Here is a 57,671-nt window from a genome sequence, read left to right on the forward strand (position 1 = left end):
AGCACGAACTTCTTGTTCACCAGCCGTGAAGTAAGTTGCAAGCCCAAGAAGGCTGTAAGACGCCTTGATCAGCTGATCCAAACCGGACTCCGGAATACCTAGCTCTTCGAGGAACATTTCTTTTTCCTCTCCTTCGAGCTCTGCAATTTCCGATTCAATCTTCGCACAGACAACAATCACCTGCGCACCTTCGTTTGCAGCGAACTCCTGCACTTTTACAAGATTCTGATTGGCAGAAGGATCTGCTACTTCTTCTTCACTCACGTTAGCAGCATACAAGACTGGTTTGCTTGTCAATAGATGCAAGCCTTTCACAATCTTACTTTGCTCCTCAGTAAATTCCAGCGCTCGTGCTGGCTGTTCGTTCTCTAATCCATCCTTAATTTTGGACAGGATCTCTTGTTCTACAACAGCTTCTTTGTCTTTTTGACGTGCAAGTTTTTCCACACGCTGCAGACGTTTGTTGACAGAATCAAGATCCGCAAAGATCAATTCCAAGTTAATCGTCTCGATATCATCGATAGGATCTACTTTACCGGATACATGCGTAATATTTTCATCATCAAAGCAGCGCACTACGTGAACGATTGCATCCACTTGTCTGATGTGTGATAGGAACTGGTTTCCTAGTCCCTCCCCTTTACTTGCACCTTTTACGATACCAGCGATATCGGTGAACTCAAATGCAGTCGGGATAGTTTTTTTCGGTTTGACCAGTTCAGTCAATTTATTTAAACGTGAATCAGGGACTTCTACGATGCCGACATTCGGATCGATCGTACAGAACGGATAGTTTGCAGATTCCGCTCCCGCCTGTGTGATCGCATTGAACAATGTGGATTTACCGACGTTTGGTAATCCGACAATACCTGCTGTTAAAGCCATGTAATCTTCCACTCCTTAAGTGTCCTGGCCGCTTTTACGTACAGCCGGCCAAAATAGATCTGCTTACTGAACACTCCGCCCAAAGGCAGGGAAGATGGGGCAGTACCGGTAACTGACTTACGATATATCATGCCAGCTTGCCCTTACTTTGTCCAAGTAAACATACGTACTTCTAGAGTACACTATTCTCTATAAAACAGCAAAATTATGTGTAGATTTCTGCCATTTGGATACGCATTTCTTTCTATAATTGATTTTTGTATATAAAAAAAGAAGTCCTTCCGATGACAAGATCGGACAGACTTCTATGTTTCACGTGAAACGCGTATTTTAATTTGTCGGTTCTTCTGCATGCTCCAAAACTTTTTTCATTTTTGTCTCGAATTTTTTTCGAGGAATTAGCACGCTATGACCACAGCCTTCACATTTAATCCGGATATCCATTCCCAACCGGATAATCTTCCACCGATTTTCGCCACACGGATGGGCTTTTTTCATTTGTACCACATCATTAAGCTGATAGACTTTGTCACTCACGAGCATTCCCCCTTACTGCACTTTCCTGCATGAGCTCTTCTGCTTCTTGTTTATTATACATGACCAGCCTTGGAGCTGGAATACTGATATTGCGTTCCAATAGTTTTGTTTTAATACGGTTTCTAGCTTCCCTTGCCACACCAAAATGCTGCATTGGCAAAGTTTCAATGATTGCCCGCAAAACGATGTGAGACGTTGACAAGGTCTCCACACCTAATAGCTGCGGGGTTGATTGTATCTCAGGATATTCAGCAGGCATTTCCAGCAGCACCTGCATGATGACCTCTTCTGCTACTTGCAGATTCGCTTCATACGGTACATTGATGTCCAATACTCCCAGACTGTTGTGGACAGAGAAGTTGGTCACTTGTGTAATATTGCCATTTGGTATGATATGCAGTTCGCCTGTCCAGTTACGAATCTTACATGTCCGCAATCCGATCTCCTCTACATCTCCCCGTACTCCAGCCGTTTGAATATTATCTCCTACAGAAAATTGGTTTTCGAAGATAATGAAGAAGCCGCTGATAACATCCTTCACTAAGTTTTGTGCTCCGAAACCTATTGCTAAACCGGCAACTCCGGCACTTGCAATCAATGCGCCAATGTTTAATCCAAGTTGTGATAACACCATCACAACAGCGGTGAAATACACGACATACGTAATTACATTTTGGATTAGTTTTTTCAGCGTATTTTCGCGGCGTTCTGATACGAGAGGAGCTTTTAATTTCGCCTTTTCCCTAAAGGAATTATGAAAAGTCCTCTCCACTATATTATTGGCTACGCGAGCGACAACCATAGATAATATAATGATCATTACAATCTTTAACACTGCTAATCCAATGGTTGTCCAAAGCTCGGCACTCGTCAAATAATCGTAAATACTGGTCCATTGCTCCTCTACATTCATGAAGTACGTATCTCCTCGTCCAGTTGTTTTCTTTATATATTATCAAATTTCTATTTCATTTTGTATCGATTTAGTATTGGGTATATAAGAATGGCGGAGAGGATGTAAAGATTAGCAAAGCCAAAAATCGGGTACATCAAAGCTATCAAGTCTGTAAAACCAAGCTGTGTGAGCGGCAGCATAAGCAAAACCAGCACAGCTGCTTGCAGCCAAAGCGGTCCCTTCCATTTTGTTCGAAATCGTGAAACAATACCCAGTATTCCCGAGACAGCCGAGGTATAGATAGCAAGCCATAACACAATGCTGATGCCAATAAGTACAATAGAGGGATAGTTTTTCAAAATATAGAACAATGGGATATCATAGTGTGGAATTGCATGACTGATATGCATCAAATCATTATTGTATAAGTACGTAAGCGCACCAATGATTAGCCCGCTGCCGATACTCGCAATCCATAACTCCCCCTTCCCTTTCATTTGCTTCCCGATTGCACCAATTACAGCTACAACAGGAAGGATATTCAGCGCTGTGAATGGGAATGCCGCTTGCCAATTTGCCTGTTCACGCCAATCCTGCAGCAGATTGATTTGTTCATGTCTTGTATAGATGATAAGAACAAGAACAAGGCCTCCGACTAGGATAGGAAGGATATAACTATTCATCGAAACGACACCCTCTACATTGGATGTGAAAATAAGGACAATCATTAACGCAATGAAGAGAATGCCCAGCCAATTCGGAATCTGATACATCGTTCCAGTAGCACCGCCAGCAGCAATCATAACAACAGTAACTGTAAAAAGATAGAAAACAATCAACACATCATAAAATGCAGCCAACCTTCTCCCGACAAGCCGCTCCAGTACCGGAAAGTAATGCGCGCTTCTTTCGGTGAAGCTTATATGCAGAATCACATGACTGCATATCGTAAACAGAACGGTGAAAATGATGATAGCCAGTCCACTTTCATAGCCAAAAAATTGCCAGATCTCTCTTCCTGAAGCATATCCAGCTCCTATTAATGTTGCCAATATCAAAAACATCCATTTCAGCCCTGCAGCCCACATCACAGTCCCTCCAATTTCATATGAACACGTATAGAAAAAGTAGAAAAGCTATATACTATTACCAATATGTGTATGGAGGATAAGCTATGAGCCTGAAGAGAATATTTACGAAAAAAAAGGAGTTCCGCTGCGACTATCAAGACCCCCTTCTTATGAGTAAAGCCTATGAAACAATCAGCTCATGGATTCCTGATGATCGGGAGATAGTCGTCCTTTGCATCGGTACAGATCGTTCAACCGGTGATGCACTAGGACCCATTATTGGTTCATTTCTGACGGAAAAACCATTGAACAGACTTCAGGTTTACGGGACTCTGGAATCTCCTGTGCATGCTGTCAATCTGGTTGAACGTCTGCAAATGATAGAGGAAAAACATCCAAATGCTTATATAATTGCAATTGATGCCTGCTTAGGCAGGACCAGTTCCATCGGTTCTATTATCGTTTCTCCTACACCTCTTCGTCCGGGTGCCGCATTAAAGAAAAATCTCCCAGCAGTTGGGGATGCCCAAATAACTGGAATTGTTAACGCCAGCGGTGATATGGAGTATTTTGTGTTACAAAATACTCGTTTGCATCTTGTCATGCAGTTAGCATACAAAATCAGTGCCCTCTTACTTGCTGTCGATCGCAAACAAGTTCCTTTACTGTCACCCGACATAACAGCTGCCGAAAATTGATATGTTTCACGTGAAACAAACAAAAAAAGCCAAGAGAAGCGTAAGCTCCAATTGGCTTTTATCTATTCAATACATTTAAAATTCTTTCCAAATCTTCATCGGAGAAGAACTGAATCTCTATCTTCCCTTTTCGCTTACCACGATGAATTGTTACATCTGTTCCGAATTGATTCCGCAGCTGGGATTCAGTCTGAACAAGAAATATATCCTTTACAGCTTTCTTTTTCTCTGGTTCTGGAAGATTATTGTTCATCTTGATGATGAGCTGCTCTACTTGCCGGACATTCAGCGATTCGTTGCGTATTTTTTCAACTAGCGGCTGCAATCTCTTTTTATCCTTTAACCCCAATAGAGCGCGCCCGTGACCCATTGATAATTCACCATGATTGATTAAGTCACTAATCTCGGGGGGCAGCGTCAATAAACGAACAAGGTTCGCTATATGAGATCGGCTCTTACCTAAGCGTTTAGCTAAAATCTCCTGCGTGATATCCAATTCCTTCATCAAATTGGAATACGCTTGTGCTTCTTCAATCGGCGTGAGATCTTCCCTCTGAAGGTTTTCCAGCAAGGCAAGCTCCATCATCTTCTCATCATCCAATGACTTGATGATGACAGGTACTTTTTTCAAACCGGCTGCTTTTGCTGCGCGGAATCTTCTTTCTCCCGCTACAATTTCATAGCCTTTTATACTCTTACGGACAATGAGTGGCTGCAGGATGCCATATTCCTGAATTGATTGCGACAATTCCTCAATTGCATCTGCAGAAAAGACTTTGCGCGGTTGATATGGATTCGCCCGGCATTCCTTGATTGCAATTTCTTGAATCTGATCTTCTTCTTTCATTTCCAATTCTGGAAAGAAAGCATTAAGACCTTTCCCCAACCCTTTGGCCATGCGCCATCACTTCCTTTGCTAAGTCTAAATAAACTTCTGCACCACGCGACTTCGGATCGTAAATAATGATTGGCTGACCATAACTAGGTGCTTCCCCCAACCGGACATTTCTTGGAATGATCGACTGGTACACTTTATCTTGAAAATATTTCTTTACTTCTTCAATAACTTGAATACCAAGATTCGTACGGGCATCCAGCATTGTCAGCAATACTCCTTCAATCATTAGATGCTTATTCAAATGTTTTTGTACAAGGCGAATCGTATTCAATAGCTGACTTAGCCCTTCTAATGCATAATACTCACATTGAACTGGGATAAGGACAGTATCTGCCGCTGTCAGCGAATTCAAAGTCAACAATCCTAAAGAAGGCGGACAATCGATGATGACATAATCATAATTGTCTTTCACACTATCAATAGCCTTTTTCAGACGGACTTCCCTTGAGATCGTAGGCACTAGCTCGATCTCGGCTCCTGCAAGCTGAATAGTAGCCGGAATGACATCCAAATTATCAACAGCTGTTGATACAAGGACGTTTTCGGCTTCCATATCTTCGACTAGGACGTTATATACACAATTTTCGACATCTGCTTTGTTTACACCAACACCGCTTGTAGCATTTCCTTGCGGATCAATGTCTACTAGCAAAACTTTATTTCCTAAAAAAGCCAGGCAAGCACTCAAATTGACGCTAGAGGTTGTTTTCCCTACTCCGCCCTTTTGATTTGCTATTGCGATTACTTTGCCCATGGTGTCACCTACCTCAAACTCAATACATTTATTCTATCATTTTTTCATAGAAACCGACGGATAAATTCAAGATTTTGAAAAGTTAGCTCCCTTTTCCTATATAAAAACCCATCTTTCAGCAAGATGGGGATATTATTAGAGCTTTATTCAGGATTTTTTCGGGATTTTAATCGTAATTTGATAATAATCGTCCTTATCTTCTTCCTCTGTTTCCAAGTTGATACCGGTATCGGAAACCATGGAAAGTGATTGACGGATTGTATTCATGGCAATGCGCATATCCTTATTGATACCCTTCAGCTTCGGACGCTTCTTTTTCGGCTGGGCATTTAAAATACGAGCAATGCGTGCTTCTGTCTCTTTTACATTCAATTCTTTATCTATAATTTCCTGCAAAATCAACTCTTGTTTTTCTGCATCTTTAAGAGCTATGAGCGCACGAGCATGCCGTTCTGTAATTTTCTTTGCCAATAACGCTTGTTGTACAGATTCTGGAAGCTTTAACAAGCGCATCTTATTAGCAATGGTAGATTGGCTTTTTCCGAGACGCTGCGCCAGTGCTTCCTGAGTCAAAGAATGCAGCTCCAATAAACGCTCATATGCAAGAGCTTCTTCGATAACAGTCAACTCTTCACGCTGCAGGTTTTCTATCAGTGCTACAGAGGCCGTCTCTGTATCCGACATTTCACGGATGATGGCAGGCACTGTTTCCCATTCTAAGGACTGCACTGCACGCCAGCGACGCTCTCCTGCAATCAATTCATAGCTGCCCTCAGAATTTTTCCGTACAACTATTGGCTGGATGATGCCATGTGTGCGGATCGTCTGTGCAAGCTCTTTGATTTTATCCTCTTGGAAAACAGTTCTTGGTTGGTATTGGTTCGGGACAATATCCTGTACCCGAAGGTTTACTACTTCATCCTGATGCGCATCATTTTCCGTTTCTGCTGAATCCGATTTATCACCTAGCCCAAAAATACGGCTGAAAGGGTGTAACATCCTCAGACACCACCTTTTTTTACAATCCTAATCTAGCAAGCAGGTACATAAGGAATAGTAAATGTTTCACGTGAAACATGTATAAAAAGGCGCAGCAGTTCTACAGTAGAAGCTGCTGCGCTTACATAAGCCGAGCCAGTTCCTTATCTACTATTTTATCATAGATTGGTTGAGAATGGTAAGCTTGTATGGTACTTCATTCACTATTTTTCTTTTGTATTAAACGATCGGCTCGCGGTTTGGAACTCCAGCTTTACGAGGGTATTTCTTCGGTGTCTTTCGACGTTTGGCGATGATGGCGATATTCCTTTCTCCACCCTCTTCTGGCAAGTCGAAAGTGAAGCTTTCCACCAATTCACCGCCCAGCAATTGAATTGCTGGTTCTGCCTCCCGAAGTTCCGTTTCCAAATTAGGTCCTTTCATGGCAATAAAATGACCTTTAGTCCGGCAAAGCGGCAGACACAACTCTGACAGTACGGACATCCGAGCTACTGCTCTCGCCGTGACCAAATCATAGGATTCACGGAAGGATTCATTTTTCCCGAAATTCTCTGCTCGGTCATGATAAAAAGCGACATTGGATAAGCCAAGCTTCGTTGCAAGCTCGTTAAGGAAAGTAATTCTCTTCTTCAAGGAGTCAACAATTGTCACTTTCAGCTCTGGAAAAACAATTTTCAGCGGGATAGATGGAAACCCAGCTCCTGCTCCAACATCACAAATACTTTCATCTCCTTTAAAATCAAAGAAGAAAGCAGCAGAAATCGAATCGTAGAAGTGCTTTAAATACACTTCCCCTTTTTCTGTAATTGCTGTTAAGTTCATCTTTTCATTCCACTCCACCAATAGATGGAAATAATCCTCCAGCTGCTTTAGCTGCTTCTCGGATAATGTGATTCCTTGCTCATCCAATTGTTGTAGAAAATCTGCTTGGTTCATCCTGTACCTCTTTTCGACAGATTATTGATTTGCTGCTTTCACGTGTCCACCTTGTTCGATAAATACGAGCAGGATGGAAACATCGGCTGGGTTTACACCGGAAATACGGGATGCCTGGCCAACAGATAGCGGACGGACTTTTTTCAGTTTTTCGCGTGCTTCTGTTGCAAGTCCGCTGACATCATCGTAATTTATTGTATCTGGTATTTTTTTATCTTCCATACGCTTCATCCGTTCCACTTGCTGCATGGATTTCGCGATATAGCCTTCATACTTCGTTTGAATCTCAACTTGCTCTTTTACGTCAGCAGGCAGCTCTTTGTCTGCAGGAACGATTTTCTCCAGCAAGCTGTATTTGATTTCAGGACGCTTCAAAAGATCAGATGCACGCTGTGCTTCTTTCATGACAGATCCGACTTCGTCCATCAGCTCAAGCACATGCGGTTCTGTTTTAATGATGATCCCTGATAAACGATTTCGTTCTTCTTCAATCAGGCGTTTTTTCTCCAGGAAGCGCGCATAGCGTTCTTCGCTGATCATACCGATTTGATGTCCAATTTCAGTCAAACGCATATCTGCATTATCATGACGAAGCAGCAAACGGTATTCTGCACGTGATGTTAGCAGACGGTAAGGTTCATTTGTACCTTTTGTAACCAAGTCATCGATCATAACACCGATGTAAGCTTGGGAACGATCAAGAATCACAGGATCTTTGCCGAGTGCTTTTGCAGCAGCATTGATACCAGCCATGATTCCTTGACCGGATGCTTCTTCATAACCGGATGTTCCATTGATTTGACCCGCTGTGTAAAGACCAGGAATTTTTTTCGTTTCCAAAGTTGGCCATAGCTGTGTCGGAACCATTGCATCATACTCGATTGCATAGCCGGCACGCATGATTTCAGCGTTTTCCAAACCAGGGATCGTTTGAAGCATTTCTTTTTGGACGTATTCCGGCAAGGAAGTAGACAGTCCTTGTACATATACTTCCTCTGTGTTGCGTCCTTCTGGCTCCAAGAAGATCTGGTGGCGCGGTTTATCGTTGAAACGGACAACTTTATCTTCAATAGAAGGACAGTAACGCGGTCCTGTTCCTTTGATCATACCGGAATACATAGCAGATAGACCTAGGTTTTCATTGATGATATTATGTGTGAATTCATTAGTGTACGTCAGCCAGCAAGGGATCTGATCGGTAATGAATTCAGTTGTTTCATAAGAGAACGCAAGCGGTTCTTCGTCTCCTGGCTGAATTTCTGTTTTGGAATAATCGATGGAACGGCTGTTTACACGTGGCGGTGTGCCAGTTTTGAACCGTACCATTTCCAAGCCAAGTTCTTCAAGATGCTCTGACAACGTAACGGATGCACGCTGGTTGTTCGGGCCGCTTTCATAAGAAACATCTCCGATGATGACGCGTCCGCGCATGAATGTTCCAGTCGTGATAACGACTGTCTTTGCGTAATACGCCGCTTTCGTTTCTGTGATGACACCTTTGCAGACACCATCTTCAATGATCAAACGGTCAACCATCGCTTGACGCATCGTCAGGTTTTCTTGGCTTTCCAATGTTTTCTTCATTTCAGTGATATATAGCGGTTTATCCGCTTGAGCTCGCAAAGCACGTACGGCAGGACCTTTTCCTGTGTTGAGCATACGCATTTGAATATACGTTTTATCAATAACTTTACCCATCACGCCGCCAAGTGCATCGATTTCGCGCACTACCACACCTTTTGCAGGTCCGCCGACGGATGGATTACATGGCATGAATCCTGTCATGTCAAGGTTCATGGACAGCATTAGAGTATTAGCACCCATTTTTGCTGCTGCCACACCAGCTTCACAGCCAGCATGTCCTGCACCTATGACGATGACATCATAATGCCCAGCATCGTATGTCATGTTCATTCTCTCCTTTTTTTATTTTCCTAAGCAAAACTGTGAAAACAGTTGGTCGATTAAGCTTTCATGCACGGTATCTCCGATGATTTCACCGAGCAATTCCCATGTTCTTGTCACATCTATTTGGACAATATCCATCGGCATTTGCATTTCGATGCCATTCATCGCTTCCCGAAGTGATGACAATGCCTGCTTCAAAAGCTGGATATGTCTTACATTCGATATATAACTCAAGTCGCCGCCATCGATTTCCCCTGCAAAGAAGGTATCTTTGATAGCAAGCTCCAATTCGTCGATTCCTTTTTCTTCAATCAATGCAGTCGTAATGACCGGACGGTCTCCTGCCAGCTGACGAACTTCTTCCAGATCGATTTGCTGGGAGAGATCCGTTTTGTTGACGATGACAATCACATCTAGACCGGCAACAGCTTCGAATAAGTTACGATCCTCGTCAGACACAGCTTCTCCATAGTTCAGCACAAGCAAAATAAGGTCACTTTGCTTTAGAACCTGACGTGAGCGCTCTACACCGATTCGTTCCACGATATCCTCTGTTTCACGGATTCCTGCTGTATCAACCAGCTTCAATGGAACGCCGCGTACATTGACGTATTCTTCAATGATATCTCGCGTCGTACCGGCGATTTCTGTAACAATGGCTTTATTTTCATGCACTAGTGCATTCATCAAAGAAGATTTTCCAACGTTCGGACGGCCGATAATTGCTGTAGCCAACCCCTCCCGCAGGATTTTTCCTTGCTTCGCCATTTCGAGCAGCTTCTCTATCTCTTCATACACATATTGTGTTTTTTCAATCATCATATTGTGGGACATCTCTTCCACATCATCATACTCGGGATAATCAATGTTCACTTCAACATGCGCTACTGTTTCCAATAATTCCTGGCGCAGCTTCTGGATCAAACGGGATAGTCTGCCCTCCATCTGATTGAGAGCAACGTTCATTGCCCGATCAGTTTTCGCTCGGATCAAATCCATGACAGCTTCTGCTTGAGAAAGGTCGATGCGTCCATTAAGAAAGGCTCTCTTAGTGAACTCCCCTGGCTCTGCCAGACGGGCACCTTCCTGCAATGCTAGTTCCAGGACACGATTCACGGATACTAGACCACCGTGGCAATTTATTTCAACGACATCTTCCCGTGTGAATGTTTTCGGTGCCTTCATAACAGACACCATCACTTCCTCTGCAACCTCGCCGGTTTCCGGGTCGATGAGTTTACCATAATGAATTGTATGACTTGGTACATCAGTCAGTTTTTTTCCATCAAAAAGTTTAGCAGCAATCTCCACTGCTTCAGCACCACTAAGACGAACAATGGCTATCGCTCCTTCTCCAACAGGAGTCGATATCGCAGCTATTGTATCATTCTGCATTTCTTCACCTCTTTCTATCTTTTTTTATCTATTTATCCACAGCATATAGCTATGATTAAGTTTATACTCACTAACTTATAAGAATAGCACAGGTGTCTATCAAAAAGAAAGATATCCACATGAAAATTTAGTGGCAGATGCTAGCTTCGGTTTATCCACATGTGAATAGAGAGCATAAAAAAAGTCTTGGCATCATTGCCAAGACTTTTCCTTAACTGGTTGGATGACGATATACCTGTTCGGTTCCTTACCTTTCGAAACGGTTTCGACACCCTTTTGTTTTTGAGCTGTCGCATGGATGATTTTCCGTTCGCTAGCCGGCATTGGATCAAGAGGAATTGCTTTTTGCAGCGCCAATGCCTTACTGACAGCCTGGACAGCTAGCATTTCAAGCGTTTCCCGTCTTCTTGACCGATATCCTTCCGCATCGACGGTAACGGTAAAATGATATGCTTTTTGCTGATGCAGAAATTGTTCGACAAGCTGTTCCAGCGCATTGAGCGTTTGTCCCCTTTTTCCAATCAACATGCCGAGATTTTCTCCGCTCAGTGTAAACATCACATGCTTTTTCTTCCGGGCCGTGATCTCCACCTCTGTACCTGGGCGCAGATGCTGGATGACACTTTCCAAATATTCTTTTGCTGCTTGTACGTTATCAGTCTTCACGACCACTTTAATTACTGCCGGTTTGGCACCGAACAGATTGAGGAAGCCTTTGCTTCCTTCATCTATTATAGTGACTTCGACTGCTTCCTTAGAAACACGTAACTGCTGTAAAGCTGATTGAATCGCATCATCTACTGTTTTGCCGCGAGCAGTCAGCTGTTTCATTATTTCTTGCTGTCTGCTTGTGCTTTGTTTTTCGACATCATTGGTTTATTGATAAGCAATGTCTGTGCCACCATGAAGATGTTTCCGACTACCCAATACAATGCCAAAGCTGATGGAAGGAATAGCGCAAATACAGTAATCATGACTGGCATGATATAAAGCATCATCGTCATTTGCGGATTAGCTGCCATTGCTGTATTTCCTGCCATCATCAATTTCTGCTGCAGGAATGTTGCAAGACCTGCTACGATTGGCAGAATGAAGTATGGATCCGGGGATCCAAGCTGTACCCAAAGGAAGTTATGTTCCTTGATTGCTTCTGTACGGCTGATTGCTTGATAGAAAGCAAGCAAAATTGGCATCTGTACGATGATCGGCAGACATCCTGCCAAAGGATTTACACCGTGACGCTGGAAGAGCTGCATCGTTTCCTGCTGTAGTTTCTGTTGCGTGTTTGCATCTTTGGAGCTGTATTTCTTCTGAAGTTCCTTTAATTCAGGCTGAACTTCCTGCATTGCCCGAGAGCTCCGCAGCTGCTTGATGTTCAATGGCAGCAATACCAATCGGATGATCACTGTTACGATGATGATCCCAAGACCAAAGTTCTCACCTGTAAGATCTGCGAAATATGCAATCAACCAAGATAGCGGGTAGATGAAATACTGATTCCAGAACCCGGTACTTTCCGAAGTGATTGGATCGGTGTTCGGCGCACAGCCTGCTAGGGCAGCGACGAGCAGCACGAGTGCCAATACTATTAAAACTTTTTTACGCACCATGTTTCCTCCTTAACTTCCTTGCATAAGACTTTCCCTATTGCTTCTCTTTATTGTTTTTTCTGTTTGGCTGTTTCAGCAGATGTGATTTCCATAGCACGTGGATCAAGCTCTTTTTCAAATCCTGGTAAGCCATATCCTTCGCTGGCTGCCTGGCAATGACAATGAAATCATAGCCCGGAGCAACCTGCTCGTCCAGTTCATGAAAGGCTTGTCTCAAGTAGCGCTTAATCTTGTTCCGCATAACAGCGTTTCCAAGTTTCTTGCTGACAGACAGTCCGATACGGAAATGCGCATCCGATGTTTCCTGCTTCTTATAATATAGAACGAGCTGACGGTTCGCAAAGGAGCTTCCCTTTTGGAATACTTCCTGGAATGCCTCATTCTTTTTAATTCGATATTCTTTCTTCATAGAGGGTCCCCTCAAGCATGCCTATTTGCAGAAATAGTCTTTAATTTGAAAGAAGGAGAATAAACGCGGCATTTAAGCTTGTAGTTTATTCTCCTTCTCTACTCATGTAAAAGCACAGCTTTTTGCTGTGTCAGTACACCGTTCAAGTATATAAAGTCAAAAAGACCACTACTTCAAGTGGTCTTATGCAGACAATACTTTTCTTCCTTTACGACGACGACGAGCTAGAACTTTACGTCCGTTTTTTGTGCTCATACGCTCACGGAAGCCGTGTACTTTTTTTCTTTTACGGTTATTAGGTTGAAATGTACGTTTCATATATAAAACACCTCCCTCGAGGATATATAAAAATAATGCGAAAGGTCATAGACAGTCTTGAACATTATACGTAAAGAATGGCAGACATGTCAACCTATCATTTTTTGCGGGATCCTCTCTTTCTTTTATCCACAGCCCATGTTAACCTAGTAACCCTGTGCATAACTTTTTCCACACAAGTTTTCGACAACTTACACACATAACCGCATGCTGTGGATATATTTTGTCTACAATCGCCGGCATTTGTGGATAAGTGTCGATTAAGCATTGCAAGACAAGGATTATTCTGGTATCATATCTGTGTTTTACTGATTGGATAACCACATCACCAAAATTCATTATCCACAGATTGTGGATAAGCTGTGGACATCTATTCACAGGGCTGTAGATGCAGTTATCAACAGCAGCGTGGACAACTGAAGAAGTAGCTTCATTGCCCTTTATTATGCGGATTTTCTATCCACATCCATATATGTATGTGCACGGCCTTTTTGCATGCGTGAACCTTTTTTCGCATGTCTCGAAAAGGCCTTTTAATACCTACCATGTTGCAGTTCTTAATGGAAAGTGACTGCTTCTTTCATTTTTTTTAGAAAGGGGGATGCCTGTTGGAGAATATTCAGGATTTATGGAAAAAGACATTACAAGCAATTGAAAAAAGAATCAGTAAGCCCAGTTTTGATACTTGGCTGAAAAATACACAAGCCTATGCTCTTGAAGAAGATACACTTGTGATTGAAGCCCCCAACGAATTCGCCAGAGATTGGCTGGAAAGCAGCTACTCCTCTTTGATCGGAGATACACTTTATGAAGTGACAGGCAATCGGCTGCAGACGAAATTCATCATTCCGGAATTTCAGCAGGAAGAAGAAGTCATCCGCCAGCCGATGCCCAAAAAAGCTGCTGAAAAGGATACGTTGGCAGAATCACCAAAAAGTATGCTGAATAGCAAGTACACATTTGATACGTTCGTTATCGGCTCTGGGAATCGGTTTGCCCATGCTGCTTCGCTTGCCGTTGCAGAAGCACCAGCAAAAGCTTATAACCCGCTATTCATATATGGTGGTGTTGGGCTCGGTAAGACCCATTTAATGCATGGAATCGGCCATTATGTCTTGGATCATAATCCGAATGCAAAGGTTGTTTACTTATCCTCCGAGAAGTTCACGAATGAATTCATCAATGCCATCAGGGATAATAAGACAGCGGAATTTCGGGCTAAATACCGCAATATCGACGTCCTTCTCATAGATGATATTCAATTCCTGGCTGGAAAAGAACAGACGCAGGAAGAGTTCTTCCATACATTCAATGCGTTACATGAAGAAAATAAACAAATCATCATTTCCAGTGACCGGCCGCCAAAGGAAATTCCAACATTGGAGGACCGGCTCAGGTCCCGCTTTGAATGGGGATTGATCACGGATATCACACCTCCGGATCTGGAGACACGGATTGCCATCCTTCGCAAGAAAGCAAAAGCAGAAGGCTTGGACATCCCGAATGAAGTCATGCTGTACATTGCCAATCAAATAGACACCAATATCCGGGAGCTGGAAGGTGCTCTTATACGTGTTGTTGCTTATTCATCCCTTATCAACTCGGATATTGATGCTTCCTTGGCAGCAGATGCACTGAAAAATATCATTCCCAGCTCTAAGCCGAAGGTCATTACGATCCATGCGATCCAGGAACAAGTCGGCGAGCGCTACAATGTCCGCTTGGAAGAATTCACTGCGAAGAAACGTACGAAGGCCATCGCTTTCCCTCGCCAAATCGCTATGTTCCTATCACGGGAACTGACTGATTTCTCTTTACCGAAAATTGGAGAAGAATTCGGCGGCAGAGACCATACAACCGTTATTCACGCGCATGAGAAAATCTCTAAACTACTAAGTGTAGATCAGGATTTACAGCGCGACATCGATGAAATAAAAGAAAGACTCAAATCTTTCTGACGATTGGACCCTGTTGATAAACGTGCATAAAGCCATTTTTTATTCACATATTATCCACAGGGTATTTTTATTGGTATTACTGGGCTTTTCTATACTTATCCACATAATCACAGGCCCTATTACTACTACTGTATTTTTATAAATAATAATTAATAAGAAGAACCCCCCATAGGAGGAACGCAATTATCATGAAATTTGTCATACAACGTGATCGGCTCTTAGCAAGTATTCAGGATGTTGTGAAAGCAATCTCATCCAGAACAGCAATTCCGATCCTTACCGGGATGAAAATCGAAGCAAAAGAAGATGGAATTACGTTAACAGGAAGTGATTCTGATATTTCCATCGAATCTTTCATTCCAAAAGAAGAAGACGGCATTGTATATGTTGAACAAATTGAACCTGGCAGCATCGTACTGCAAGCAAAATACTTCCCAGAAATCGTTCGAAAAGTACCAATGAATGCTGTTGAAATTGAATCCGACGCACAGTTGAACGTAACGATCCGATCTGGAAGTGCTGAATTTAAATTAAATGGCCAGGACGCAGAGGAATATCCACAGCTGCCAAAACTGCATAGTGAAGATAGCTTTGAACTGCCTGCCGATTTACTGAAAAATGTCATCAAAGAAACTGTATTTGCTGTTTCAACCCAGGAAACTCGACCACTGCTTACTGGTGTGAATGTTCGCGTTCAGGAAGATCAGCTGCATTTTGTTGCGACAGATAGTCACCGTTTGGCATCCCGTCAGATACCTGTTTCAACAAATGAAGCAGCGTTAGGTTTCCAAAATGTTGTCATTCCAGGGAAAAGTTTGACCGAATTGAACAAAATCCTTGATGAGAACCAGGATCCTGTCGAAATTCGGATCACAAATAATCAAATTCTGTTCCGGACGAAACATCTGTATTTCCTATCCCGTCTTTTGGAAGGAAACTATCCAGATACATCCCGTCTCATTCCATCAGAAAGTAAGACAGCATTACTTATCGACACGAAGGAATTGCTCCGCTCCATCGACCGGGCATCCTTACTGGCGAAAGAAAATAGAAATAATGTCGTGAAGCTGGTAACCCAGGCTTCCGGACAGCTTGAAATCAGCAGTAATTCACCGGAAGTTGGGCGTGTCGTAGAGGAAGTGACCGTTCAGGAAATTTCAGGTGAAGAATTGCGGATCAGTTTCAGTGCAAAATATATGATGGATGCATTGAAGGTCATCGAAAGTGAGCAAGTGAAGATCGAATTCACGGGAGCAATGCGCCCATTCCTTATCCGTCCAACTGACGACGAGGACTTGCTGCAGCTGATTACACCAGTCCGTACTTACTGAGTTATTCACATGTGGATAAAGGCACTGCCCTGGCGGCGGTGCTTTTTTTCTGTGCATAACATGACGTCCTGAAGGATTGGGCATAATGAAAATAACTTTCAAAGTTGTGGATACTTTAGTAAAATAATAAGAAGGCAACATAAAGTAAGGAGAGCGGAAATGAACGAAGAAATTCAGATCAATACCGAATATATCCAGCTTGGGAAATTCCTGAAGCTAGTGAATGCTGTCGAAAGCGGCGGAATGGTCAAGCTGTATTTAGCTGATTATCCGGTGCTGGTCAATGGCGAGGAAGAAAACAGACGCGGCAGGAAGCTGTATCCGGAGGATCGTGTAGAGCTGCCGGCGACATCCGAGGTATTCATTGTCAAAAAGGCATAGCAGTCTGCCGGATACAGAAAGGACCTAAGCATGCATATCCAAGAGCTAACGCTTACGCATTATCGGAATTACGATAAGCTGCAGCTTCAATTTGACGATAAGGTGAATGTGATCATCGGCGAGAATGCACAGGGCAAGACGAATCTGATGGAGGCCATCTACGTGCTTGCCTTCTCCAAATCGCATCGAACCCCTAAAGATAAAGAACTTATCCAATGGGAGCAAGATTATGCTAAAATAGAAGGGAACATCCTCAAGCGGAAACAGCGGTTTCCGCTTGAGATCGTCCTATCGTCCAAGGGAAAGAAAGCAAAACTGAATCATCTGGAACAAAAACGCCTAAGTGATTATATCGGGGCGCTCAATGTCGTCATGTTCGCTCCTGAGGATCTGAACTTGGTGAAAGGCAGTCCGCAAATTCGCAGGCGTTTTATTGATATGGAGATCGGGCAGATTCAGCCGGTCTATATCTACCACCTTGGACAATACCAAAAAGTATTGAAGCAGCGGAATCATCTGCTGAAGCTTCTGCAGCGGCGCCAAGCTGACACGACAATGCTTGATGTGCTGACGGAGCAGCTGATCGAGCATGCTGCCATCATATTAGAGAAACGTTTCCTCTTCCTCGGAATGCTCCGAAAATGGGCACAGCCCATCCACCAGAGCATCACAACGAAGCTGGAGACGCTTGATATAGAATATCTTTCCAACTTGCACGTATCAGAAGAATCCGATAAGGAAACGCTGAGAGTAGCATATGAGGAGAAATTCTCTGAATTACGGACACGTGAAGTGGAAAGAGGGACAACTTTAGCAGGCCCCCATCGTGATGACCTGTCTTTTTATGTGAATGGGAAAGATGTACAGGCTTTCGGTTCACAAGGTCAGCAGCGTACGACTGCTCTGTCGCTGAAGCTGGCTGAGATAGAACTGATTTATAACGAAGTCGGAGATTATCCGATTCTTTTGCTGGATGATGTCTTAAGCGAGCTCGATGACAGCAGGCAATCGCATTTGCTAGAAACAATACAGGGGAAAGTCCAAACCTTTGTCTCGACGACGAATGTATCGGGAATCCAGCATGAAACTCTGAAACAGGCAGAACTGTTCACGATAAAATCTGGGAAGCTTGTCAGTGAGTCAGGAGGGTCCTGATGTTTATCTCGATCGGTTGGAATAATGTCGTCAGAGCTGAAGAAGTGGTGGCCATCCTGGAATACAGCCAAGCAGCTAAAACAGTTGATCCCACTTTGGCAGAAAACGATGAAGCGGATCATATATCAGCCAAATCTATCATTGTCACCACTGATCGGATTTATTCCAGTCCATTATCCGTGCAGACATTGAAGAAACGGGCTGATACAACGGTTCCGAGAATGATAGAAGAAGATAACCTTTAAAGAAATGCAGGTGATTTAAATGGCAATGGAAGATAAAATGCCTGAAGAACAGTTGTATGGTGCAGATCAGATACAAGTACTAGAAGGATTGGAAGCAGTCCGCAAACGACCGGGAATGTACATCGGGTCTACGAGTGAACGCGGTCTGCACCATCTTGTATGGGAGATTGTCGATAATAGTATCGATGAGGCGCTTGCTGGCTACTGTGACCATATCCAAGTAATCATCGAAGAAGATAACAGTATCACTGTTGAAGATAATGGCCGAGGAATCCCGGTAGGTACACATGAGAAGACTGGCCGCCCAGCGGTTGAAGTTATCATGACAGTACTTCATGCCGGCGGTAAATTCGGCGGCGGAGGCTATAAGGTATCCGGAGGTCTCCACGGGGTAGGTGCGTCAGTTGTAAATGCTTTGTCCACGCAGCTTGATGTCCAGGTACACCGCGATGGCAAAATCCATGAACAAAGCTTCCAGCGTGGAATTCCGACAGGAGACCTTCAAGTGACTGGTGAATCCGATAGAACTGGTACAATTACACATTTCAAACCAGATCCTGAGATTTTCACAGAAACGACTGAATATAACAAAGAGACATTACTAGTTCGTATCCGGGAGCTTGCGTTCCTGAACAAAGGACTGGCAATCAGCCTGGAAGATAAACGCGAAGAGAATCCAGAGCGCATCACCTTCCATTACGAAGGCGGTATCCGTTCATATGTGGAGCATCTCAATCGTTCCAAGGAAGTACTGCACGAGCCATTCTATGCAGAGAATACAGATTCCGAAATCACTGTAGAGATTGCTTTGCAATACAATGACGGCTACACAAGCAGTATCTACTCATTTGCGAATAATATCCACACGTATGAAGGCGGAACGCATGAAGCTGGTTTCAAATCCGGCCTGACGCGTGTAATTAATGACTATGCTCGCAAAAACAACATGTTCAAAGAGGCAGATCCAAACCTTTCTGGGGATGATGTGCGCGAAGGATTGACTGCAATCATTTCCATCAAGCATCCGGATCCGCAGTTCGAAGGGCAGACGAAAACGAAGCTCGGAAACAGTGAAGCTCGTCAAGTAACGGATGCAGCGTTCACAGAGCTATTTTCCAAGTTCTTATTTGAGAACCCTGATACAGCACGAATTGTTGTTGAAAAAGGTTTGATGGCATCCCGTGCCCGTATTGCAGCCAAGCGTGCTCGCGAACTAACACGCCGTAAGGGTGCACTGGAAGTGAGCAGCTTACCAGGTAAACTTGCTGACTGTTCTTCCAAGGATGCTTCAATCAGTGAATTGTACGTCGTAGAGGGAGACTCTGCCGGCGGTTCTGCAAAACAGGGACGCGACCGACACTTCCAAGCAATCTTGCCTTTGCGTGGTAAGATCATCAACGTTGAAAAAGCGAGATTGGATAAAATTTTGGCCAATAATGAAATCCGTGCCATGATTACAGCGCTTGGTACCGGTATTGGTGAAGACTTTGATATTTCCAAAGCACGCTATCATAAACTGGTCATCATGACTGATGCGGATGTCGATGGTGCCCATATCCGGACACTGCTGTTGACGTTCTTCTATCGTTACATGCGACCATTGATCGAAAATGGCTATGTTTATATCGCACAGCCGCCACTCTATAAAGTACAGCAAGGAAAAGCAGCTTATTACGCTTATAATGATCGGGAACTTGAGCGGGTAATGAGTGAGATTCCGAAAGTACCAAAACCAGGATTACAGCGTTATAAAGGTCTTGGAGAAATGAATGCAGCACAGCTGTGGGAAACGACAATGGATCCGGAAAACCGTACATTGCTTCAAGTCAGCTTGGCTGATGCAATCGATGCGGATCAAATCTTTGACGTCCTGATGGGCGACAAAGTTGAGCCAAGACGGAATTTCATCCAAGATAACGCACAGAATGTACAGAATTTAGATATCTGACCAATAGAGTATTGTTTCCGGCAATTTGACAGGAGGTTTTCGCATGGCGGATGAATTACGTCCAAGTGTGCAAGAAAGAGATATAAGTCAGGAAATGCGTACATCATTTCTTGATTATGCAATGAGCGTTATCGTAGCGCGTGCATTGCCTGATGCAAGAGACGGCTTGAAGCCGGTGCATCGCAGAATCCTTTATGCATTGCATGATCTGGGTATGCATGCTGATAAGGCATATAAGAAATCAGCCCGTATCGTCGGGGAAGTAATCGGTAAATATCATCCGCATGGCGACACAGCTGTATACGAAGCGATGGTCCGGATGGCACAGGATTTCAGCTATCGCTATATGCTTGTAGACGGACATGGAAACTTCGGTTCTGTGGACGGTGACTCTGCAGCGGCAATGCGTTATACAGAAGCACGGATGTCCAAGATATCCATGGAGCTATTGCGTGATATCAACAAGGATACAATCGATTATGGCGATAACTACGACGGCTCTGAGAAACAGCCGCTCGTAATGCCAGCACGATTCCCTAACTTGCTCGTGAATGGAGCTTCTGGTATTGCGGTTGGTATGGCAACAAATATTCCGCCGCATAACCTGAATGAAACAATCAACGCGGTTTTGGCACTCAGTAAAAACCCGGATATCACTATTGAGGAATTGATGGATGATTATATATTCGGTCCGGATTTCCCTACTGCAGCTCAGATTTTGGGCCGCAGCGGTATTCGGAAAGCATATGAAACGGGCCGTGGTTCGATAACAATTCGTGCCAAGACAGAAATTATCGAGCATGATAACGGCAAATCGACCATTCTTGTACATGAATTGCCATATCAGGTGAATAAAGCACGTCTTGTTGAGAAAATAGCTGAACTTGTTCGTGATAAGCGCATTGAAGGAATTACAGACCTTCGGGATGAATCCGACCGAAACGGTATGCGCGTTGTGGTCGAGGTTCGCCGTGATGCGAACCCGAATGTCATTCTGAACAACTTGTACAAGCATACAGCCCTGCAGACATCCTTTGGGATCAATATGCTTGCCCTTGTAGATGACAAACCGCAGATTCTGAACTTGAAGCAGGCTTTGACACATTATCTTGATCACCAGCAAGTTGTCATTCGCCGCAGAACAGAATTCGAATTGCGCAAAGCAGAAGCAAGAGCACATATCCTGGAAGGTTTACGGATTGCCCTGGATAATCTTGATGAGATCATCAGCTTGATCCGTGGATCCCAGACAACAGATATCGCCCGTGATGCATTGATAGAGCGTTTCGAGCTTTCTGACAAGCAAGCACAAGCAATCCTTGATATGCGTCTGCAGCGCCTGACAGGCTTGGAGCGCGACAAGATCGAAGATGAGTACCAGGAGCTGGTTAGCTTAATCGCGGAGCTTAAAGCAATTCTTGCAGATGAAGAGAAGGTGCTTGAGATCATTCGGGAAGAATTGACTGAGATCAAGGAACGTTTCGGTGATGATCGCCGTACAGAAATCGTCATTGGCGGTACTGACTTTATTGAGGATGAAGCACTTATCCCTGTCGAGAACGTCGTTATCACATTGACGCATCAAGGTTACATCAAACGTCTGCCTTCAAACACGTACCGCAGCCAAGGACGCGGCGGCCGTGGAATCCAAGGTATGGGAACGAATGAAGATGATTTCGTTGAACACCTAATTTCCACAAGCACACATGATACGATTCTTTTCTTCACGAACAAAGGAAAAGTATATCGCGCGAAAGGTTATGAAGTGCCGGAATTCAGCCGTACAGCAAAAGGAATTCCGATCATCAATATGCTGGAAATCGAAAAAGGCGAATGGATCAATGCTTTGATTCCAGTCAAAGAGTTCGCTGATGACTGGTATTTGATATTCACAACCAAACAAGGTATCTCCAAACGGACGACTTTATCTCAATTCGCCAATATCCGTAAGGGCGGTCTAATTGCATTGAACTTGCGTGAGGATGATGAATTGATTTCTGTTCGAATGACAGATGGCCATAAACATATCATGATCGCGACGAAGAATGGTTATCTGATCCGATTCCCTGAGGAGCAAATCCGACCAATGGGCCGTACTGCTGCTGGGGTTAAAGGAATAACCTTACGCGGAGAAGATGATTCGGTTGTGTCCATGGATATAATCGATGAAGGTGTCGATATCTTGAATGTTACTGAAAAAGGTTTCGGCAAACGAACACCTGAGTCAGAGTATCGCATCACAAACCGTGGCGGTAAAGGGATCCTTACATCCAAAATCACGGATAAAACGGGACAGATGGTATCAGCTAAGCCGGTTACCGGTGAGGAAGATATCATGATCATTACAGTCTCCGGTGTATTGATTCGGATGCCAGTTTCCAGTATTTCGACTACTGGCCGTAATACACAGGGTGTGATTCTGATTCGCATTCAGGAGAATGAAGCAGTAGCAACTGTTGCTCGGATTGATAAAGAGCAAGAGGAAGAAATAGAAGCAGTTTCAGATGATATGCTGGAGGAACCAGTAGTATCAGAGACTGATGATACAGAAGAAGTATGATATTGAGCATTCCCGCTCCCATAGTGGGAATGCTTTTTTTTACATAACCTTTGGATGAAAGGATGCAGAATATGATCGTCTCAGCCAATCAGCTCGTTTCCGGCTGTATCGTAACAGCCGATGTTTTAGGAAAAAGCGGTATGCCGCTAGTAAAAAGTAAGACAGTCCTGACAGATACAGAAATCTTTTATTTGCAAAAAATGCTCGTAAAAGAAGTAACAGTTGCAGCTCGCTTAGAGGATGGCAGCAGTTTCGTTCCCGAAAAGGAGACTGTAAGCGTTCAGCCAGCCGATATACAAGTGCATTTCCTGGATGCCTATGCAGCCGCAGTTGAAAGCTATCAAAAGCAGTTCAATGCATGGCAGCATGGCTCCGCTGTCGATATAGCTGCACTTCGCAAACACATTCTTCCTGTTTTGGAGAAGGTCAGTGAATGGGAAGGAAATGTGTTCAATCTGCCTGCATACAGAACGCATAGTGATTATTTGCCGGAACACGCGACTGGTACCGCTGCACTTGTGGCTGCTGTTTTACAAAAAGCAGGTTTTCCTGAGGCGGACATCAAGCAAATCGGCTTAGCTGCTTATCTGGCAGATTGCGGTATGGCTAAACTTAAGCAGCCGTATCACATCCAGAAACGACGTTTGCAGGATACTGATTGGGAAGACATCCAAAAGCATCCAACCTTCTCCTATCGGATGGTCGAGCAAGCTTCTCTCCTTTCGTCGAAAGCGAAGCTTGCCATTCTCCAGCATCACGAACGGGCGGATGGAGCTGGTTACCCATTGCGATTACCGAAGGAAAAGATTCATTCCTTTGCAAGTCTCCTTTCCATCTGTGACACATATCATGCTTTGATAACCGAACGTGCTTATCAGGCTGCTGTATCACCGTATAAAGCGCTGGATATTATCCTGGAGGAGCAGTTCAGACGATTTGATCCAGCAATGATCCAGAACTTTACCCAGGCATTTGTCGATGCCCAGCAAAACACGACTGTCAAATTATCATCCGGGGAGTTTGCGGAGGTTGTCTATACCGATCATAACCATCCGACGAGGCCGATGGTACGTGAGCAAGAGACTGGTCAAGTAAAGGCATTGACTGATATGCAGCATATAAGAATCGAACAAATCATCTCATGAAGCACGCTGATCAGCGTGCTTTTTTTATATCCTGAAAATGCTTCAGCATATAGGATCCAATCAATAAAGGGAATTTTTCTGCAGTAATCTCCAGAAACCGGACAATGAGCGGATATTCATTGTGCCGGTTGACATGAAGCAGATCTGTCCACCACTCTGCTTCATAGCGGCAAATCATGCTTAGGTTGTACAGCAGTGCATAATGCGCCATGCACTCATGAAAGTTGCTCCAACAGCTTTGCCGGACAAAGTAGTATTGGCCCTTTACCGGATTTGAATAAAGCGGCCCAGCAGCTTGCCACAGCGAATCAGGCTGCTGCATTGTTAGCTGTTCCTGTCCTGTGATTTTAAAAGAGAAAGATTCCAGGAACTCCAAGAAGCGACGTTTTGTATATTGAAACTCGTCTAATAAGCAATCCGGCAGAATAAGTACATCCTTTTCCAGTCTAGCTTCTGTCAGGTTGCGCTTTCCCTCCTGCAGCGAAAGAAGATCATACAGTTCCGGAACTAATCCGAACATATCCCCCATGGAAACCTTTTTGATGCTATGAAATTCTCTCTTACAAACATGACGTGAAAAATACGGGAATAAGCCGCGCTGCTGCAATAAAACTTCATCTAAGCTGAATTGATAGTCGCGCTTCTTTCGCTTTCTAGACGATAACCCATGGGAAAGATCTGCTGTGGATTCTGGGTAGGCTGGACGCGTCAGCAGCAAACTCGCCTTCATAAAATGGGTCATTCCGTAAAATAATAAGACAGGTTTCATAAGCAGCGGGGCGTTCTTTCCATGGGAATAATAAGATTTACCGTGTTCCAGATAGGCAAGGAAGGCAGAAATGTTCTGATAGCTCCGTGCTTCGGCGTCTGGAATTCCAAGATACTGGTAGCTTTTTTGCAGGAAGGAAAGAGCTGCATCCTCTGCCTCGAGGAAGGAAAGAAAAGTGGATACGTTTTCATCATGCATACAGAATCCTCCAGTGATTTTTACGTGCTCATATAGTTGAAAAACCGCGCATCTTGGCGTATTGTAAGTAACAATAGGTTTTAATAGCAGTATTTTAACCATATATAAACATTTCATGATAAAAGGAGGATGAACATGCGGGAAGATAAGTTTACAAAAGAGGGTTTAACTTTTGATGATGTCTTGCTTGTACCGGCGAAATCAGAGGTTCTGCCACGTGATGTGAAGTTCCAGACAGCATTGACGAAAAATATCACTTTGAACATTCCATTGATCAGTGCAGGAATGGACACAGTAACAGAGGCAAGCATGGCGATTGCAATGGCTAGACAGGGTGGACTTGGTATCATTCACAAAAACATGTCCATTGAAGAGCAAGCAGAGCAGGTGGATCGCGTTAAACGTTCTGAAAGCGGCGTTATCACAGACCCATTCTTCTTATGCCCGGAAAACCAAGTATTCGATGCAGAGCATTTGATGGGTAAATTCCGCATTTCAGGTGTACCTATCGTTAACAACAGAGAAGAGCAGAAACTGATCGGTATACTGACAAATCGCGATCTTCGTTTCGTACAGGATTATTCCATCGCGATCTCCGATGTCATGACAAAAGAAAATTTGGTGACAGCACCTGTTGGAACTACATTGGATGATGCAGAGAAAATCCTTCAGAAGCATAAAATCGAAAAGCTGCCGCTTGTCGATGAAAATGGTGTGCTGAAAGGCTTGATCACGATCAAAGATATCGAGAAAGTGATTGAGTTCCCGAATTCTGCTAAAGATAAACATGGACGTTTGTTAGTAGGAGCTGCTGTTGGGGTTACTGGTGATGCAATGACCCGCATCAGTAAACTGGTGGACGCAGGGGTAGACGTACTTGTTGTTGATACAGCGCATGGTCACTCCAAAGGTGTTTTGGAGCAGGTGAAAGCGATCAAGGACAAGTTCCCTGAAGTAGATTTGATAGCTGGTAACGTTGCGACAGCTGAAGGTACGCGTGCGCTGATTGAAGCTGGTGCTGACGTCGTAAAAGTTGGTATTGGACCAGGCTCCATTTGTACAACACGTGTTGTAGCTGGTGTAGGCGTACCGCAAATCACTGCTGTGTACGATTGTGCAGCGGAAGCTGAAAAGCATGGTGTCGCTATCATTGCTGACGGCGGAATCAAGTATTCCGGTGATATCGCTAAAGCGATCGCAGCAGGCGGACATGCTGTCATGCTCGGCAGTATGTTTGCAGGTACAACAGAAAGCCCTGGTGAGACTGAAATCTTCCAAGGCCGTCAATATAAAGTGTATCGCGGTATGGGTTCTGTCGGTGCAATGAAATCCGGCTCCAAGGACCGTTACTTCCAAGGTGAAACAGAAGAAGCGAAGAAATTGGTACCAGAAGGCATCGAAGGCCGTGTAGCATACAAAGGATCACTTTCCGATACAGTCCATCAGCTGCTTGGCGGCTTGCGCGCCAGCATGGGCTACTGCGGTGCTCCTGATCTTGATTACTTCCGTGAAAATGCACAGTTCATCCGTATGACTGGTGCAGGATTGCGCGAAAGCCATCCGCACGATATCCAAATCACAAAAGAAGCACCGAACTATTCCGTAAACTAATCATATTTTGAAACGACGCCAAAATCGGCGTCGTTTCTTTTTTATAGTACATAATCTAACAAATAAACAGATTTTTTGCAATATAAATAATATTGTAAAAGTAGGGAGGGTTTGCTAACGTTATGGAGAATTATTAATCTCAAGGGGGAGATGAACGAATGAAAATGAAGAAATCACTTTCAGCAGTAGTACTTATGACGTTGTTAGCACTTATACTCAGCGCTTGTGGAGGGGGAACAGCCGGGGGTTCAGGGGATTCCGGTGAGGAAGAAGGCGGACAGCAATTCATCACGCTGCTCACAGGCGGAACAGAAGGTACATATTATCCGCTTGGCGGAAGTATCGCGGAGATTCTAAATTCCAATGTGGATGATGTAAAAGCGACAGCTACCTCTACTGGTGCCTCAGTGGAGAATATGAATAAATTGAGTGAAGGAAATGATGATATCGTCGCGTTCAGCCAGACTGATATTGCTGCGTATGCATCGGAAGGAACGTTGATGTTTGATGGTCAAGGAATCGATAGCATCCAGGCCATTGGTTCTTTGTATCCGGAAACGATCCAGATTGTCGCTACGGAAGATAGCGGCATACAGACAGTGGAAGATTTAAAAGGCAAAACAGTTTCAATTGGTGCCCCAGGATCAGGAACGAATGCAAGTGCAGAAGATATCCTTGGAATCTACGACATGACAGTGGAAGATATCGAAGTCCAGAATCTTGATTTCGGTGAATCAACAGCTGGTATGCAGGATGGTACCATTGATGCTGCTTTCATTACAGCTGGTACGCCGACAGGGGCAGTAGAAAGTCTTTCAGCAACGACTCCAGTCACGATTGTAGGGCTGGATCAAGATAAAGTGGATCAATTGATCGAAGAGAAGCCTTATTACGCTCCTTACACGATCGAAGCAGGAACATACAGCTTGGAGGAGCCTGTAGAAACAGTTTCTGTAAATGCAATGCTTGTAACTACAGAAGGTATGGATGAGGAACTCGTTTATAACATGACAAAGGCATTGTATGAAAATACAGGAGATATCGGCCATCAAAAGGCAGAATTAATCAAAGCAGAAACAGCTGCTGATGGTGTAAGTATTCCATTCCATCCAGGTGCCCAGCGCTATTTGGAGGAAGCGGGAGTGGAACTGCCTTCTTCCTGATTGAATACAGAAAACGCCGGTAGCTCGTTTACCGGCGTTTTTTTTACAAAAGCAGGTGTACAGAATTGCGATTTCGCATCATTTTTATGATCAGTCTACTGATCATAACACTAGTTGCATTGTACATATTTGTCCCCTTCCGGCATATACTCGCCTGTAAAGATTTGCAAAGTGAGCGTCTCCTGGCTTATTTACCGGTCGAGGATGAAGCGCATGTGAGTATCCGATACACCCATTCCATCCATCGTTCAGATGTGACGGAAGAGTACACAATCAAGCAAACAAGATTATATCCTTTTCAGCTTGTCTACGAAGATACTGCAGTCGGCATGCCAGCAAATGCCAAGCCAGGTGAAACATTCGAGATGAAAGGTGGAAAATATTATATCCGGAATATGAAGGGCTATCAGGATGCTCTTAACCTGACAATCGGAGAAGTGGTGGCAAATCACCAGCTGGTCTATCAGAAGCACAGCTATTCTCTCCAAGACAATATCGGACCAGGTGTCTCCATTAAAATCCAAGCAGAATACACAAATTTATGGGAGCTATGGAAAGGAGAACTGCTTGAATGAACGATAAAGCTACGAACATTGACGTATTATCGGAACAAGAACAACAGCAGCTGATTGAGAAATACGATACCGAATCAAATTTCAGAAAGCTCACAGGAATCATGGCTACTGTCGTCTTTTTCTTATTGCTCGCGTTTTCCTTGTACCAGTTATATACCGCTACATATGGAAATGTACCGACTCAGATTCATCGATCCGTCCACTTAGGATTCGGGCTTGTGTTGATTTATCTGTTATTCCCGGCAAAACGTAAAAGCAAGGATAAACGGATTGCCTGGTATGATTATCTGTTAGCTGCACTTGGATTTTATGTAGGTGCTTATTGGCCGGTCATGTATGACAACATCATTGCCCAAGGCGGGCAGATGACTACACTGGATTTCGTTACAGGAGGAATAGCGGTCCTGCTCGTTCTGGAAGCGACAAGACGTACTGTCGGGCTGCCTATCATCATCATCGCCATCCTCTTCATGGCATATGCTTACTGGGGCAGGCAGCTTCCTGATTTCATCGTCCACCCAGGAGTAGATATAGATACACTCGTCAACTCCCTATTCTTCACAACAGAGGGCATGCTCGGTACGCCGATCGGTGTATCGGCAACGTATATTTTCCTCTTTCTTTTATTCGGTGCATTCCTGGTAAAGACTGGCGTAGGGCAGTATTTCAATGATCTAGCATTACTTGTAGCCGGAAGGAGAATTGGAGGCCCGGCGAAGGTTGCGATATTCTCCAGTGCACTGCAAGGTACGGTAAGCGGGAGCTCGGTAGCAAACGTTGTAACATCGGGATCTTTTACCATTCCAATGATGAAGAGACTTGGTTATTCCAAGAACTTCGCAGGTGCCGTCGAAGCTTCTTCTTCTACAGGAGGTCAAATCATGCCGCCTGTAATGGGGGCCGCAGCCTTCTTGATGGTCGAATTTATCGGTGTGAGTTATTGGACGATTGCCAAAGCGGCAATCATACCGGCTATCCTTTATTTTGCCGGCATCTGGATCATGACGCATTTTGAGGCGAAGCGAACTGGATTGAGAGGCCTCAAAAAAGAAGAACTTCCAAACAAAAAGGAAGTTTTAAGCAAACTATATTTGCTGCTTCCCATAATCGCTATGGTGTTTTATCTGAGCTCGGGTCTCAGCATCATGCGAGCAGCACTGTATGGGATCGTTACATGTGTGCTTGTCGCGTTAATCAGAAAAGAAGTCTACCGTCATCTGTACCCAATCGTATTCGGGGTTGTACTAGTTGCTTATTTGATTTACAGCGGTGTAACCGGTAGCATGTCCATTCAAAATGGTTTGATCATCGCAGCCATTGCAACTATCGTTGTCAGCTATTTCTTCGACCGTAACTTCATGGAGACAATTGAAGCATTAGTGGACGGTGCAAGAACTGCCCTCGGTGTAATTGCAGCGACTGCAGCAGCCGGGATCATCGTTGCAGTCGTTACAAAAACAGGACTTGGTCTGAGCCTTGCGAACAGCTTGGTCGGTCTTGCAAATGAACAGCTATTTTGGACGTTGTTCTTTACGATGATCGCATCCCTCATTCTTGGTATGGGTGCGCCGACGACAGCCAACTACATTATTACATCGACGATTGCTGCACCAGCAATCATCCTGCTTGGAGTCAGTGATCTGCAAGCGCATATGTTTGTTTTCTATTTCGGTATCATGGCTGATATTACACCACCGGTTGCTTTGGCAGCTTTTGCAGCAGCAGGTATGTCTGGAGGACGGCCGATTGCCACCGGGGTCATATCGACAAAACTGGCCATTGCCGCTTTCGTCATTCCGTATATGTTCGTCTTTGCCCCGGAACTGCTGCTGGTTGGCACAAGCAATTATCTAGAGGTTGCTTGGATATTCCTGACTGCTTTTCTTGGCATGATAGTCATTGGTGCCGGAATGATCGGTTATTGGTTCCGAAGATTGTATTGGCCAGAGCGTCTAGTAGCGTTGGCTGCCGGCTTAGCCTTGATCTACCCGGGAGTCTGGACCAGTATTGCTGGTTTAGTTGTTTTCGCTGCTCTAATCGCAATCCAGTACATGTATAAAAGATCTGAAATGAATCAGCCGGTTGCAAGCTGAATTAGAAGCTGCCCTTTCATGAGGGTGGCTTTTTTTCGTTACGTTATTCGGATATAGGTCTGATACAATGTCCTGGAGGTGGAGTGACATGGTTAAAGAACTAATTGATAATGACTGGCAAGATATTCTGCAGGGTGAATTTGAGAAAGACTATTATAAGGAACTGCGAAGCTTTTTAAAAAAAGCATATGAGGAACGGACGATTTATCCGGATATGCACCATATTTACGAAGCATTGCAAGTAACTTCATTTGCCGATACAAAGGTTGTCATCTTAGGACAAGATCCCTATCATGGCCCTAATCAGGCACATGGTCTTAGTTTTTCGGTACAGCCCGAGGTAGCTATCCCGAGATCACTGGTCAACATCTACAAGGAGCTGGCAGATGATATTGGCTGTCCGATTCCGACACATGGGTATTTGAAGCGCTGGGCTGAACAAGGCGTGCTGCTTTTGAACACCGCTTTGACAGTAGAAGCTCACCAGGCAGCATCGCACCGCGGTAAAGGGTGGGAGCACTTCACAGACCGAGTCATTGAGTCATTGAATGAGAAGCAGGATCCTGTTGTCTTCATTCTTTGGGGGAAACATGCCCAAGAAAAGCAGAAGCTGATTGATACGGAGAAGCACTATACACTTACATCGGTTCATCCAAGTCCGCTATCAGCAAGACGTGGTTTCTTTGGCAGCAAGCCATTTTCCAAGACAAACGAGATATTAGAAAATAATGGATTGAAGCCAATTGACTGGTGTATTCCAGACCTGTGAACAAAATGTAGAATCGGTATAAAGTACGTTCCCCTCTGCCTATTGTCTATGGTAAAATAGCGGGGATGCACAGTATCGATTCTATATTTTTGTGGAGGTAGGAAGACTTTGAAACATCTTTTGAAAGCATCGATGATCGGTTTGCTCGCGATGCTGATTACGTTTAACACTTTTCTAGCGAAGCCACTAGACACTCAAGCTGCGGAAGGCTTGGATATTAAAGCGGAATCCGCAATTCTAATAGACGCCAACTCTGGTGAAATATTATATGCGAAGCAGGCAGATCTCACTTTACCTCCAGCAAGTATGACGAAGATGATGTCGGAATATCTCATCTTGGATGCTATTGCAGCAGGAGATATTTCTTGGGATACGACAACACAAGTGAGCGATTATGCGTACAGTATTTCCTCTAATACAGACTTTTCCGGTACAGGACTTACGCAGAACAAGGATTATACAGTTCGCGACCTTTATAACGCGATGGCTATTAACTCCGATAATGCCGCAACAATAGTACTTGCAGAGCTTGTCGGCGGCAGTGAGACGGAATTCGTCAAGATGATGAATGAAAAAGCGAAAGACATTGGTATGAAGGACTATAAATTTGTTAATTCATCCGGTCTTTCTAACTCTGACTTAGGTGATAACCGACCAGAGGGAACAAATGTGAACGATGAAAACCTAATGACTGCAAAGTCCACTGGTATTCTGGCTTATAACTTGATCAAGGATCACCCAGAAGCACTTGAGGTTTCCAGCGTTACACAAACAGATTTTGACGGTAAACAAATCACGAACTGGAACTGGATGCTTCCAAACATGCCTGGCTACTTGGAAGCTTACGGCTATGAAGGCATGGATGGTTTGAAAACAGGTCATACAGACGTAGCAGGCTACTGCTTCACAGGTACGGCTGAACGTGATGGACAGCGATATATAACTGTTGTCATGAAGTCTGCCAGTGAGGAAGCACGCTTCCAGGAAACTGCAAAGCTGCTTGATTACGGCTTCAATCAATTCGAACAAGCTGAACTTTATAAAGCAGGAACAGAAATCAAAGACCATGCTTCTGTACCAGTTGCAAAAGGTAAAGAAGATAGTGTAGCCATTTCAACAAAAGATGCTGTTACTACTTCTGTGAAGAATGGCGAAGAAGATAAATATCATTTGGAATATAAAGTCGATAAGGACAAGCTGAATGCAGATGGCGAATTGGTCGCTCCAGTAAAAAAAGGCGACAAAGTCGGAACTGCGACACTTGTCTATGACGGCGATGACCAAGGCAATATCAACGGCGGCTCCTATACTGTTGACGTTGTAGCATCTGAAGATGTAGAGAAATCAAACTGGTTCATGCTCTCCCTAGGCGCAATCGGTGATTTCTTCGCAGGAATCTTCACTAGCGTTGCTGACACAGTTAAAGGCTGGTTTTAATTAAGAAAAGCGGAAAAGAACGCTTAGAAACGGAGGAATAGGTGAGAAAGCCCGTAATGAGGTGCATTTCCTCATGCAGGGATTAATCGCCTATACCGCAGTTTCTGTTCTTTGCAGCTAGACATAGCAAAAAAGCGGAAGAAGAAAAAGCGGAAAAGACTGAGTCTTTTCCGCTTTTCTCGTATAAAATCCTATTAGGATGTAGAAGCTAGAGCTGGAATTGCATATCATACTTGCATAATTACCTGGAATTAGCTATTCTGTAGGAAGAATAACAACAACGTGATGATAGGAACTAGTAACTTACAGCATGCTTTAAGAGAGTCGATGGCTGGTGAAAATCGATGCAGAGCTGTAAGTGAATCCATCCTGGAATGGTATGGAAACATACCCGGTACAAACCGTTACCTTGTCGAGCCGGAAGACTTATTTGTCTTCAACCAGGGTGGTATCGCGGGTGAAACATCTCGTCCCTTCTTTATAGGGATGAGATGTTTTTTTGTTTAAGAAAAAAGGAGGAAGCACATATGCTGGATTTGAAATTTTTACGTTCAAACTTTGAAGAAGTGAAACAGAAGCTGAAAAATATGGGTGAAGATCTGACTGTCTTAGATAAATTCGGAGATTTGGATGATCGCCGCCGGAAGCTGATCAATGACACAGAGGAACTAAAAGCAAAACGTAATGAGGTATCCAAGCAGATTGCTGTTCTTAAAAAAGAGAAGCAGGATGCCGATGCCCAAATCAAAGAGATGCGCGATGTTGGCGATCAAATCAAAGCATTTGATGAGGAGCTCCGGAGCGTGGAGAATGAGCTGGATATGCTATTATTGTCTATCCCAAATCTTGCGCATGAGAGCGTGCCTGTAGGCGACTCTGAGGACGATAATGTAGAAGCACGTAAATGGGGAGAAGTGCAGCAGAAGGACTTTGAGGAAAAAGCGCACTGGGATCTTGCGGCTGATTTAGGAATTCTGGATTTTGAACGTGCTGCGAAGGTAACAGGAAGCCGTTTTGTATTCTACACAGGTTTAGGTGCCCGTCTGGAGCGAGCTTTGATCAATTTTATGATGGACCTTCACGCTGATGAACATGGTTATCAGGAAATGCTGCCTCCTTATATGGTGAACAGAGCAAGCATGACAGGAACAGGTCAGCTGCCAAAGTTTGAAGAGGATGCTTTCAAGGTAGAAGGCTGGGATTACTTCCTCGTTCCTACAGCTGAGGTACCTGTAACGAACTATTACCGAGAAGAAATATTGAAAGGGGAACAGCTTCCGCAAAAATTCACTGCATTCAGCGCTTCCTTCCGTTCTGAAGCAGGATCTGCCGGCCGTGATACACGCGGTTTGATTCGTCAGCATCAATTTAACAAAGTTGAGCTTGTTCAATTTGTTAAGCCAGAAGAATCTTATAATGTGCTGGAAGAAATCACAGGCCATGCAGAGAAAGTCTTGCAGCTTCTTGGTCTTCCGCACCGAGTGGTTACATTATGTACGGGAGATCTTGGTTTCTCTTCTGCAAAAACGTATGATATCGAGGTGTGGCTGCCTAGCGGTGGTACGTATCGCGAGATTTCCTCTGTATCAAACTTCGAGGACTTCCAAGCGCGTCGTGCTGGCATCCGTTTCAAACGAGATGACAAGAGCAAGCCAGAATTCGTTCATACATTGAATGGATCAGGTTTGGCATTAGGCCGAACGGTTGCTGCTATCCTGGAGAATTACCAGCAGGCTGATGGATCCGTGAAGATTCCAGAAGTGTTGGTACCTTATATGGGTGGTAAAACAGAAATCCGCTAAAAGCGGCAGCCTTGACACCAAACTTAAAAATATGGTGAGATAGCTTTTGGAGACAAAAGCATGGAGGGGTACCCAAGTCCGGCTGAAGGGATCGGTCTCGAAAACCGACAGGGGCTTAACGGCTCGCGGGGGTTCGAATCCCCCCTCCTCCGCCATTTTTTCATATTTTGTTGACATATTGGTATCCTATATGATATATTAGTCCTTGTCTTACGGAGGAATACCCAAGTTTGGCTGAAGGGATCGGTCTTGAAAACCGACAGGGGCTTAACGGCTCGCGGGGGTTCGAATCCCTCTTCCTCCGCCATATATTTTACAAACGCATAAAATTGGAGATATATAAAATCGTTACGTTCATCGTAACGATTTTTTTTATATATTGACTTCTATTATGAAGCATCGGATAATACTACAAACTTGTTTCACGTGGAACGGAGGCATTTATGAAGAAAATAGCATTTGTAGGCGCAGGCGCAATGGCTGAAGCGCTTGTTAAAGGATTGATCACAGTAGAGCTGCTCCCAGCGGAAGATATATGGCTGACGAATCATGCTAATGAGGAGAGATTGCACGAATTGCACACAGCGTACGGTGTAACGGTTACGCGTGATCAGACAGATCTCTTGAAAGATGCTGATGTCATTATGCTATCAATGAAACCGAAAGATGCGGAGGCTGCATTATCGTCTTTAAAAGCAGCAAAGCTTGAGCCAGGACAAGTTATTGTATCTATATTGGCAGGAATTCACACATCTTTCTTGGAAAGCTATCTCCCGTTCAATCAGCCGGTAGTTCGCGCTATGCCTAATACCTCTGCTACAATTCTCGAGGCTGCTACAGCTATCGCTGCAGGAGTTCATGCAGGTAGTGAGGAAATGAAGAATGTAAGCAGGCTGTTCAAGACTGTTGGAGAAGTTGTAGAGGTAGCAGAAGAGGATATGGATGCTGTCACAGCCATTTCTGGCAGCGGTCCGGCTTATCTATATTACATGATGGAGGCTTTGGAGGAAGCAAGCTCTCAAGTCGGTCTTGATGAGAATGTTGGCAAACAACTATTGATCCAGACCTTCAAAGGGGCTGCGAAGATGCTTGAGCAGTCTGATTTAACCCCAGCTCAGCTGCGTGCGAACATTACTAGTGCTGGTGGTACGACCGCAGCAGGTATTAGCGTATTAGAAGAGCAAGGCGTCAAAATCGCCATTCAAGCATGCATAAAAGCAGCAGCCGACCGATCGAAGGAAATGGGACAAGCATTCAATAAATAAAAAATCCGCCTTTGAAGGCGGATTTTTTTATTTGGAAGGCTGATGGGATGTCCATTTACGGGAGTGCTGGATAAAGTGTCCGACTTTCTCCAGAATCGGTTCAATGGACGTATTTGGATTCAGTAAATCATAGTCTGCTATATTCACTCGCAATACCGGACAAGCATTGAAATCATTGATCCATTTATCGTAGCGATGGAACATCTCTTCCCAATAGCTGATCGGTGTTTGCTGTTCCATTTCCCGACCGCGCTGCTTGATACGGCTGATGATATGATCGAAGGATCCCTCCAAGTAAATCAGCAAGTCTGGATGAGGGAAGTAAGGTGTCATCACCATCGCATCAAAGAGGGAACGGTATGTTTCATAGTCGACCTTGGACATATTTCCTTCTTCATACGCCATCCGAGCAAAAATACCAGTATCTTCATAGATGGAACGATCTTGTATAAAGCCGCCGCCATATTCGAAAATTCTTTTTTGCTCTTTGAAGCGTTCAGCTAGAAAGTAGACTTGAAGGTGGAAGCTCCAGCGTTCAAAGTCAGCATAATATTTATCCAAGTAGGGATTTCCATCCACTTTCTCAAAGCTCGTCCGAAACTGTAACGCATCTGCCAAGGCTTGTGTCATTGTCGATTTTCCGACACCTACAGTACCTGCAATGGTGATTACACTGTCTGCAGGTATATGGTATTTCTCTCTAAGGTTCATGATGATGTTACTCCTTTATCCAAGTGAGAGGAGATCCTGTCACAAATATACTTCCAATCCTGCTCGTTCTTCACAAAATCCAACTCATCCCCGCTTAATCGAAGCACAGGTATGTCTGGGTTTTCTTGTTCAAAACGATCCATGAAGGTTTGGTAATCAGCAGATAGCTGCTTTAAGTAGTCCGGCTGGATATGCTGTTCTTCTTTTCGGTCACGCATTTCGATCCGTTCAAGCAATGTTTCCAAGCTGGCATCCAAATAGATGACCATATTAGGCAGCGCGATATCCTCTGTAAGAATAGAGAAAATCTTGCTGTATTTATCAAACTCCGGTGCAGCAAGTGTACGCTGGGCAAAAATCATATTCTTTGCGATATGATAATCTGCGACCACCGGTTGATTCTGTGAAAGATAGTCCTTGCGAATATCATTCAGCTGTTTGTAACGGTTCGTTAAAAAGAACATTTCCAGCTGAAAGCTCCATTCCTCGATATTCTCATAAAATTTGCCTAGGAACGGGTTTTCTTCTACAATCTCCTTCAGCAGTTCATACTGAAAGTGTTCTGCGATTCTTTTAGCCAATGATGTCTTTCCGACACCGATTGGACCTTCCACTGCAATAAATGGCAGCTCGTGCATGATGTATCCTCCAAACTCAAACGTTGTATGGCAAATAAATATAGTTTACCATAGAAGGGCTATTGCTTCGATACAGTGAAGGAAGAAACTAGTGGAAAATGCGACAGACTTTGCAAGCTTTCCCGATTCAGTTATAATATAGTATGTCGTGGCTCCGTAGCTCAGGGGATAGAGCATCGGTTTCCTAAACCGTGTGTCGCAAGTTCGAATCTTGCCGGGGCCGTCTGTATACCACTATGTAGCGGTTTAAGCTGTTTCTCTCTCGCGTTAGCTAAACCGAAGGGATACGGTTTCATACCGTCCTCATATTACCGAACATTAACGTCATTTTACGTTCCTTATCCGTATTGGAATAAGTTACGAAAGGTGGCGTTTTTGTTTTGCCCTCAAACAGTCGCAAAGGTAAACCCATTGTTACTACTCGTAAGGCACGAGAAATTAGTGACTACATTCCTTTGCAATCAACAATAGAAGAAGCATTCAAAAGCTTTCTATCGCTAAAGAAAAGCCTTGGCGTTCGGAATCGAACTGTTTCTGACTATCATCATTTGATGGATTACTTCGTCTCATGGCTAAATGTAAGTCATCCGGAAATAGGAATGATAGATGAGATTAGTACAGCAATTATCCGAGAGTACCTTCTTTACTTACGAGAGGAAAGGTATAACGACCGTACAAAGAGTGTAGGGTTATCGCCATTCACTATAAACGTGCGGATACGCTTCTTGAAGACGTTCTTCAATGCGTTATACAAGGTAGAAATCATTAATAAGAACCCGGCTAGGAACATTCAGCTTATGAAGGTCGATGAAGACGGGCTAGAACCTCTCACAGATGAAGAAGTCAACAAGCTTATAAGCGTTCCGGATGAACGGTATTATGCCCAGTTTAGGGACTTAGTAATGATGTATCTCATGTTGGATACTGGTATGCGGATAAACGAAGTATGCGAACTTGAAAATCATGATATTGACTTCAAGACGAGGGCTATAATCTTGCCCGCTGCTAAGAACAAGAATCGTAAGCCAAGAATCCTCCCACTTTCAAATCAAGTAGTAAAGCTACTTTTGGAGTTGGTGGCAGAAAACAAAGCTAACTTTGATACGGAGTATGTCTTCGTTTCGAATATAGGTACACGGTACAACCCTAATTCTTTTCGGAAGAGGTTGAACAACTACAAAGACATAGCAGGTATAACGAAGCGGGTTTCACCCCATGTATTTCGTCATATGTTTTGTAGGAACTACATTCTGAATGGTGGCGATATATTCACGTTACAAAGGATTGTAGGACATGCAGACATATCTACAACACGTAAGTACATCCAACTACTTAACTAGAACCAATAACTAGAACCATATAACAATAACCAATAACAAGAGGGAAGGGGATTACACCCCTTCCTTTTACCATATTAGCGAATTAAATGAGGTTGTTTACAATACAAGAGGATTAACATCGCAATGATAATATTCCATTTGATATAATTGGTAAAAAATGAAGGAAGAGTTAAAATGAACAATCAAACCATTGAGATTTTATCTGCAGTTAAGACTGGATTGATGGATGCTTATATTAGGTTTATAGATGAAGCCGTTTATTGGGATATTGTTTCAGATGAAGATTATCGTACAGCAAGAAGAATCATTAGAACTTTATGCGAGAAAGTGGGCATGGAAGTACCTAATTTTGTAGAGGAAAGCCTTACAGTAGAGGAGTTTTGTAGATACTTAAGTCAAGAGAGTTATGGAGGGTACGGTGATAATGCGTTAGAAATTACAGCTTTGTTTAACAAGCTAATTTCCTATCTGGACGATAATATGTATGAGGTTCAGATTATTAAGGTTGAAAGTGATATCCCGAAAGAATTGAAGTTCGATAGTATTATAGATGACTTAATGAATTGTGAAACAAGAATAGACGTTGGTGATTATTCTGGGGCAATTACTTCAGCGCGTTCAATGGTTGAGGGAGTATGTAAGGAGATATTAATAAAATGTGGTGTTAAGGAGATTAGCTACAACAGTGTACCTAGTTTATTTGATAAAGTGAGAAAGGTTTTGAACTTAGACCCAAGTGATGAAAGCTTAGATAAGCCTTTGAAGCAGATTATCAGTGGGTTAAACAAGACCGTAGGGGGACTAAATGAGATTAGAAACAAGGTTGGGGACGGGCATGCGGGTAGAAGAAGACCTACTCTTCATCATGCAGTACTAGCGGTAAACGCTGCAAAAACAATTACAAATTTTCTGTTCCATACTTTGGAGTATCAAAAAGAAAAAGGTACCATCGCTATAGTAAGTGAGGAGAGATAAGATGACAGTAGATAAAGATTTATTGTATTTAAAAGATGCACTAAGTAATAAAACACTTAAGAAACTCAGTAAAATTCCAAAGAAGTGTTATAAGTACGCACTGGTAGCAGTTTTTCTTAATATCATTAACAGAAAGCACGTTACTAGAGGTCAAGCAACGAATCTAAAGATAGTAGACGGTATACGAAATTACCCAAAGCTTTATAGCCAATCTAATTTGGATAACATTAGTGATACAGTAGTTGAGACACTAAAAGCAACAGGATTCTATAACGCCGATAAAGAAGAGACTATTGATACTACTTTCCAATTATTTAGAGATATGGTTGATACTATTTCTAAGGAAAGTGCTTTCTTGATAAGAGTTGGGGCGTTAAGCGAACTCATTGATATAGAGTACTTACGACGCTTTAATAACAGTCCAAATCTCCAACCCCATCATTTAATTGATATTAGTCTAATGAATGGAATTACGCCAACCTTTCCTGAGTTTTTTCCATATTCGGATTTAGTTAACATGTGGAATATATACCTTGATAAGAAGGAGGAGTATAAGCAGAAAATAGCAAGTGGTAATATTCCAATAACACAACGGACTAGTAAACCAGAAGTCAGGAGAATCGTCTATGAGATAGAAGCATTACTTAGGATGCTGCACATTACGTCAGTTACTTTTGTGGAATCCTACCTATACTACATATTCTACAATTTAAAGGAAAGTAAGTACCAGACAGAAGATAAAAAGGTTGAGAAACTTCTAGGGTTTAGGAAAGTAGAAGATGAAGAAATACTTAAGAATATTATAAGAAGAGAGTTTATCCGGGATAATCAAGGAGAATTCAATGATTTAGTTAAAAAATATCATGATTTTAATCAAAAAAGAAATCGTTTTATACACGTTTCAGCCTTTCCGGACGAAAAGGATGCTTCTGAGTTAATGCACTTGTACACTACTGGTTATCATTACATCATCGAAGGCGTAAAAGATTGTATTGACTTAGTAAATACAATAGATACTAGATTGCCTACCAAATTGAAGGTATTACATTGGTGGAAATCAGTAAAACATCCAGACTTTGATAAAGAAGAAAAAGGCAATATGGTCGGTTCTGGTAATGTTATTTTAGGTAGAAAATTTTAGGATGTAAAGGAGAGAATACAGTGTCAAAAAACAAGGACTTTATTTACTGCATGATTATTATGACGCTTCTTTTAATAGGGGTATTTACCTTTTTCTATGGAGGAAGAGATGACATTGTTTCTCACATGGGATTCGGAGGTACAGTAGTTTCCATACTTTTAGCAGTTGTAGCAATCATATATTCATTTTATCAAAGTAGCACTTATGAGAATGCAAATGCAAAGTTAGATGCATCAGCAAGTCAAATTCAAGAAGCAGCTAATAATGTTTCCGTAGTTAAAGAAATACAACCTATGCTTAATGAATTTAAAGAAGAGGTAAGAGTATTAAAAGAGGGAATTTCCAACGTTAAAGAGATTACTGGTAGGGTAGATACTGGAATAATTGCATTGAAAGACGATATTTCAAAAAGTTTGATTTCAAACAGCAAAAGTGAAGATAAAAATCATAGTAGTAAACAAGTCCACGAAAGTTTCTTTCTGGATTTTCTCACTATATCAAGTCCGATACACACAATAACTACTCTAATTTGTTACAAGAGTTACATAAATAGATAAAAAGTGGATATTAAGAAAAGTATCATGTTTTCATATGAAACGGAACATACGGGCGAAAATAGCAAACTGATATCGGAAGGTCTAGCAGAAGAGTTTAGGTTACCAACTTTTGTTTCTATCACACTTCTTAATCAATTAGGGTTTCTATCTTTCGAGGAAAGTGATAGTAGAGATGAAATAAAAATAAACGATATTAGTCCTAGATTTGTGGATGCTATAGTTAAGTATATAGAGTTTATAAAAAATGATGCGAGTCCGGAAAACTCGAGGTTTAAATATGTTGTTGAAAGTTGGTTTTAGATAATAGGTTGCTTTACATAATTTAATGGGTTACCTTATAATTGCTATAACAAACGGATAGTCAGAACGTAATACCTATCAGAGAACAACATCCTCTCTCGTTGTAGCTAACTCGGTAGGGAATCATTGTCCTTAATAGGGTAAGGCGTTAAATGAACGGAATAAAGACAGCCTTATGCGGTTTCCTAAACCGTGTGTCGCAAGTTCGAATCTTGCCGGGGCCGTTTGAAATATAGTTTAAGCCACAGCCTAAAAGGGCTGTGGCTTTTTTAAAATTTATAAAGCAGGAAGGGACTTGCGATAACCATAATGATCAAGCAGATTACAGCTACCATTCCTTTTTTATTATTGGCTTTATAAAGCGAGTAGCCAAACAAACAAGTATAGCCAGTGACAAAGAGTACCATGAGCGTCATATAGAAAGTTTGCATCAATCCCGCACCTTCCTTAAATCCGATTCCCGCAATAACTTACCAAACTCCAGGCTTCTAACCTTAACATGCAACCTCACATTGGCATTCGGATAAATCTTGTTCGACCAGTCTGCCTTTTCATAGTCCTTGATCGTAAGGAACTTGTTTCTAATGTGCAGGGACCAGTAGAAGGGTTCCAGCTTATATTTCTCCTGTGTTTTCTTGATGAATTTTTCTCCTTCTTCTTGCAATTGTTTCTGCAGCGAATCATGCAGGATGTCCCTGTTTTTCGAATTGATCATATAATTTCGAGTGCTTGGTACTGCAAAGATATTCATATGCAGACTTACATACACATCGATATTTGTCTTGCCTGTAGGCTTGTAGTCAATCTTTACTTTTACTTTGTCCGCTTGTACACGAGCTGACAAATCGAAACCAGGACTTAATGGATCTGTGTAACTCGCTATAATATCTTGCTGGGGCAGCGTTGTATCCAGCATCAAGGAGAAGCGTGTCTCTTCCCCTGTCAATGTATCAATCATCTGGCCTTCCTTAAACACTGCTGATCCAATGAACTGGGTAGCGTTTCCTCCTTTTATGTTTGCTTCACCAGCTTTGTAATTGTCTTCTGCACCGTACTCTTCTTTAGGATCTTTTTTCGTAGTAGCAAATGGTGCAATAAAGAGATCTGCATCGCCTTCGGTAATCTGGAAGAACCGGACCAATGGTGCATCTGGAATAACGCCTGTTTCTTTGGCACGATCAAGCATATATTGAAAATACTTGTGCGGGCGGGACTCCAGTTTTGGTTTAGTAGTTCTTATAAATTTCTCAGCCTTCTCCTTACTGATAACCAACTGTGCATTAAGTTTCAAATCAATAATGCTTGGTGCCGTTTGCATCAAATGGATAAACTTTTTGGAACGAGCCAGTTTTTCGGAAACAATTACAACACGCACTTGATCCAGCGAAATTTCTTTTGCAACCGATACATTGGCAGTATTCGTAGCAGAAAGAAAGTCGGTACCTAAAACACTGACTACCTCTTGGGGTGGCTCTGGGGTAGAAGGACCTGAAACAGTACTGCCTACTTCAGGGTTGGCAATTTCAAATGTGAAACGGAATACATCTTCACTCTCTGTCTTATCAACCCCAATACTGATGACGTATGCCTGTTCTTCTAATTCTTTACGGTCAAAGCAGCCACTCAAAAGGACAGCCGTCTGTATAAGCAGCATCAATATGAGTAATTTCTTCATGTTTTTCTATCCTTCCAGTAAGATGCTGCCCATAACAGAAAAGGAAAAAGGAAGAAGAGGGGCGTCATAATTTGCAGACTTTTTTCTCTGAAAAACATCTCATTTACAACAAAACTAGGCGGAATTAGTGAAAGTATCATGGCAATGAATCCGATAGGCAGCAGCAATCCTTCAAACCGTTTAATTTCAAAGATTGCTCCAAAAATCCAGCATATCAAATAAAGGAAGATTATAAATCGCAAGAAGTTTGAGAACATCCAGCCGACCATAAAAAGCGTGCTGATATTCGTGAAGAAATGTCCAAGAGCTACGATTTCCGTCGCTTCTTGATAGAGAAAAGCAATATTATTGATTGAGTTATAATCAAACAGCATCGTATACACGGCATAAAAGGAGACGATGAGCATAAAAGAAAGACTTCCTCCTAAATAAATACCGCTGTGAAAGTATTTTGTTTGGTGAAAGGACTGATACGCAATCGTTATTAAAAATATCTCTAAAAAGGCAGCTGATTTGGAGATACCCTCGAAAATAACAGTACCTACTCCTCCTCCGAATAGAGGGAAAATGCGTACCAGTACAGCTTCTTTCAAGTCCACGAATATCACTGCAATGATTGTGACAATAATTATCGGAAGCAGTGCCCAAGCCAAGCTGCCTATCGTTTCCAACCCTTTGTTAGCAACTAGTATACATACAGTGAGGAAGATAACGTAAATGACGAGTGTTGGAGAATTCGGGAAATAAAGATAGTTGATTTCTTCCATGACATTACGCATGTCAGTAAACATGGCGATGAAACCACAGATGAATAGCAATAAGGCAAGCAAGGTTCCTGCCTTCTTTCCAATCAGATGGAAGATGAGCTCAATCAAATTATATTTTTTATATTTTTTAAGAAGGTGCATGAGAATCAGGAACGGACCTAATAGAAAGAGGAAGGAGATGATCGGAACGATCCATATGGCATTCTGAGCTTGATCAGCGAAGAGAGCTGGCGTGGTATCACCACCTTTTAGGCCAATTATCATGAAAATCATCGCTGTAAGCTCACGAATCCGTAATGGTTTTTTATTGAGCTCCATCATGGTATCCTCCTTTCATTGTTTATCCCAGTCTTTCGGATTCAGGAATCCAGGTCTCCATTTTTCTTTTTTTAGTATCATGCGGAAGAACGTGTCCCTTGGTGATCGGTTTGATGGGGTAGCAGGTGAGAAATAGCTGACACCAAAGGAATTGATGGAAACGACATACGCTACCCAAAGCAATATTGCTCCTAAAAGGCTAAGCAGTCCATACATACTGGCAGCAACAATGAAAAGAAAGCGGGAAATTCGCAATGTATGATTGATACTGTAGTTAGCGGCGGCAAACGAGGACAATCCGCTTAAAGCCACGATGATAACGACTATAGGACTGACAATATTTGCTTCTACTGCCGCTTGACCGAGAATCAATGCTCCAACAATTCCGATAGTTGGTCCGAGCGGGGAAGGGATGCGAATCCCTGCTTCCCTGATTAATTCAAACGCTACTTCCATTAACAGGATTTCGAATACAATTGGCAGCGGAACTCGTTCTCTGCTTGCTGCTATAGCTAGCAGCAAATCAATCGGGATAAGCTGGCTGTGATAATTCGTAATAGCTACATAACTTGCAGAAACAAATAATGTAATGAAATATGCGATAGCGCGTACTAGTCGGCTAAAGTTTCCAAAAGCCCATCTCAAATACCTATCCTCTGGTGAATGGAAGAAAGACCAGATAGTGATAGGGGCGATCAGACAAGAGGAAGAATTCTCCATAATAATTGCCACATAGCCTTCCATAATATAGTTACCTGCATTGTCTGGACGTTCTGTATATAGCATCGTAGGAAACAGGGAGGCGGGTCTTTCCTCGAGAAACTGCTCTAATATCTCAATATTTCGGATATTGCCGGCTGTAATCTTCTTGATACGCTGTTTGACATTCTCAAGTATTTCCTCGTTAACTAGATCACGTGCATAAACTAAAGATACAGGCATTTCGGGTCTTGTACCGACGCTGATATTTTCGATAATCAGATCTTTGGAAGGTATCTGCTTTCGAAAGATAGATATGTTCACTGGCAAAGACTCCGTAAAGGATTCTTTTGGTCCCTTAATGGTCTTCTCATTCTCAGGCTTTTCCACGGGGCGGTGTTTAAAGTCATCGATTTTTGCTTTGAATGCTTCGCTCATTCCTTCTTTGAAAATGATGACGCAGCCCGTGCTAAGGCCTTTCTCCACTTCATCCATATTCTTCACAGAACTTAGACTGGATAATGTAACGATCCGTGGCACCGGAATATCCCTTTTTGTTTCAAGCAAAGGTGTCACGATATGCTCGTTTAACTGTTTCGTATCAATAATTGTGGAATAGTAGAATAGGTGGTATCTCCCAGTTGATCCTCGAAGTTCCTTAGAGTTGAAATCAAAGTTAGTTCCATATAAATATTGTTCTTCAAGATAGGTCACATTCTCTTTCAAGCTTCTGGATATCTTAGTGGTTTTCCGCTTCTCCACTGCTTCTGTCTTCTTTTTCTGCCAAGGAAACATCACCGATCACCTCTCTCTCGTTCTGTTAGTGTGTCTAGTTAGCGATGATTTTATGAACAGATAACACTATTTGAACCTACCTTTCGATAATAGATACAGAATGGGTTGTGAAATTGTGACACCAACCGCTTTTATCTAGTACAAGGCTGCATAAAGTAACATATAGCAGTCAAAAAAAGAAAGGGAGATGGTCGAATGGTGAAAATCTATGTAGATCCAGGTCATGGAGGGTCAGATCCGGGAGCAACAGCAAATGGAATCCAGGAGAAAAATATCGTGTTGGCAATTGGGACATCAATTCGTAATATCCTAGAGCTGGAGTATGAAAATGCAGAGGTTCGTATGTCTCGCACCGGGGATACGTTCCCGTCCCTTACCCAGCGTACGAATGATGCAAATGCATGGGGAGCTGATTTCTTCCTCAGTATTCATGTCAATGCTGGCGGAGGGACAGGATATGAGGATTTCATCTATTCCACTCTTTCGGACAGCTCTGAAACTGGCGTAATGCGGGCACGAATTCATGAGGAAGTAATGAAGCTGAATGGAATGGCGGATCGCGGCAGGAAAAAGGCGAACTTCCATGTACTTCGGGAAACAAATATGCCTGCTGTCCTGACAGAAAATGGCTTTATTGATAATAGTGCTGATGCGGCGAAGATGAAATCGAATTCTTGGATTCAGAATGTAGCGAGAGGACATGTCAATGGCTTGGAAAAAGCACTTGGTCTAACGAAGAAGGCAGATTCTGGTTCCACTTTCTTAATCCGAGTAAAGGTAGCATCGCTATACTACTATGATGCACCGGATTGGAATGCACGCGCAGGTACAGTGAGCCAAGGGGAAGTGTTCACCGTAGTGGAGACACTGACAGTCGATGGCTCCACGATGTATAAGCTGAAGAGCGGGAACTATATTACAGCGAATCCTCAATATGTAGAACTTGTCTAAAACAAAAATGGCTGCCGATTTGGCAGCCATTTTGTGTTAGAAATTTAGGGGAAATCTTGAATTAAGTGTAGCACGAAATTTGCCGAAATTGGGTGCTGATCTTACTTTCCCAAGTTCCCCTCCTATCCTGTCAGTTTATCTGACAAAAGGACAGGCTCTTTCTTAGTGACGGTCATAATTCTCTTTTAGTTTACCAGCAGTATCTTGAAGATTTCCTTTTGCTTTGTCTTTCTTGCCGTCTGCTTGCATGCCTTTATCATTTTTTGCGTTACCGATTTGATTTTTTGCTTCACCTTTTGTTTTTGATACGGCACCTTTTACTTTGTCGCTTAGACTTTGTTTGTTTTCAGCCATTTGTAATCCACTCCTTTTTGAAAATTGCTATATTATGCTCTTCCCGCTATAAAAACTTATAAACTTTTTAAAAAGGATGTTTATTTGTTGTACAGATGGGTATAGTGATATCAGGTATCCCCCATACCACTAATCTGCTAAGTGTAAGTAAAAGGTCTGCTCTTTGAAAGAGCGGACCTTTTTATATTTGTCATTCTTTATGGTGGAGATAACAGCAGCAAATGTGAAATTGTCTCTATCTATATAAAGAGTCTTAACGAAGCGGGTGCTCGTTTTTATGATTTCGCTTTGACTGGTAAGGAAAACAATGTACAATGGAAATAACCTACTTGATTTGCTGATGCAGACAGAGGCTTTTTTATTCGTGTTAATTGTAAACGCTTACAAATTATAGGGAAGGATGTCGAATCATGAAAATGTTAGCACCTCTCAGTGGAAAGCACAATGTAACGGATTTTGAAGCACTACGTCAGTCGTTTGAATGGAGTCAGATGGAGCAGGATTTCTCCTGGTACCATACGGGCAAATTAAATGCTGCTTATGAGGCAGTAGACCGTCATGCAGAAAATCCGGCTAAAGCGGATCAGCTTGCTTTAATTTATCAGGATGGAGAGACAGAGGAGAAGTGGACGTTCACACAACTGAAGGAACGCAGCAATAAGGCCGCCAATATGCTGAAATCTTTCGGTGCAGCAAAAGGAGACCGCGTCTTTTTGTTCATGCCTCGCTGTCCTGATTTTTACGCAAGCTTTTTTGGTATTCTCAAAATTGGCGCTGTAGCCGGACCATTATTCGAAGCATTCATGGAACAGGCAGTAGAAGATCGACTGAAGGACAGCGGCGCTAGCATCTTGATAACAACGGCAGAACTGCTGCCGCGCGTTAACAGGGATAATTTGCCCGAATTGAAGGAAGTCATTGTACTTAACTGTGAAACAGATGGACTACATGACTATACAGAACTGATGGATCAGGCATCAACCGAATTCGAGCCTGTGTGGCTGGATAAGGAGGATGGTATGCTGCTGCATTATACCTCTGGTTCCACTGGGAAGCCGAAAGGTGTTTATCATGCACATCGTGCGATGGTACAGCATTATGCCACTGGCAAATGGATCTTGGATTTGCAGGAGGATGATGTGTACTGGTGCACAGCTGATCCTGGCTGGGTGACAGGTACAAGTTACGGCATATTCGGACCTTGGCTGAACGGGGCAACAAATGTTATTGCCGGGGGCCGTTTTACACCGGAAGCTTGGTATAAGGTCATTGAGAAACATAAGGTAACGGTCTGGTATACAGCCCCGACTGCTTTGCGGAAGCTGGCCGCTGCAGGTGATGAGGTTGCTCATTCCTATGATTTGTCCTCGCTTCGCCATGTCCTCAGTGTGGGGGAGCCTCTCAACCCGGAAATCATTTATTGGGCAGAAGAAGTTTACGGCAAACGCATTCATGATACATGGTGGATGACAGAAACAGGTGCCATGCTCATCGTCAATCACCCTACACTGCCAATCAAGCCAGGGGCGATGGGCAAACCGATACCAGGTGTAGAAGCAGCGATAGTTGATGATGCCGGGAATGTACTGCCGCCTCATACGAGCGGAAATCTTGCAGTAAAGGCAGGCTGGCCATCGATGATGAAAACGATTTGGGGCAATCAAGAGAAGTTTGACAGCTATTTCATCAACGGCTGGTATGTATCAGGGGATAGCGCCAAGATGGATGAAGAAGGCTATTTCTGGTTCGAAGGTCGTTTGGATGACGTGATCAACACATCTGGAAAATTGGTCGGACCTTTTGAAGTGGAAAGTAAGCTTATCGAGCACTATGCTGTTACTGAAGCAGCGGTAATCGGAAAACCGGATGAAGAGCGCGGAGAGATCATCAAAGCCTTCATCACACTGGATAAGGGGCATAAAGATTCCATGGAGCTGCGCGAAGAAATCCGGCAGTTCATTAAAAAAGGACTGAGTGCGCATGCAGCACCAAGGGAAATTGAGATTGTCACCTCAATTCCAAAGACAAGAAGCGGCAAAATCATGCGTCGTCTGCTTCGTGCCAAAGAGCTCGGACTGCCGCTGGGTGATACATCTACTTTAGAGGAATAACAGGTTTAATCGACTGACCACGTGGAAGTATACATTGTGTGATACTTTATAAAAGGAGTGTTAGACAATGGCTAAAATTGCAACTGTCATTACCGATACGTTTGAAGATGTAGAATATACGGATCCGGCGAAAGCATTTAAAGAAGCTGGGCATGAAGTAACAACAATTGAATTTGAATCAGGTAAAAGTGTAACAGGTAAACAAGGAGAAGCGACAGTGTCCATCGATAAAGGCATCGATGATGTAAACCCATCAGATTTTGATGCACTGTTCATTCCAGGTGGGAACTCACCTGATAACTTACGTGCAGATGATCGATTTGTTAATTTCGCGAAGCATTTCATGGATGAAAAGAAACCTGTTTTCGCAATTTGTCACGGTCCGCAGCTGCTGATTACCGCTAAGACACTTGAGGGACGAAAAGCGACAGGATATAAATCTATTCAAGTCGATATGGAATATGCTGGTGCAACAGTCGAAGACAAGGAAGTTGTCGTATGTCAGAATCAGCTGGTTACGAGCAGACAGCCGGATGATATTCCAGCTTTCATCGAGGAATCCTTGAAGCTATTGAAATAAGAACAAATATGACTCCCGGCTATATGCCGGGAGTTTTTCATAGGAGGGATAATATGATCGTTCGACATAATGACGAAGGTAAAACGGTGTTGATAGCTCAGCATGCCCATGCGGCTATTTCCGGGGAAATAGCCAGGCATTGGCGAAAGGATGATTCAGATTCACCTGTTCAGCGTCCTGAGACTATCATGGCCATCGACCAGCACGACCGAGCTTGGATTCCGTTGGATGAAGTACCAAAGCGAAAGCCTGATGGGGAAGGTTTTTATAGCTTTATCGATTATCCTTTAACGGACAAGCTGCGTGCATATCAGCAGGGCATCATGGAAGTACGGGAACAATCCCGCTATGCAGCTATATTGTGCAGCCGGCATTATTGCTCGTTCTTTTCCAACCACACAGAAGATGAGCAGATAAAAGCATTCTTGGATCGGGAGCATGGATTGCAGCAAGCTGACATACAAACACTTACTTCAGCCGAAAGTGCTACGTTGGATATTGATCAAAAGATGCTTTCTTTCTGTGATGATGTTTCTTTGTACCTGTGTATGAATCAGCCGGGAGTATCTAAGCAGAATGAAGTGAAATGGTTCCGGGATGGTTTCGGGGAAAAGTTTTCTTTTGCCGATAAGGTTATCGGAGAATGGGTATCGTCTGTGGAAGTCAAACTGACACCTTCACCGCTCGAAAGTCCTGTCCGTGTTGCCATTCCACAAGTGGTAGTGGACGGAGATGAGTTCCGTGAAGAGAAGCTCTGGGTGACGGTGACATGAAAAAAGAGCAGTAGATTTACTGCTCTCATAGCTTTCTGATTGTGAAATTATCGGTAAGTAACAGCCAGTTCTGCGGAAAGGAAAGACCAAGCTTCCAATAACTGATTCCGCGCAAGTTCAACTCCTTGATCAAATTGAACTTTGCCTGGATGGAGCGGGCATCTTCAAACCATACCTCATGCTGTGCACCAGCAGCTGTATATCTGAAGAAAGGTGCTTGCGCAGTAGTGTCGTATTGAATCGAAGCATTATTTTCACGGGCAATCGCTATGGCTCGCTGCGGACTGACGGCTTTGGCATACTGTCCGCCCGGCTCATAGGGAAGTGTCCAATCATAGCCATATAAGTTTTGTCCGAGCATGATTTTGTTGGCGGGCATCTCTGTTAAGGCATATTCCACGACATCTCTTACGTTCGGTAATGGAGAAACAGCTAAGGGTGGTCCGCCGCTATAGCCCCATTCATAGGTCATCAACACGACAAAATCAACAATCTCCCCATGGGCTGCATAATCATGTGCTTCGTACCATTGTCCTTGCTGGGTTGCGCTCGTTTTTGGTGCCACTGCTGTCGATACACGCAGTCCCTCAGGTCGAAGTCTGGCGACGGCACGCCTTAGGAAATTGTTATAGTCTTCCCGATTTTCCGCTGGCAGAAATTCGATATCGAAGTGCACCTCTCCAAAACCGACTTCATTGGCGGTATTGATAATGTTTGTAAATAAGCGATCCTGAACAGCAGTATTGGTGACAATACGAGTTCCTAATTCAGCACTGAATGCGCCGCTTTCGAGCGTGGAAACAGCAAGACTTAATGTTGTGTTGTTTTCGCGTGCAATTGTTGGAAATTCATTTAATGGCGGAGCGGTTAAATTTCCTTGCCGATTTACTCTGTAACTGAATGGCATCAGATAGGTAAGGTATGGTGCACGCTGTCTTGCTGCCGTCTCCAAAGTTTGGGATACAGTATTTCCGGTTGGCTCGATATAGGCATTTGATTCAATCTGCCTTTTCGACTTTGCTGGGAGGTATAGACGCTGTCCCGGCTGCAGGACAGCTGATGCTGAAATGTTATTGATTCGTGCGAGCTCTGCAACGGATAAGTTATTTCTTCTGGCAATGGTGTAAAGACTGTCACCAGCCTGGACATAATAGAATGAGCCAATGATTGGAATCACCAGCGCCTGTCCGACGACAAGGTCATTTGGTGCTGCCAGTTCGTTTGCGGTAATCAATTCCTGACTTGTCGTACCGTAGCGGCTTGCAATGCTATTCAGTGAATCCCCAGTCTGTACTACATATATTTGCAAAACGACTCCTCCTTTATTAAGCCTCTGTAGAAAAGCTATGCTCGGAGGAGCCGTTCTATGTCAAATTGGATCTGTATTGGCACTGAGAGTCGTTTCAATGACACGCAATGCGTCTTCATTTTGTTCTTTTGTATTGGATGCAACACAGTTTCTTGGCACATCCAGTTTAAATTCCCGCATATGGGCATCATTTGCGGAGAATATAACACAAATATTACCCGCAACACCTGCTAGAATAACTCGATCGCATTCCAAATCCTTTAATAAGGATGGTAGTGATGTCTGGAAGAAAGCAGAATGCTTCGGTTTCAAAAGAAAATAATCATCTTCGTGCGGCATCATACTATCGATGATTTCCTTGTTATTTTCATTCCGGCAATAGTCAGCTATTTTTTTGAAGTTATCCTGCCAGATTCCGTAATGGTCATTCACAAAGATGACTGGCCAATCATTTTCTTTTGCTTTTTTGCGCAGCTTCTCCCAGTTAGGAAGTATTTCCTTTGTATTCTCCAGCAGGTTTTCGCCGCCGGGAAAATCAAATGTGTTGAATACATCTATAAATAAAACGGCTTTTTTGTCACTCATGATAATTCTCCTTTACTTCGTAGTAGGAAGCTTCTTATACTTATACATTATCAACTTTACGTAATTTGAAACCTTTGGATAGAAATGTGGGAGATAGATATGACGAACGATGCTTACTGGATGGAGCAAGCGATTAAGGAAGCAAAGCGAGCGGAGCATCTTGGAGAAGTTCCGATTGGAGCTATTATCGTGAAGGATGGAGAGATCATCGCTTCCGGCTTCAATCTTAGAGAAACAACCCAGCAGGCACACTCACATGCAGAGATGCATGCAATCCAAGCGGCCAATGAAAAGGTAGGCAGCTGGCGATTGGAGGATTGTGATTTGTACGTGACCCTTGAGCCTTGCCCAATGTGTGCAGGTGCCATCATCCAATCAAGGATCCGACGTGTCGTATTTGGTGCTTATGATCCGAAGGCTGGCTGTGCAGGCACTTTATATAATTTACTGGAAGATGATCGGTTCAATCATCAGACAGAAGTGACAGGCGGCGTGCTGCAAAAGGAATGCGGCGGACTGCTGACCTCATTTTTCCGGGAACTCCGGAAGAAAAAAGCAGCGAAAAACAGCCGGGATTGATTTTTTTCTGCAAACAAGCTATACTATGAAGTGCGCTATCGAAGCGCCTAACATTATTCACAACTTAGCCGTGCTAAGCGGGGAGGTAGCGGTGCCCTGTACTCGCAATCCGCTATAGCGAGGCCGAATTCCCGCCCGAGGTAATGCGGCTTTAAGGTCTGCCATAAGGAATTGGTGTTGACACCCGGGTCCTGCGCAACAGGAACCCGTGAACCCTGTCAGGTCCGGAAGGAAGCAGCAGTAAGCGGTCTTTCTTGTGTGCCGCGGGGAAGCCTGGGTCGAGCCATGAACTTATGTAACGCTTAGATCCGTATTATCGACGGTGGGTGCACGGCGCTTAATTAATAAACAATCAGAGTCCTTGCCATTTGGTAAGGGCTCTTTTTATACATGTAGTATCAGTAACCTAATTCCGTTATAATGAGGGAAGAATGAAAAAAGGAGCGCGGCGCAATGAGTTATCAAGCGTTATACCGTGTCTGGAGGCCAAGGACATTTGCTGATGTAGTAGGCCAGGAGCCGATTATCCGTACATTGAAAAATGCCATCATGCAGGATAAGTTCTCGCATGCCTACTTGTTTTCCGGTCCGCGTGGTACAGGGAAGACAAGTGCGGCGAAGATTTTTGCAAAGACAATCAACTGTGAGCATGCACCAGTAGAGGAAGCATGCAACGAGTGTGCGGCTTGCAGAGGAATCCAAGATGGTTCAATTGCAGATGTTATAGAAATCGATGCAGCGTCCAATAACGGTGTTGAACAAATCCGGGACATCCGGGACAAAGTGAAATATGCTCCTAGCGCGGTTAAATATAAAGTGTATATCATCGATGAAGTTCATATGCTCTCGATTGGAGCATTTAATGCACTTCTCAAGACATTGGAAGAGCCACCCAAACATGTGGTCTTCATCTTAGCGACAACAGAACCGCATAAGATTCCGCTGACGATCATTTCCCGCTGTCAGCGATTCGATTTCAAACGTATCAACCAGCAGGCAATGGTAAACAGGATGCAGGAGATACTGGAGAAAGAACAGATTACAGTATCTGACGATGCAGTCGAGTCAGTTGCGCTAGCTGCAGAAGGCGGTATGCGGGATGCACTCAGCTTGCTCGACCAGGCTATTTCCTATAGTGAAGATGTTGTGGAGCTTGCGGATGTGCTTGCTGTTACCGGTGCCGTTTCACAGGATAGACTTACAGAGGTAATCCGCGCTTGTGCCAGACAAGATGTACAAGCAGCACTTGAACAAGTGGATCTGCTGATACAGGATGGAAAGGATCCAGGGCGTTTCGTTTTTGATCTTATCTATTACTTACGGGATTTGCTTATGTTCCAAAGTGCACCTGGCATGGAGAACATCCTTGAACGCGTACTGGTAGACGATAGTTTCAAACAACTGGCAGAGGAAGTGGATGCTTCTTGGATCCAAGCGGCGATTGTAGAACTTAATCGCTGCCAGCAGGAGATCAAATGGGCAAACAGTCCGAAGGTATTTGTTGAAATAGCGATTTTGCACATTGCGGATAAAAGTGCTCCGACAGCGAGTGTGGAAGCCGAAGCCGTGCAGCAGCTGACGCGCAAGATTTCTCAGCTGGAACAGGAATTGAAACAACTGAAATTGCAGCCGCAATCAGCTACAGCTCCTGCCGAACAGCCGAAGCGTCCGGTAAGAACAGGCAGCAAGAATAGCTATCGTGTTCCGTTTGAACGCATACGCCAAGTATTATCAGAAGCAACAAAGGATGAACTGAAGCTGGTTGCTGAGCACTGGGCAAGCTTTATGGATGCCCTTAAGCGGCAGAGCGCCCCTGCGCATGCGACGATTTTGAATAGTAAGCCAAGAGCAGCCTCCCAGAATGCACTTATAATCGGTTTCAAATATGAGATTCACTGTTCACTTGCCTTGGAACATAAAGACACGATAGAATCATTACTAGCAGAACGGATCGGACACCAAGTTACGGTCATACCGATTCCGGAGGCGAATTGGACAGAACTGCGTGAAGACTTCCTGAAGAATCAGAAGCAGGATGATTCTTCAGGGGATGGAAAGCAAGAGGAAGACCCAATTATCGCAGAGGCCAGGAAGCTGGTCGGAGATGATTTACTCGAAATAAAAGACTAATAACCAATTCAAGGAGGGATTTTTCCATGCGTGGTGGTGGGAATATGAACAATATGATGAAACAGATGCAGAAAATGCAGAAGAAAATGATGCAGGCTCAGGAAGAGCTTTTCGAAATGACTTTCGAAGCAACTGCAGGTGGCGGTGCTGTAAAGGTTGTCGCCAATGGTAAAAAGGAAATCACTGATGTAGTCATCCAGGAAGAGGTAGTAGATCCGGATGATGTGGAAATGCTCCAAGATCTTATCATTTCTGCAACAAATGAAGTATTGAAGCAAGTCGACGAAAAATCCAACCAAACAATGGGACAGTTCACGAAAGGGTTACCTGGAGGAATGTTCTAGGAGGCAACTAAATAGATGTATTATCCCGAACCGATTTCGAAGCTGATAGACAGCTTTACTAAATTGCCTGGAATCGGACCAAAGACTGCCGTGCGTCTTGCCTTTCATGTACTTAGCATGAAGGAAGATGACGTCATGGATTTTGCGAAGGCATTAATCAATGCCAAACGTGAATTGACCCACTGCAGCATCTGCGGTCATATCACCGATCAGGATCCTTGTAGTATTTGTCAGGATGAAGCAAGAGATAGTTCTCTTATTTGTGTCGTGCAAGATCCGAAAGATGTCATCGCTATGGAGAAGATGCGTGAATTTAATGGGAAATACCATGTATTGCATGGAGCTATTTCTCCGATGGATGGTATCGGACCTGAAGATATCAATGTTCCATCTCTATTGAACCGCCTGAAGGATGAAGAAGTGAAGGAATTGATCCTAGCTACCAATCCGAACATAGAAGGCGAAGCAACAGCGATGTATATATCCAAACTAGTCAAACCATCTGGTATACGAACAACAAGGATTGCACATGGCCTGCCAATGGGTGGAGATCTGGAGTATGCGGATGAAGTCACCCTTTCCAAAGCGATGGAAGGCAGAAGAGAACTGTAAAGCAGGTGAGATTAATGGCTGGCAGAAGATTGAAGAGATCTGACGTGGACAAAGAGTTGTTAGCTGATATATTCAAAATGAAAAATGATTGGGTGAGCATCCAATCTATAATAGAGAGAAGTGTCGATGCAAGTGAAATGGGGCAGTACGATTTACAGGTGGCGCAAGCCAAGTATCTGTTCATGCTTCGTGAAGCAAGACACCGAAACCTAAGCGCATTGCGTACTTAACGCAATGCGTGTTCTTTTTTCTTGTCCCTGCTCATAGTGTAGAAAGCAGGACAAGTTAAAGGAGAGATGAAATATGTCATATGCAATAATCGGTATACTGTTAGCTGCAGTATTAGTATTACTCATTTCAGGTACGTCAGGAAAGCTGTTTAGTCTAATGCTAAAAGGTTCAGTCAGGCTCATTATTGGTGTCTTTCTATTATTTCTATTTAATGTAGTAGGAGCACTTGTCGGGCTGCACATCCCGATAAATGCTGCTACAACTGTATTGGTGGGCTTATTAGGTATTCCGGGGATAGCTTCTTTGGCAGCAATTCAATATTTTTTATTATAAAGTGTTGCAGTATGCCCGAAATCATGATATATTATTCAAGTCGCTTCGGAACGGAGCTGACAAAAACGAAAAACATGTTGACGGCGAAAGTTAAAACATGATACAATATTCTAGTCGCTAAATGAGCGGCGGAACGAAATTGATCTTTGAAAACTGAACAAAACAACCAATTACGAACTAAACGACATGATCGCAAGATCAACGTCAGCTCTAACGAGCAATGCATCAAAACTTTCATGGAGAGTTTGATCTTGGCTCAGGACGAACGCTGGCGGCGTGCCTAATACATGCAAGTCGAGCGCAGGAAACCAGTTGACCCCTTCGGGGTGATTCTGGTGGAATGAGCGGCGGACGGGTGAGTAACACGTGGGCAACCTGCCTGTAAGACTGGGATAACTTCGGGAAACCGGAGCTAATACCGGATAGTATTTCCTTTCTCCTGATTGGAAATGGAAAGACGGTTTCGGCTGTCACTTACAGATGGGCCCGCGGTGCATTAGCTAGTTGGCGGGGTAATGGCCCACCAAGGCGACGATGCATAGCCGACCTGAGAGGGTGATCGGCCACACTGGGACTGAGACACGGCCCAGACTCCTACGGGAGGCAGCAGTAGGGAATCTTCCGCAATGGACGAAAGTCTGACGGAGCAACGCCGCGTGAGCGATGAAGGTCTTCGGGTCGTAAAGCTCTGTTGTTAGGGAAGAACAAGTACGAGAGTAACTGCTCGTACCTTGACGGTACCTAACCAGAAAGCCCCGGCTAACTACGTGCCAGCAGCCGCGGTAATACGTAGGGGGCAAGCGTTGTCCGGAATTATTGGGCGTAAAGGGCTCGTAGGCGGTTTCTTAAGTCTGATGTGAAAGCCCACAGCTCAACTGTGGAGGGTCATTGGAAACTGGGGAACTTGAGTGCAGAAGAGGAGAGTGGAATTCCACGTGTAGCGGTGAAATGCGTAGATATGTGGAGGAACACCAGTGGCGAAGGCGACTCTCTGGTCTGTAACTGACGCTGAGGAGCGAAAGCGTGGGGAGCAAACAGGATTAGATACCCTGGTAGTCCACGCCGTAAACGATGAGTGCTAGGTGTTAGGGGGTTTCCGCCCCTTAGTGCTGAAGTTAACGCATTAAGCACTCCGCCTGGGGAGTA

General features: G+C 43.5%; 55 protein-coding genes, 3 tRNA genes, 1 rRNA gene, 1 other RNA gene, 1 pseudogene and 1 other annotated feature (2 of these 62 running past the window's edge). Of the genes and pseudogenes, 37 read left to right on the forward strand and 24 right to left on the reverse strand.

All coding sequences use genetic code 11. The features are described from left to right. The 4 genes from ychF to ABXS78_RS17780 form a co-directional block, all read right to left on the reverse strand. Positions 1-885: the 5' portion of a redox-regulated ATPase YchF gene (gene ychF / locus ABXS78_RS17765; RefSeq protein ID WP_095222057.1), read on the reverse strand. The gene continues 216 nt to the left of window position 1, outside the view; the window shows 885 of its 1,101 coding nt (coding positions 1-885); it begins with the start codon at positions 883-885; its stop codon lies off the left edge, out of view. Between the two features lie 330 nt (positions 886-1,215). Next, complete coding sequence (locus ABXS78_RS17770) at positions 1,216-1,422, reverse strand: DUF951 domain-containing protein (protein ID WP_093726332.1); 207 nt, start codon at positions 1,420-1,422, stop codon at positions 1,216-1,218. Next, positions 1,415-2,335 (reverse strand): mechanosensitive ion channel family protein, encoded by a 921-nt coding sequence (locus ABXS78_RS17775; protein WP_366248356.1) that lies wholly within the window; start codon positions 2,333-2,335, stop codon positions 1,415-1,417. Before ABXS78_RS17775 ends, ABXS78_RS17770 begins: the two co-directional genes overlap by 8 nt. 50 nt (positions 2,336-2,385) lie before the next feature. Further along, on the reverse strand, positions 2,386-3,405 hold the full coding sequence (locus ABXS78_RS17780) for a hypothetical protein (protein ID WP_366248357.1): 1,020 nt from the start codon (positions 3,403-3,405) through the stop codon (positions 2,386-2,388). Positions 3,406-3,491: 86 nt separating this feature from the next. Between ABXS78_RS17780 and yyaC the strand changes: the two genes are divergently transcribed. Continuing rightward, complete coding sequence (gene yyaC, locus ABXS78_RS17785; RefSeq protein ID WP_366248358.1) at positions 3,492-4,085, forward strand: spore protease YyaC; 594 nt, start codon at positions 3,492-3,494, stop codon at positions 4,083-4,085. A gap of 58 nt (positions 4,086-4,143) precedes the next feature. On the opposite strand, the gene ABXS78_RS17790 is transcribed toward yyaC, so the two are convergent. From ABXS78_RS17790 to rpmH, 10 genes are all read right to left on the reverse strand, one after another. Beyond that, a complete protein-coding gene (locus tag ABXS78_RS17790; protein WP_095222065.1) occupies positions 4,144-4,983 on the reverse strand; it encodes a ParB/RepB/Spo0J family partition protein in 840 nt (279 codons plus the stop codon). Beyond that, positions 4,955-5,737, reverse strand: coding sequence for an AAA family ATPase (locus ABXS78_RS17795; protein ID WP_095222066.1), 783 nt, complete (start codon positions 5,735-5,737; stop codon positions 4,955-4,957). The genes ABXS78_RS17790 and ABXS78_RS17795 overlap by 29 nt, the downstream gene beginning before the upstream one ends. A gap of 147 nt (positions 5,738-5,884) precedes the next feature. Next, complete coding sequence (gene noc / locus ABXS78_RS17800) at positions 5,885-6,736, reverse strand: nucleoid occlusion protein (RefSeq protein WP_366248359.1); 852 nt, start codon at positions 6,734-6,736, stop codon at positions 5,885-5,887. A 219-nt stretch (positions 6,737-6,955) separates the two neighbouring features. Further along, positions 6,956-7,672 carry a 16S rRNA (guanine(527)-N(7))-methyltransferase RsmG gene (gene rsmG / locus ABXS78_RS17805; RefSeq protein ID WP_095222069.1) on the reverse strand — a complete coding sequence of 239 codons (717 nt, stop codon included), beginning with the start codon at positions 7,670-7,672 and terminating at the stop codon, positions 6,956-6,958. 21 nt (positions 7,673-7,693) lie between these two features. After that, positions 7,694-9,580, reverse strand: a complete 1,887-nt coding sequence (gene mnmG / locus ABXS78_RS17810; RefSeq protein ID WP_366248360.1) for a tRNA uridine-5-carboxymethylaminomethyl(34) synthesis enzyme MnmG — start codon at positions 9,578-9,580, stop codon at positions 7,694-7,696. A gap of 18 nt (positions 9,581-9,598) precedes the next feature. Beyond that, positions 9,599-10,975, reverse strand: a complete 1,377-nt coding sequence (gene mnmE / locus ABXS78_RS17815) for a tRNA uridine-5-carboxymethylaminomethyl(34) synthesis GTPase MnmE (protein ID WP_366248361.1) — start codon at positions 10,973-10,975, stop codon at positions 9,599-9,601. Between the two features lie 192 nt (positions 10,976-11,167). Beyond that, the gene (jag, locus tag ABXS78_RS17820; RefSeq protein ID WP_366248362.1) at positions 11,168-11,806 is read right to left on the reverse strand and encodes an RNA-binding cell elongation regulator Jag/EloR; all 639 of its coding nucleotides are present in this window, start codon (positions 11,804-11,806) and stop codon (positions 11,168-11,170) included. Then, positions 11,806-12,582, reverse strand: coding sequence for a YidC family membrane integrase SpoIIIJ (gene spoIIIJ / locus ABXS78_RS17825; protein ID WP_366249980.1), 777 nt, complete (start codon positions 12,580-12,582; stop codon positions 11,806-11,808). Before spoIIIJ ends, jag begins: the two co-directional genes overlap by 1 nt. A gap of 37 nt (positions 12,583-12,619) precedes the next feature. Continuing rightward, entirely contained in the window at positions 12,620-12,994 is a 375-nt protein-coding gene (gene rnpA, locus ABXS78_RS17830; protein ID WP_366248363.1) for a ribonuclease P protein component, read from the reverse strand. A gap of 183 nt (positions 12,995-13,177) precedes the next feature. Next, a complete protein-coding gene (gene rpmH / locus ABXS78_RS17835; protein ID WP_093726343.1) occupies positions 13,178-13,312 on the reverse strand; it encodes a 50S ribosomal protein L34 in 135 nt (44 codons plus the stop codon). Positions 13,313-13,920: 608 nt separating this feature from the next. Here rpmH and dnaA point away from each other — a divergent pair. The 8 genes from dnaA to ABXS78_RS17875 all read left to right on the forward strand — a co-directional run bounded on the left by dnaA (position 13,921) and on the right by ABXS78_RS17875 (position 24,035). Continuing rightward, the gene (gene dnaA / locus ABXS78_RS17840; RefSeq protein WP_366248364.1) at positions 13,921-15,270 is read left to right on the forward strand and encodes a chromosomal replication initiator protein DnaA; all 1,350 of its coding nucleotides are present in this window, start codon (positions 13,921-13,923) and stop codon (positions 15,268-15,270) included. 188 nt (positions 15,271-15,458) lie between these two features. Then, positions 15,459-16,601, forward strand: coding sequence for a DNA polymerase III subunit beta (gene dnaN, locus ABXS78_RS17845; protein ID WP_366248365.1), 1,143 nt, complete (start codon positions 15,459-15,461; stop codon positions 16,599-16,601). Between the two features lie 159 nt (positions 16,602-16,760). Beyond that, positions 16,761-16,982, forward strand: coding sequence for a S4 domain-containing protein YaaA (gene yaaA, locus ABXS78_RS17850; protein WP_095220703.1), 222 nt, complete (start codon positions 16,761-16,763; stop codon positions 16,980-16,982). A 30-nt stretch (positions 16,983-17,012) separates the two neighbouring features. Beyond that, the gene (gene recF / locus ABXS78_RS17855; protein ID WP_366248366.1) at positions 17,013-18,137 is read left to right on the forward strand and encodes a DNA replication/repair protein RecF; all 1,125 of its coding nucleotides are present in this window, start codon (positions 17,013-17,015) and stop codon (positions 18,135-18,137) included. After that, positions 18,137-18,382, forward strand: a complete 246-nt coding sequence (gene remB / locus ABXS78_RS17860) for an extracellular matrix regulator RemB (protein WP_095222085.1) — start codon at positions 18,137-18,139, stop codon at positions 18,380-18,382. The genes recF and remB overlap by 1 nt, the downstream gene beginning before the upstream one ends. Before the next feature lie 37 nt (positions 18,383-18,419). After that, positions 18,420-20,330 carry a DNA topoisomerase (ATP-hydrolyzing) subunit B gene (gene gyrB / locus ABXS78_RS17865; RefSeq protein WP_366249981.1) on the forward strand — a complete coding sequence of 637 codons (1,911 nt, stop codon included), beginning with the start codon at positions 18,420-18,422 and terminating at the stop codon, positions 20,328-20,330. Positions 20,331-20,373: 43 nt separating this feature from the next. Next, on the forward strand, positions 20,374-22,890 hold the full coding sequence (gyrA, locus tag ABXS78_RS17870) for a DNA gyrase subunit A (RefSeq protein ID WP_095222089.1): 2,517 nt from the start codon (positions 20,374-20,376) through the stop codon (positions 22,888-22,890). A gap of 62 nt (positions 22,891-22,952) precedes the next feature. Next, positions 22,953-24,035, forward strand: a complete 1,083-nt coding sequence (locus ABXS78_RS17875; protein ID WP_366248367.1) for an HD domain-containing phosphohydrolase — start codon at positions 22,953-22,955, stop codon at positions 24,033-24,035. Between the two features lie 10 nt (positions 24,036-24,045). Here the strand turns inward: ABXS78_RS17875 and ABXS78_RS17880 are convergent, their stop codons facing one another. Next, positions 24,046-25,002: a YaaC family protein gene (locus ABXS78_RS17880; protein ID WP_366248368.1), complete on the reverse strand. Its 957-nt coding sequence runs from the start codon at positions 25,000-25,002 to the stop codon at positions 24,046-24,048. A gap of 135 nt (positions 25,003-25,137) precedes the next feature. Between ABXS78_RS17880 and guaB the strand changes: the two genes are divergently transcribed. The 10 genes from guaB to proC all read left to right on the forward strand — a co-directional run bounded on the left by guaB (position 25,138) and on the right by proC (position 35,717). Then, a complete protein-coding gene (gene guaB / locus ABXS78_RS17885) occupies positions 25,138-26,613 on the forward strand; it encodes an IMP dehydrogenase (RefSeq protein ID WP_095222095.1) in 1,476 nt (491 codons plus the stop codon). 158 nt (positions 26,614-26,771) lie between these two features. Next, complete coding sequence (locus ABXS78_RS17890; RefSeq protein ID WP_366248369.1) at positions 26,772-27,776, forward strand: TAXI family TRAP transporter solute-binding subunit; 1,005 nt, start codon at positions 26,772-26,774, stop codon at positions 27,774-27,776. A 65-nt stretch (positions 27,777-27,841) separates the two neighbouring features. Next, a complete protein-coding gene (locus tag ABXS78_RS17895) occupies positions 27,842-28,351 on the forward strand; it encodes a DUF1850 domain-containing protein (RefSeq protein WP_366248370.1) in 510 nt (169 codons plus the stop codon). Beyond that, entirely contained in the window at positions 28,348-30,444 is a 2,097-nt protein-coding gene (locus tag ABXS78_RS17900; RefSeq protein ID WP_366248371.1) for a TRAP transporter permease, read from the forward strand. Before ABXS78_RS17895 ends, ABXS78_RS17900 begins: the two co-directional genes overlap by 4 nt. Positions 30,445-30,532: 88 nt before the next feature. After that, entirely contained in the window at positions 30,533-31,213 is a 681-nt protein-coding gene (locus ABXS78_RS17905) for a uracil-DNA glycosylase (protein WP_366248372.1), read from the forward strand. Positions 31,214-31,321: 108 nt separating this feature from the next. Further along, the gene (locus ABXS78_RS17910; protein ID WP_366248373.1) at positions 31,322-32,650 is read left to right on the forward strand and encodes a serine hydrolase; all 1,329 of its coding nucleotides are present in this window, start codon (positions 31,322-31,324) and stop codon (positions 32,648-32,650) included. Between the two features lie 276 nt (positions 32,651-32,926). After that, positions 32,927-33,128, forward strand: a binding site (T-box leader). Positions 33,129-33,177: 49 nt separating this feature from the next. Next, positions 33,178-34,452, forward strand: coding sequence for a serine--tRNA ligase (gene serS / locus ABXS78_RS17915; RefSeq protein ID WP_366248374.1), 1,275 nt, complete (start codon positions 33,178-33,180; stop codon positions 34,450-34,452). 62 nt (positions 34,453-34,514) lie between these two features. Beyond that, positions 34,515-34,607 (forward strand) — tRNA-Ser (locus ABXS78_RS17920). A gap of 59 nt (positions 34,608-34,666) precedes the next feature. Beyond that, positions 34,667-34,759: transfer RNA gene (locus tag ABXS78_RS17925), tRNA-Ser, on the forward strand. Positions 34,760-34,895: 136 nt separating this feature from the next. Further along, positions 34,896-35,717, forward strand: a complete 822-nt coding sequence (proC, locus tag ABXS78_RS17930) for a pyrroline-5-carboxylate reductase (RefSeq protein WP_366248375.1) — start codon at positions 34,896-34,898, stop codon at positions 35,715-35,717. 27 nt (positions 35,718-35,744) lie between these two features. Here proC and ABXS78_RS17935 read toward each other — a convergent pair whose 3' ends face one another. Both ABXS78_RS17935 and ABXS78_RS17940 read right to left on the reverse strand, forming a co-directional pair. Then, positions 35,745-36,428 (reverse strand): deoxynucleoside kinase, encoded by a 684-nt coding sequence (locus tag ABXS78_RS17935; RefSeq protein ID WP_095222122.1) that lies wholly within the window; start codon positions 36,426-36,428, stop codon positions 35,745-35,747. After that, positions 36,425-37,066 (reverse strand): deoxynucleoside kinase, encoded by a 642-nt coding sequence (locus tag ABXS78_RS17940; RefSeq protein WP_366248376.1) that lies wholly within the window; start codon positions 37,064-37,066, stop codon positions 36,425-36,427. Before ABXS78_RS17940 ends, ABXS78_RS17935 begins: the two co-directional genes overlap by 4 nt. Before the next feature lie 150 nt (positions 37,067-37,216). Between ABXS78_RS17940 and ABXS78_RS17945 the strand changes: the two genes are divergently transcribed. From ABXS78_RS17945 to ABXS78_RS17970, 6 genes and pseudogenes are all read left to right on the forward strand, one after another. Then, positions 37,217-37,289 (forward strand) — tRNA-Arg (locus ABXS78_RS17945). Between the two features lie 232 nt (positions 37,290-37,521). Next, positions 37,522-37,836, forward strand: a pseudogene (locus ABXS78_RS17950) (phage integrase SAM-like domain-containing protein); the annotation flags it as partial. Positions 37,837-37,863: 27 nt separating this feature from the next. Further along, the gene (locus ABXS78_RS17955; protein ID WP_366249982.1) at positions 37,864-38,406 is read left to right on the forward strand and encodes a site-specific integrase; all 543 of its coding nucleotides are present in this window, start codon (positions 37,864-37,866) and stop codon (positions 38,404-38,406) included. 174 nt (positions 38,407-38,580) lie between these two features. Next, positions 38,581-39,381, forward strand: coding sequence for an abortive infection family protein (locus ABXS78_RS17960; RefSeq protein ID WP_366248377.1), 801 nt, complete (start codon positions 38,581-38,583; stop codon positions 39,379-39,381). A gap of 1 nt (position 39,382) precedes the next feature. Next, the gene (locus ABXS78_RS17965; protein WP_366248378.1) at positions 39,383-40,522 is read left to right on the forward strand and encodes a hypothetical protein; all 1,140 of its coding nucleotides are present in this window, start codon (positions 39,383-39,385) and stop codon (positions 40,520-40,522) included. 20 nt (positions 40,523-40,542) lie between these two features. Then, positions 40,543-41,079: a hypothetical protein gene (locus ABXS78_RS17970; protein ID WP_366248379.1), complete on the forward strand. Its 537-nt coding sequence runs from the start codon at positions 40,543-40,545 to the stop codon at positions 41,077-41,079. 569 nt (positions 41,080-41,648) lie between these two features. Here ABXS78_RS17970 and ABXS78_RS17975 read toward each other — a convergent pair. Genes ABXS78_RS17975 through ABXS78_RS17990 form a run of 4 tightly spaced genes read right to left on the reverse strand, consistent with a single transcriptional unit; the run spans position 41,649 to position 45,633 of the window. After that, a complete protein-coding gene (locus ABXS78_RS17975) occupies positions 41,649-41,810 on the reverse strand; it encodes a hypothetical protein (protein ID WP_366248380.1) in 162 nt (53 codons plus the stop codon). After that, positions 41,810-43,054: a Ger(x)C family spore germination protein gene (locus ABXS78_RS17980; RefSeq protein ID WP_366248381.1), complete on the reverse strand. Its 1,245-nt coding sequence runs from the start codon at positions 43,052-43,054 to the stop codon at positions 41,810-41,812. Before ABXS78_RS17980 ends, ABXS78_RS17975 begins: the two co-directional genes overlap by 1 nt. After that, on the reverse strand, positions 43,051-44,142 hold the full coding sequence (locus ABXS78_RS17985; protein ID WP_366248382.1) for a GerAB/ArcD/ProY family transporter: 1,092 nt from the start codon (positions 44,140-44,142) through the stop codon (positions 43,051-43,053). The genes ABXS78_RS17980 and ABXS78_RS17985 overlap by 4 nt, the downstream gene beginning before the upstream one ends. Positions 44,143-44,154: 12 nt before the next feature. Next, positions 44,155-45,633: a spore germination protein gene (locus tag ABXS78_RS17990; RefSeq protein ID WP_366248383.1), complete on the reverse strand. Its 1,479-nt coding sequence runs from the start codon at positions 45,631-45,633 to the stop codon at positions 44,155-44,157. 195 nt (positions 45,634-45,828) lie between these two features. On the opposite strand from ABXS78_RS17990, the gene ABXS78_RS17995 reads away from it, so the two are divergent. Next, a complete protein-coding gene (locus tag ABXS78_RS17995) occupies positions 45,829-46,584 on the forward strand; it encodes an N-acetylmuramoyl-L-alanine amidase (RefSeq protein WP_366248384.1) in 756 nt (251 codons plus the stop codon). Between the two features lie 162 nt (positions 46,585-46,746). Here the strand turns inward: ABXS78_RS17995 and ABXS78_RS18000 are convergent, their stop codons facing one another. Continuing rightward, positions 46,747-46,938 (reverse strand): CsbD family protein, encoded by a 192-nt coding sequence (locus tag ABXS78_RS18000; protein ID WP_366248385.1) that lies wholly within the window; start codon positions 46,936-46,938, stop codon positions 46,747-46,749. Between the two features lie 410 nt (positions 46,939-47,348). Here ABXS78_RS18000 and acsA point away from each other — a divergent pair, with 410 nt between their 5' ends. The 3 genes from acsA (at position 47,349) to ABXS78_RS18015 (ending at position 50,402) form a co-directional block, all read left to right on the forward strand. Further along, complete coding sequence (gene acsA / locus ABXS78_RS18005) at positions 47,349-49,049, forward strand: acetate--CoA ligase (protein ID WP_366248386.1); 1,701 nt, start codon at positions 47,349-47,351, stop codon at positions 49,047-49,049. A gap of 67 nt (positions 49,050-49,116) precedes the next feature. Next, on the forward strand, positions 49,117-49,629 hold the full coding sequence (locus ABXS78_RS18010) for a type 1 glutamine amidotransferase domain-containing protein (protein WP_366248387.1): 513 nt from the start codon (positions 49,117-49,119) through the stop codon (positions 49,627-49,629). Positions 49,630-49,682: 53 nt separating this feature from the next. Next, a complete protein-coding gene (locus ABXS78_RS18015; RefSeq protein ID WP_366248388.1) occupies positions 49,683-50,402 on the forward strand; it encodes a DUF3891 family protein in 720 nt (239 codons plus the stop codon). Positions 50,403-50,427: 25 nt separating this feature from the next. Here the strand turns inward: ABXS78_RS18015 and ABXS78_RS18020 are convergent, their stop codons facing one another. After that, positions 50,428-51,711 carry a glycoside hydrolase family 18 protein gene (locus ABXS78_RS18020; protein ID WP_366248389.1) on the reverse strand — a complete coding sequence of 428 codons (1,284 nt, stop codon included), beginning with the start codon at positions 51,709-51,711 and terminating at the stop codon, positions 50,428-50,430. Positions 51,712-51,771: 60 nt separating this feature from the next. Then, the gene (locus tag ABXS78_RS18025) at positions 51,772-52,296 is read right to left on the reverse strand and encodes an isochorismatase family cysteine hydrolase (protein ID WP_095222144.1); all 525 of its coding nucleotides are present in this window, start codon (positions 52,294-52,296) and stop codon (positions 51,772-51,774) included. A 99-nt stretch (positions 52,297-52,395) separates the two neighbouring features. Between ABXS78_RS18025 and tadA the strand changes: the two genes are divergently transcribed. The 8 genes from tadA to ABXS78_RS18065 form a co-directional block, all read left to right on the forward strand. Continuing rightward, positions 52,396-52,875: a tRNA adenosine(34) deaminase TadA gene (gene tadA, locus ABXS78_RS18030; RefSeq protein ID WP_095222146.1), complete on the forward strand. Its 480-nt coding sequence runs from the start codon at positions 52,396-52,398 to the stop codon at positions 52,873-52,875. Between the two features lie 68 nt (positions 52,876-52,943). After that, an RNA gene (ffs, locus tag ABXS78_RS18035) (signal recognition particle sRNA large type) lies at positions 52,944-53,209 on the forward strand. Between the two features lie 119 nt (positions 53,210-53,328). Further along, on the forward strand, positions 53,329-55,005 hold the full coding sequence (gene dnaX / locus ABXS78_RS18040) for a DNA polymerase III subunit gamma/tau (RefSeq protein ID WP_095222148.1): 1,677 nt from the start codon (positions 53,329-53,331) through the stop codon (positions 55,003-55,005). Positions 55,006-55,031: 26 nt separating this feature from the next. Continuing rightward, positions 55,032-55,349, forward strand: a complete 318-nt coding sequence (locus ABXS78_RS18045) for a YbaB/EbfC family nucleoid-associated protein (protein ID WP_095222150.1) — start codon at positions 55,032-55,034, stop codon at positions 55,347-55,349. A gap of 15 nt (positions 55,350-55,364) precedes the next feature. Then, complete coding sequence (gene recR, locus ABXS78_RS18050) at positions 55,365-55,961, forward strand: recombination mediator RecR (RefSeq protein WP_038562527.1); 597 nt, start codon at positions 55,365-55,367, stop codon at positions 55,959-55,961. Between the two features lie 14 nt (positions 55,962-55,975). Next, positions 55,976-56,191: a YaaL family protein gene (locus ABXS78_RS18055; protein WP_038562524.1), complete on the forward strand. Its 216-nt coding sequence runs from the start codon at positions 55,976-55,978 to the stop codon at positions 56,189-56,191. A gap of 73 nt (positions 56,192-56,264) precedes the next feature. Further along, entirely contained in the window at positions 56,265-56,525 is a 261-nt protein-coding gene (locus tag ABXS78_RS18060; protein WP_366248390.1) for a pro-sigmaK processing inhibitor BofA family protein, read from the forward strand. 233 nt (positions 56,526-56,758) lie between these two features. Further along, positions 56,759-57,671, forward strand: a 16S ribosomal RNA gene (locus ABXS78_RS18065); it runs 649 nt beyond the window's last position.

It is taken from the genome of Terribacillus aidingensis, assembly GCF_040703035.1.
In the GTDB taxonomy this organism is placed as follows: Bacteria; Bacillota; Bacilli; order Bacillales; family Amphibacillaceae; genus Terribacillus.

Bases quoted from the DNA above. Each gene is read 5' to 3' on its own strand.
- ABXS78_RS18045 (WP_095222150.1), top strand. From the start codon at position 55,032: ATGCGTGGTGGTGGGAATATGAACAATATGATGAAACAGATGCAGAAA.
- ABXS78_RS17790 (WP_095222065.1), bottom strand. From the start codon at position 4,983: ATGGCCAAAGGGTTGGGGAAAGGTCTTAATGCTTTCTTTCCAGAATTG.
- ABXS78_RS17900 (WP_366248371.1), top strand. From the start codon at position 28,348: ATGAACGATAAAGCTACGAACATTGACGTATTATCGGAACAAGAACAA.
- ABXS78_RS18010 (WP_366248387.1), top strand. From the start codon at position 49,117: ATGGCTAAAATTGCAACTGTCATTACCGATACGTTTGAAGATGTAGAA.
- gyrA (WP_095222089.1), top strand. From the start codon at position 20,374: ATGGCGGATGAATTACGTCCAAGTGTGCAAGAAAGAGATATAAGTCAG.
- recR (WP_038562527.1), top strand. From the start codon at position 55,365: ATGTATTATCCCGAACCGATTTCGAAGCTGATAGACAGCTTTACTAAA.
- ABXS78_RS18015 (WP_366248388.1), top strand. From the start codon at position 49,683: ATGATCGTTCGACATAATGACGAAGGTAAAACGGTGTTGATAGCTCAG.
- remB (WP_095222085.1), top strand. From the start codon at position 18,137: ATGTTTATCTCGATCGGTTGGAATAATGTCGTCAGAGCTGAAGAAGTG.
- proC (WP_366248375.1), top strand. From the start codon at position 34,896: ATGAAGAAAATAGCATTTGTAGGCGCAGGCGCAATGGCTGAAGCGCTT.
- ABXS78_RS17780 (WP_366248357.1), bottom strand. From the start codon at position 3,405: ATGTGGGCTGCAGGGCTGAAATGGATGTTTTTGATATTGGCAACATTA.
- ABXS78_RS17795 (WP_095222066.1), bottom strand. From the start codon at position 5,737: ATGGGCAAAGTAATCGCAATAGCAAATCAAAAGGGCGGAGTAGGGAAA.
- ABXS78_RS17965 (WP_366248378.1), top strand. From the start codon at position 39,383: ATGACAGTAGATAAAGATTTATTGTATTTAAAAGATGCACTAAGTAAT.
- rsmG (WP_095222069.1), bottom strand. From the start codon at position 7,672: ATGAACCAAGCAGATTTTCTACAACAATTGGATGAGCAAGGAATCACA.
- ABXS78_RS18055 (WP_038562524.1), top strand. From the start codon at position 55,976: ATGGCTGGCAGAAGATTGAAGAGATCTGACGTGGACAAAGAGTTGTTA.
- gyrB (WP_366249981.1), top strand. From the start codon at position 18,420: ATGCCTGAAGAACAGTTGTATGGTGCAGATCAGATACAAGTACTAGAA.
- noc (WP_366248359.1), bottom strand. From the start codon at position 6,736: ATGTTACACCCTTTCAGCCGTATTTTTGGGCTAGGTGATAAATCGGAT.
- ABXS78_RS17880 (WP_366248368.1), bottom strand. From the start codon at position 25,002: ATGCATGATGAAAACGTATCCACTTTTCTTTCCTTCCTCGAGGCAGAG.
- ABXS78_RS17955 (WP_366249982.1), top strand. From the start codon at position 37,864: ATGAAGGTCGATGAAGACGGGCTAGAACCTCTCACAGATGAAGAAGTC.
- ABXS78_RS17985 (WP_366248382.1), bottom strand. From the start codon at position 44,142: ATGATGGAGCTCAATAAAAAACCATTACGGATTCGTGAGCTTACAGCG.
- guaB (WP_095222095.1), top strand. From the start codon at position 25,138: ATGCGGGAAGATAAGTTTACAAAAGAGGGTTTAACTTTTGATGATGTC.
- acsA (WP_366248386.1), top strand. From the start codon at position 47,349: ATGAAAATGTTAGCACCTCTCAGTGGAAAGCACAATGTAACGGATTTT.
- rpmH (WP_093726343.1), bottom strand. From the start codon at position 13,312: ATGAAACGTACATTTCAACCTAATAACCGTAAAAGAAAAAAAGTACAC.
- yaaA (WP_095220703.1), top strand. From the start codon at position 16,761: ATGAACGAAGAAATTCAGATCAATACCGAATATATCCAGCTTGGGAAA.
- ABXS78_RS18000 (WP_366248385.1), bottom strand. From the start codon at position 46,938: ATGGCTGAAAACAAACAAAGTCTAAGCGACAAAGTAAAAGGTGCCGTA.
- dnaX (WP_095222148.1), top strand. From the start codon at position 53,329: ATGAGTTATCAAGCGTTATACCGTGTCTGGAGGCCAAGGACATTTGCT.
- ABXS78_RS18060 (WP_366248390.1), top strand. From the start codon at position 56,265: ATGTCATATGCAATAATCGGTATACTGTTAGCTGCAGTATTAGTATTA.
- jag (WP_366248362.1), bottom strand. From the start codon at position 11,806: ATGAAACAGCTGACTGCTCGCGGCAAAACAGTAGATGATGCGATTCAA.
- ABXS78_RS17940 (WP_366248376.1), bottom strand. From the start codon at position 37,066: ATGCACGAGCTGCCATTTATTGCAGTGGAAGGTCCAATCGGTGTCGGA.
- mnmE (WP_366248361.1), bottom strand. From the start codon at position 10,975: ATGCAGAATGATACAATAGCTGCGATATCGACTCCTGTTGGAGAAGGA.
- ABXS78_RS18025 (WP_095222144.1), bottom strand. From the start codon at position 52,296: ATGAGTGACAAAAAAGCCGTTTTATTTATAGATGTATTCAACACATTT.
- rnpA (WP_366248363.1), bottom strand. From the start codon at position 12,994: ATGAAGAAAGAATATCGAATTAAAAAGAATGAGGCATTCCAGGAAGTA.
- ABXS78_RS17990 (WP_366248383.1), bottom strand. From the start codon at position 45,633: ATGTTTCCTTGGCAGAAAAAGAAGACAGAAGCAGTGGAGAAGCGGAAA.
- ABXS78_RS17875 (WP_366248367.1), top strand. From the start codon at position 22,953: ATGCAGAATATGATCGTCTCAGCCAATCAGCTCGTTTCCGGCTGTATC.
- ABXS78_RS17995 (WP_366248384.1), top strand. From the start codon at position 45,829: ATGGTGAAAATCTATGTAGATCCAGGTCATGGAGGGTCAGATCCGGGA.
- dnaN (WP_366248365.1), top strand. From the start codon at position 15,459: ATGAAATTTGTCATACAACGTGATCGGCTCTTAGCAAGTATTCAGGAT.
- ABXS78_RS17980 (WP_366248381.1), bottom strand. From the start codon at position 43,054: ATGAAGAAATTACTCATATTGATGCTGCTTATACAGACGGCTGTCCTT.
- recF (WP_366248366.1), top strand. From the start codon at position 17,013: ATGCATATCCAAGAGCTAACGCTTACGCATTATCGGAATTACGATAAG.
- ABXS78_RS17975 (WP_366248380.1), bottom strand. From the start codon at position 41,810: ATGCAAACTTTCTATATGACGCTCATGGTACTCTTTGTCACTGGCTAT.
- tadA (WP_095222146.1), top strand. From the start codon at position 52,396: ATGACGAACGATGCTTACTGGATGGAGCAAGCGATTAAGGAAGCAAAG.
- serS (WP_366248374.1), top strand. From the start codon at position 33,178: ATGCTGGATTTGAAATTTTTACGTTCAAACTTTGAAGAAGTGAAACAG.
- ABXS78_RS17775 (WP_366248356.1), bottom strand. From the start codon at position 2,335: ATGAATGTAGAGGAGCAATGGACCAGTATTTACGATTATTTGACGAGT.
- ABXS78_RS17935 (WP_095222122.1), bottom strand. From the start codon at position 36,428: ATGAACCTTAGAGAGAAATACCATATACCTGCAGACAGTGTAATCACC.
- yyaC (WP_366248358.1), top strand. From the start codon at position 3,492: ATGAGCCTGAAGAGAATATTTACGAAAAAAAAGGAGTTCCGCTGCGAC.
- ABXS78_RS17960 (WP_366248377.1), top strand. From the start codon at position 38,581: ATGAACAATCAAACCATTGAGATTTTATCTGCAGTTAAGACTGGATTG.
- mnmG (WP_366248360.1), bottom strand. From the start codon at position 9,580: ATGACATACGATGCTGGGCATTATGATGTCATCGTCATAGGTGCAGGA.
- ABXS78_RS17905 (WP_366248372.1), top strand. From the start codon at position 30,533: ATGGTTAAAGAACTAATTGATAATGACTGGCAAGATATTCTGCAGGGT.
- ABXS78_RS17890 (WP_366248369.1), top strand. From the start codon at position 26,772: ATGAAAATGAAGAAATCACTTTCAGCAGTAGTACTTATGACGTTGTTA.